Annotated in this window: 53 protein-coding genes; 8 read left to right on the forward strand and 45 right to left on the reverse strand. The window is 44.7% G+C overall.

Annotated elements, in window-relative coordinates; genetic code table 11:
• Positions 1-248: 248 nt before the first annotated feature.
• The 6 genes from BM613_RS10145 to BM613_RS10170 all read right to left on the reverse strand — a co-directional run bounded on the left by BM613_RS10145 (position 249) and on the right by BM613_RS10170 (position 8,744).
• Positions 249-2,705 (reverse strand): glycoside hydrolase family 31 protein, encoded by a 2,457-nt coding sequence (locus BM613_RS10145; protein WP_109431113.1) that lies wholly within the window; start codon positions 2,703-2,705, stop codon positions 249-251.
• 29 nt (positions 2,706-2,734) lie between these two features.
• On the reverse strand, positions 2,735-4,438 hold the full coding sequence (locus tag BM613_RS10150) for a glycoside hydrolase family 13 protein (RefSeq protein WP_181363052.1): 1,704 nt from the start codon (positions 4,436-4,438) through the stop codon (positions 2,735-2,737).
• A 42-nt stretch (positions 4,439-4,480) separates the two neighbouring features.
• Positions 4,481-5,512 carry a LacI family DNA-binding transcriptional regulator gene (locus tag BM613_RS10155; protein WP_109431072.1) on the reverse strand — a complete coding sequence of 344 codons (1,032 nt, stop codon included), beginning with the start codon at positions 5,510-5,512 and terminating at the stop codon, positions 4,481-4,483.
• A 48-nt stretch (positions 5,513-5,560) separates the two neighbouring features.
• A complete protein-coding gene (locus BM613_RS10160) occupies positions 5,561-6,445 on the reverse strand; it encodes a sugar ABC transporter permease (protein WP_245926349.1) in 885 nt (294 codons plus the stop codon).
• 2 nt (positions 6,446-6,447) lie between these two features.
• Positions 6,448-7,416: a carbohydrate ABC transporter permease gene (locus tag BM613_RS10165; protein WP_245926350.1), complete on the reverse strand. Its 969-nt coding sequence runs from the start codon at positions 7,414-7,416 to the stop codon at positions 6,448-6,450.
• A gap of 71 nt (positions 7,417-7,487) precedes the next feature.
• On the reverse strand, positions 7,488-8,744 hold the full coding sequence (locus BM613_RS10170; RefSeq protein ID WP_109431073.1) for a sugar ABC transporter substrate-binding protein: 1,257 nt from the start codon (positions 8,742-8,744) through the stop codon (positions 7,488-7,490).
• 452 nt (positions 8,745-9,196) lie between these two features.
• Here BM613_RS10170 and BM613_RS10175 point away from each other — a divergent pair, with 452 nt between their 5' ends.
• The 3 genes from BM613_RS10175 to BM613_RS10185 all read left to right on the forward strand — a co-directional run bounded on the left by BM613_RS10175 (position 9,197) and on the right by BM613_RS10185 (position 13,011).
• Complete coding sequence (locus BM613_RS10175; protein ID WP_109431074.1) at positions 9,197-10,729, forward strand: APC family permease; 1,533 nt, start codon at positions 9,197-9,199, stop codon at positions 10,727-10,729.
• A 15-nt stretch (positions 10,730-10,744) separates the two neighbouring features.
• Entirely contained in the window at positions 10,745-11,902 is a 1,158-nt protein-coding gene (locus BM613_RS10180; protein ID WP_109431075.1) for a pyridoxal phosphate-dependent aminotransferase, read from the forward strand.
• A gap of 77 nt (positions 11,903-11,979) precedes the next feature.
• Complete coding sequence (locus BM613_RS10185) at positions 11,980-13,011, forward strand: 2-hydroxyacid dehydrogenase (protein WP_181363053.1); 1,032 nt, start codon at positions 11,980-11,982, stop codon at positions 13,009-13,011.
• A 188-nt stretch (positions 13,012-13,199) separates the two neighbouring features.
• Here BM613_RS10185 and BM613_RS10190 read toward each other — a convergent pair whose 3' ends face one another.
• Both BM613_RS10190 and BM613_RS15085 read right to left on the reverse strand, forming a co-directional pair.
• Positions 13,200-14,024 carry an EAL domain-containing protein gene (locus BM613_RS10190; protein WP_181363054.1) on the reverse strand — a complete coding sequence of 275 codons (825 nt, stop codon included), beginning with the start codon at positions 14,022-14,024 and terminating at the stop codon, positions 13,200-13,202.
• Positions 14,025-14,211: 187 nt separating this feature from the next.
• Positions 14,212-14,367 (reverse strand): hypothetical protein, encoded by a 156-nt coding sequence (locus BM613_RS15085; protein WP_181363055.1) that lies wholly within the window; start codon positions 14,365-14,367, stop codon positions 14,212-14,214.
• A gap of 113 nt (positions 14,368-14,480) precedes the next feature.
• Here BM613_RS15085 and BM613_RS10195 point away from each other — a divergent pair, with 113 nt between their 5' ends.
• Positions 14,481-15,668, forward strand: coding sequence for a helix-turn-helix domain-containing protein (locus BM613_RS10195; protein WP_109431078.1), 1,188 nt, complete (start codon positions 14,481-14,483; stop codon positions 15,666-15,668).
• Between the two features lie 34 nt (positions 15,669-15,702).
• Here BM613_RS10195 and BM613_RS10200 read toward each other — a convergent pair whose 3' ends face one another.
• The 3 genes from BM613_RS10200 to BM613_RS10210 form a co-directional block, all read right to left on the reverse strand.
• Positions 15,703-16,386 (reverse strand): Crp/Fnr family transcriptional regulator, encoded by a 684-nt coding sequence (locus BM613_RS10200; RefSeq protein ID WP_109431079.1) that lies wholly within the window; start codon positions 16,384-16,386, stop codon positions 15,703-15,705.
• 142 nt (positions 16,387-16,528) lie between these two features.
• Positions 16,529-18,058 (reverse strand): monocarboxylate uptake permease MctP, encoded by a 1,530-nt coding sequence (gene mctP, locus BM613_RS10205; RefSeq protein ID WP_109431080.1) that lies wholly within the window; start codon positions 18,056-18,058, stop codon positions 16,529-16,531.
• A gap of 61 nt (positions 18,059-18,119) precedes the next feature.
• On the reverse strand, positions 18,120-18,320 hold the full coding sequence (locus BM613_RS10210) for a DUF3311 domain-containing protein (protein WP_109431081.1): 201 nt from the start codon (positions 18,318-18,320) through the stop codon (positions 18,120-18,122).
• Between the two features lie 168 nt (positions 18,321-18,488).
• On the opposite strand from BM613_RS10210, the gene BM613_RS10215 reads away from it, so the two are divergent.
• A complete protein-coding gene (locus tag BM613_RS10215; RefSeq protein ID WP_109431082.1) occupies positions 18,489-19,004 on the forward strand; it encodes a DUF1572 family protein in 516 nt (171 codons plus the stop codon).
• Between the two features lie 123 nt (positions 19,005-19,127).
• Here BM613_RS10215 and ppk2 read toward each other — a convergent pair whose 3' ends face one another.
• The 15 genes from ppk2 to BM613_RS10290 all read right to left on the reverse strand — a co-directional run bounded on the left by ppk2 (position 19,128) and on the right by BM613_RS10290 (position 32,805).
• On the reverse strand, positions 19,128-19,988 hold the full coding sequence (gene ppk2, locus BM613_RS10220) for a polyphosphate kinase 2 (RefSeq protein ID WP_219930673.1): 861 nt from the start codon (positions 19,986-19,988) through the stop codon (positions 19,128-19,130).
• A gap of 124 nt (positions 19,989-20,112) precedes the next feature.
• Complete coding sequence (locus BM613_RS10225) at positions 20,113-20,910, reverse strand: hypothetical protein (protein WP_109431083.1); 798 nt, start codon at positions 20,908-20,910, stop codon at positions 20,113-20,115.
• Positions 20,911-21,044: 134 nt separating this feature from the next.
• A complete protein-coding gene (locus tag BM613_RS10230) occupies positions 21,045-21,578 on the reverse strand; it encodes a chromate transporter (protein WP_109431084.1) in 534 nt (177 codons plus the stop codon).
• Positions 21,579-21,715: 137 nt separating this feature from the next.
• On the reverse strand, positions 21,716-22,699 hold the full coding sequence (locus tag BM613_RS10235; RefSeq protein ID WP_109431085.1) for a DMT family transporter: 984 nt from the start codon (positions 22,697-22,699) through the stop codon (positions 21,716-21,718).
• Position 22,700: 1 nt separating this feature from the next.
• A complete protein-coding gene (locus BM613_RS10240) occupies positions 22,701-23,498 on the reverse strand; it encodes an enoyl-CoA hydratase-related protein (protein ID WP_109431086.1) in 798 nt (265 codons plus the stop codon).
• A gap of 95 nt (positions 23,499-23,593) precedes the next feature.
• Positions 23,594-25,075, reverse strand: a complete 1,482-nt coding sequence (locus BM613_RS10245) for an aldehyde dehydrogenase family protein (protein ID WP_109431087.1) — start codon at positions 25,073-25,075, stop codon at positions 23,594-23,596.
• Between the two features lie 71 nt (positions 25,076-25,146).
• On the reverse strand, positions 25,147-26,349 hold the full coding sequence (locus BM613_RS10250; RefSeq protein WP_109431088.1) for a thiolase family protein: 1,203 nt from the start codon (positions 26,347-26,349) through the stop codon (positions 25,147-25,149).
• The gene (locus BM613_RS10255; protein WP_181363056.1) at positions 26,346-27,107 is read right to left on the reverse strand and encodes a 3-hydroxyacyl-CoA dehydrogenase family protein; all 762 of its coding nucleotides are present in this window, start codon (positions 27,105-27,107) and stop codon (positions 26,346-26,348) included. The genes BM613_RS10250 and BM613_RS10255 overlap by 4 nt, the downstream gene beginning before the upstream one ends.
• Positions 27,097-27,948: a 3-hydroxyacyl-CoA dehydrogenase NAD-binding domain-containing protein gene (locus tag BM613_RS10260; RefSeq protein WP_245926351.1), complete on the reverse strand. Its 852-nt coding sequence runs from the start codon at positions 27,946-27,948 to the stop codon at positions 27,097-27,099. The genes BM613_RS10255 and BM613_RS10260 overlap by 11 nt, the downstream gene beginning before the upstream one ends.
• A 48-nt stretch (positions 27,949-27,996) precedes the next feature.
• Positions 27,997-29,325, reverse strand: coding sequence for a phenylacetate--CoA ligase family protein (locus tag BM613_RS10265; RefSeq protein WP_109431090.1), 1,329 nt, complete (start codon positions 29,323-29,325; stop codon positions 27,997-27,999).
• A 53-nt stretch (positions 29,326-29,378) separates the two neighbouring features.
• Positions 29,379-29,900 (reverse strand): 1,2-phenylacetyl-CoA epoxidase subunit PaaD, encoded by a 522-nt coding sequence (paaD, locus tag BM613_RS10270; protein ID WP_245926352.1) that lies wholly within the window; start codon positions 29,898-29,900, stop codon positions 29,379-29,381.
• A gap of 12 nt (positions 29,901-29,912) precedes the next feature.
• Positions 29,913-30,698, reverse strand: coding sequence for a 1,2-phenylacetyl-CoA epoxidase subunit PaaC (paaC, locus tag BM613_RS10275; RefSeq protein WP_109431091.1), 786 nt, complete (start codon positions 30,696-30,698; stop codon positions 29,913-29,915).
• Positions 30,699-30,731: 33 nt separating this feature from the next.
• A complete protein-coding gene (locus BM613_RS10280) occupies positions 30,732-31,085 on the reverse strand; it encodes a phenylacetic acid degradation protein (protein ID WP_181363057.1) in 354 nt (117 codons plus the stop codon).
• 40 nt (positions 31,086-31,125) lie between these two features.
• A complete protein-coding gene (paaA, locus tag BM613_RS10285) occupies positions 31,126-32,067 on the reverse strand; it encodes a 1,2-phenylacetyl-CoA epoxidase subunit PaaA (RefSeq protein WP_109431093.1) in 942 nt (313 codons plus the stop codon).
• A 159-nt stretch (positions 32,068-32,226) separates the two neighbouring features.
• Positions 32,227-32,805: a TetR/AcrR family transcriptional regulator gene (locus BM613_RS10290; protein WP_109431094.1), complete on the reverse strand. Its 579-nt coding sequence runs from the start codon at positions 32,803-32,805 to the stop codon at positions 32,227-32,229.
• A 276-nt stretch (positions 32,806-33,081) separates the two neighbouring features.
• Between BM613_RS10290 and BM613_RS10295 the strand changes: the two genes are divergently transcribed.
• Positions 33,082-33,474, forward strand: coding sequence for a thioesterase family protein (locus BM613_RS10295; protein WP_109431095.1), 393 nt, complete (start codon positions 33,082-33,084; stop codon positions 33,472-33,474).
• 97 nt (positions 33,475-33,571) lie between these two features.
• Here BM613_RS10295 and BM613_RS10300 read toward each other — a convergent pair whose 3' ends face one another.
• The 15 genes from BM613_RS10300 to BM613_RS10370 all read right to left on the reverse strand — a co-directional run bounded on the left by BM613_RS10300 (position 33,572) and on the right by BM613_RS10370 (position 48,016).
• A complete protein-coding gene (locus tag BM613_RS10300) occupies positions 33,572-35,008 on the reverse strand; it encodes an MFS transporter (protein WP_109431096.1) in 1,437 nt (478 codons plus the stop codon).
• Between the two features lie 214 nt (positions 35,009-35,222).
• Positions 35,223-35,471 (reverse strand): hypothetical protein, encoded by a 249-nt coding sequence (locus tag BM613_RS10305; RefSeq protein WP_109431097.1) that lies wholly within the window; start codon positions 35,469-35,471, stop codon positions 35,223-35,225.
• 39 nt (positions 35,472-35,510) lie between these two features.
• Positions 35,511-36,743 (reverse strand): FAD-dependent monooxygenase, encoded by a 1,233-nt coding sequence (locus BM613_RS10310; RefSeq protein WP_281267851.1) that lies wholly within the window; start codon positions 36,741-36,743, stop codon positions 35,511-35,513.
• Positions 36,744-36,799: 56 nt separating this feature from the next.
• Positions 36,800-37,279 (reverse strand): DinB family protein, encoded by a 480-nt coding sequence (locus BM613_RS10315; RefSeq protein WP_109431098.1) that lies wholly within the window; start codon positions 37,277-37,279, stop codon positions 36,800-36,802.
• Positions 37,280-37,318: 39 nt separating this feature from the next.
• Positions 37,319-38,260, reverse strand: a complete 942-nt coding sequence (locus tag BM613_RS10320; RefSeq protein WP_109431099.1) for a fumarylacetoacetate hydrolase family protein — start codon at positions 38,258-38,260, stop codon at positions 37,319-37,321.
• Entirely contained in the window at positions 38,257-39,375 is a 1,119-nt protein-coding gene (locus tag BM613_RS10325; protein ID WP_245926353.1) for a cupin domain-containing protein, read from the reverse strand. Before BM613_RS10325 ends, BM613_RS10320 begins: the two co-directional genes overlap by 4 nt.
• Positions 39,376-39,396: 21 nt before the next feature.
• Positions 39,397-40,695 (reverse strand): phenylacetate--CoA ligase family protein, encoded by a 1,299-nt coding sequence (locus tag BM613_RS10330; RefSeq protein ID WP_109431100.1) that lies wholly within the window; start codon positions 40,693-40,695, stop codon positions 39,397-39,399.
• A gap of 109 nt (positions 40,696-40,804) precedes the next feature.
• Positions 40,805-41,593 carry an IclR family transcriptional regulator gene (locus tag BM613_RS10335; RefSeq protein WP_146192793.1) on the reverse strand — a complete coding sequence of 263 codons (789 nt, stop codon included), beginning with the start codon at positions 41,591-41,593 and terminating at the stop codon, positions 40,805-40,807.
• Positions 41,594-41,666: 73 nt separating this feature from the next.
• The gene (locus tag BM613_RS10340; protein ID WP_109431102.1) at positions 41,667-42,419 is read right to left on the reverse strand and encodes an IclR family transcriptional regulator; all 753 of its coding nucleotides are present in this window, start codon (positions 42,417-42,419) and stop codon (positions 41,667-41,669) included.
• Positions 42,420-42,570: 151 nt separating this feature from the next.
• Positions 42,571-43,491 carry a ribokinase gene (gene rbsK, locus BM613_RS10345; protein WP_109431103.1) on the reverse strand — a complete coding sequence of 307 codons (921 nt, stop codon included), beginning with the start codon at positions 43,489-43,491 and terminating at the stop codon, positions 42,571-42,573.
• Positions 43,491-44,507 carry an ABC transporter permease gene (locus BM613_RS10350; RefSeq protein WP_219930674.1) on the reverse strand — a complete coding sequence of 339 codons (1,017 nt, stop codon included), beginning with the start codon at positions 44,505-44,507 and terminating at the stop codon, positions 43,491-43,493. Before BM613_RS10350 ends, rbsK begins: the two co-directional genes overlap by 1 nt.
• A complete protein-coding gene (locus BM613_RS10355; protein WP_109431104.1) occupies positions 44,507-45,283 on the reverse strand; it encodes an ATP-binding cassette domain-containing protein in 777 nt (258 codons plus the stop codon). The genes BM613_RS10350 and BM613_RS10355 overlap by 1 nt, the downstream gene beginning before the upstream one ends.
• Positions 45,284-45,385: 102 nt before the next feature.
• Positions 45,386-46,468 carry a sugar ABC transporter substrate-binding protein gene (locus BM613_RS10360; protein WP_109431105.1) on the reverse strand — a complete coding sequence of 361 codons (1,083 nt, stop codon included), beginning with the start codon at positions 46,466-46,468 and terminating at the stop codon, positions 45,386-45,388.
• Between the two features lie 108 nt (positions 46,469-46,576).
• Positions 46,577-46,969, reverse strand: a complete 393-nt coding sequence (gene rbsD, locus BM613_RS10365) for a D-ribose pyranase (RefSeq protein ID WP_109431106.1) — start codon at positions 46,967-46,969, stop codon at positions 46,577-46,579.
• A gap of 75 nt (positions 46,970-47,044) precedes the next feature.
• Positions 47,045-48,016 (reverse strand): LacI family DNA-binding transcriptional regulator, encoded by a 972-nt coding sequence (locus tag BM613_RS10370; protein WP_109431107.1) that lies wholly within the window; start codon positions 48,014-48,016, stop codon positions 47,045-47,047.
• 219 nt (positions 48,017-48,235) lie between these two features.
• On the opposite strand from BM613_RS10370, the gene BM613_RS10375 reads away from it, so the two are divergent.
• Both BM613_RS10375 and BM613_RS10380 read left to right on the forward strand, forming a co-directional pair.
• Positions 48,236-49,090 carry a DMT family transporter gene (locus BM613_RS10375; RefSeq protein ID WP_109431108.1) on the forward strand — a complete coding sequence of 285 codons (855 nt, stop codon included), beginning with the start codon at positions 48,236-48,238 and terminating at the stop codon, positions 49,088-49,090.
• A 102-nt stretch (positions 49,091-49,192) separates the two neighbouring features.
• A complete protein-coding gene (locus tag BM613_RS10380) occupies positions 49,193-49,807 on the forward strand; it encodes a YitT family protein (protein WP_109431109.1) in 615 nt (204 codons plus the stop codon).
• A gap of 35 nt (positions 49,808-49,842) precedes the next feature.
• On the opposite strand, the gene BM613_RS10385 is transcribed toward BM613_RS10380, so the two are convergent.
• From BM613_RS10385 to BM613_RS10400, 4 genes are all read right to left on the reverse strand, one after another.
• Positions 49,843-51,627 (reverse strand): methyl-accepting chemotaxis protein, encoded by a 1,785-nt coding sequence (locus tag BM613_RS10385; RefSeq protein ID WP_109431110.1) that lies wholly within the window; start codon positions 51,625-51,627, stop codon positions 49,843-49,845.
• Between the two features lie 29 nt (positions 51,628-51,656).
• On the reverse strand, positions 51,657-52,565 hold the full coding sequence (locus BM613_RS10390; RefSeq protein ID WP_109431111.1) for a hypothetical protein: 909 nt from the start codon (positions 52,563-52,565) through the stop codon (positions 51,657-51,659).
• Between the two features lie 82 nt (positions 52,566-52,647).
• Positions 52,648-55,557, reverse strand: a complete 2,910-nt coding sequence (locus tag BM613_RS10395) for a carbohydrate-binding protein (protein ID WP_109431112.1) — start codon at positions 55,555-55,557, stop codon at positions 52,648-52,650.
• Between the two features lie 450 nt (positions 55,558-56,007).
• Entirely contained in the window at positions 56,008-56,400 is a 393-nt protein-coding gene (locus BM613_RS10400) for a (2Fe-2S) ferredoxin domain-containing protein (RefSeq protein WP_245926354.1), read from the reverse strand.
• Positions 56,401-56,548: the final 148 nt, after the last annotated feature.

The following is a 56,548-nucleotide window of genomic DNA, read 5'->3' on the forward strand; positions in this document are numbered from 1 at the left end:
TTTAGTTTTCAAGGATCAACTCGCTACCTTCTTGCGCCGCCGCTCGCGGCGACATCGAGTAATATAGCATATGCCCCTTTTACGAGTCAACTAGTTTTAGCGAGAAAACAAGAAAAATGTCGAGGTAATTTATCCCATGCACCATCACGTGTTAAATGCGGTATCGGGGTAGCACAGTGACCTAAATTGCCACCCCCGCTTACTTCATTCAAGCAAACGATCTAATGTTCACCTTTACTTAAAAAATCTTACCCTTCTCCCCACTCTAATTCCAAAACTGCTGCAGAGAGGTCTGCAGAAAGTTTTACCCAAACTTCATTTTTAGACGAATTCAATGCATATCCCTGTTCACTATGAGCAAGCTCTGCAAACTCTACACGCTTCATCCCTCGCACAACAAATCGTTCAGGCGTTTTTAGTGTCTTAAATTTAAAAACACGAGATGAATAGGAAACCTGATAGCCATATTGTAAATATCGATATGACAATCGCGCCTGATTCACACTCACTGGTTCCAGGCTGACCTCAAATAAATTTGACCCACCCTGTAGATGGTTATAGGAAACGCCATCATCTTCGTACAAAGTATAGCGGTAGGGTTGATCGAGAGGAACTCCATAAATCGCAAAAGATAGTGTCTCTACATTCTGAAATGAAACGGATTGAGCAACCGGATGCTCTGGCAAAATCGCCCCCTTGCGAATGAAAATTGGCATGATCTCCAACGGGGCGTCAACCACCCGGTAAGCTTCCCCCTCACATTCTTCCATCGACCAATAATTCACCCACCGCCCTTTTGGCAAGTAGACTAATCGTTTGTACATGCTCGGTCGAAAAATAGGTGCAACTAGAATATCCTTGCCCAATAAAAACTGATCGGACAAATTAGTCACATTCGGATCTTCTGGATATTCGAGAACGAGTGGACGAATGATCGGAATTCCTGTTTGTGAGGCTTCAAAAAATAATGTATATAGATAGGGGAGCCATTGATAACGTAATTGAATGGCGCTTTTACACAGGCTCTCAACTTTGTCGCCGAATTGCCATGGTTCTTGTCGAGCGGTGTCCAGTGCGCTATGGTTGCGAAAGAAGGGGAGTAAGGCTCCCAATTGCGTCCAACGCACTAATAATTCAGCCGTTACATCATGGGCAAATCCGCCAACATCGGCACCTGCGAAAGCCAGCCCTGACATACCCATATTTAACAACATAGGGACTGACATCTCCATGTGTTCCCAAAAACTGCGATTGTCTCCCGTCCAAACCGCTGCATATCTTTGTACGCCCGCATACCCCGCACGCGTTAGGATAAAAGGTCGCTGATCTTTTAGGAGGGTTTTCATCCCCTCGTAGGTTGCCCTTGTCATGAGCATGCCATACAGATTATGCATTTCAAAGTGTGTCTTTGGTTGCCCTTGGTTACGATGAATCACTTCTAAATCCATTGTTTTTGTGGTATTAAATACTGCTGGCTCATTCATATCATTCCATATCCCTTGGATCCCAATATCCGTATAAAACTTATGTTTTTCACCCCACCACGCGCTTGTCAAATCATCTGAAAAATCAGGAAAGGCACTTTCTCCAGGCCATACGTGACCATAAAAAATATTCCCCTCGATATATTTGCAGAAATGATCTTCAGCTATCCCCTCACGATATATTTCGTAACGCGGATCCCGTTTCACTCCAGGGTCCACAATAGGTACAATATGAAAACCTTGTTCCCCTAACGTCCTCACCATTCCTTGAGGATTTGGAAATCGCCCGTTATCAAACGTAAACACGCGATATTCATTCATGTAGTGAATATCGAGATGGATCGCATCACAAGGAATCCCTTTTTCGCGAAACGTCTTCGCAAGATCGACTACCTCTTCCTGGTTCATATAACTGTACCGCGATTGATGGTATCCCAGTGACCATGCGGGAGGTAAAGGAATCTTGCCGGTCAGTACAGTATAATTTGAAATCACATCTTTCATCGTCTTTCCTGTAATGCAATACGCATCAAAATCTCCTACTGCCGTTTGAATTTGATACGTATCAGAACTGGATTGCAGATCAAATACACTCTCACTCGGATTATCTATAAATAACGCATACACCCCATTCTGATGTGTGTGTAATACATAAGGAATGGATACATAAAGAGCTTTAATCTCTGGAACATGCGGTGCATAAACATCCGAATTCCACATATTATATTTTTCGCCGTTTTTATCTAAAAATCCTGTTTTTTCTCCCAGTCCATAAAAATGCTCCAATGAAAACTTGCTAACTTGCGCAATCGTTTGCCCGTTTGCAAAACTCACAATCGATTCCAACGAATAAATTAACTTTCCTTCGACATCATATACTTCAAGCTTAAAACGTTCCTTATAGATTTTGACGAGCAAAAAATCTGTAGCCCATTGAAGATAGCCCTCATCCTCAAAAAGAGTTGCCTCGACTGGCACGACAGATGTCAGAGCAACAGCCGCTGTAGACGATGTATTAGCGACAACAAGACTCCCTGTGACGCGCATGCGCAAAATCTGTGGATGTACAAATTGAAGTACGATAGCAACACCATCACACAGTAATTCCAAGTATCCGCTCCGTTGCAAAACTTGCCGCACAGTTCCTACTTGTCGGCCATGCTGTGTCTTAGATCCTTTCTCTGTATTTTTATCTGGATGTATGCTTTCACTTGTCTGCACTCTACTCACTCCACTTTCTTTTTCTTCTCTCAAGTTGCATCTTTCCAAATGACTACCCCATGTGGCAAGAGGTCGTTGGCTTTAACGCATCCTTTAGGATAAGCAAGAAGGATTTGTGCCCCATGCGGCAGTGCTTGTCTCCGCTCTGTAAAGTTAAACTTCACATAAACCGAAGAAAGACCGTCTTTTGAAATCCGCTTATATTCAAACTGTCCTCTTTTATCTTCTGAAAAGATCATCCTTGTGCCTTGGAGCGCAGTTTCCGAATGACGCAAATACGCAAGCCTCTTCACAAGTAATTTTAATTCGCGCTTTTGCAAATGATCTTCCCAAACCATCCCACCTCGACATTCTGGATCTCCCGCCCCTTCCATTCCCACTTCATCTCCATAATAAATCATTGGGATACCCGGAAAACTGAACTGAAAAATGAGCACACGCGCGATTACATCGATATTTCCCTTTGCTAAAGTTAAAATACGTTCTGTATCATGACTCCCCATAAGGTTAAACATACTGCGAATCGCCGGCTCAGGATATTTATGCAACAACCGAATCATCTCACGAATAAATGTGCGGGCATTATCTTGATGAGTCACAAAAAACCGAACGACTTTTTCCCGAAAGATGTAATTCATCACTCCATCGAATTGATCTCCGCGTAGCCAAGGTAAACTATCGTGCCAAACTTCCCCGATAATAAGCGCATCCGATTTTATCGATTTTACAGTATGACGGAACTTGCGCCAAAAGACATGATCGATTTCATTTGCAACATCAAGACGCCAGCCATCTATATCGAATTCACTAATCCAATAGCGCGCAACCGAGAGCAAATACTCTTCTACCTCAGGATTGGCTACGTGTAACTTTGGCATCGTAGCCACACCATTGGCAAACGTCTCATAATTCACTTTCTCCATATCAACTGAATCCTCATGCACAAAAAACCACGACCAAAACCTAGAAGCCAATCCCTTTTCCCGAACATCTTGAAATGCATAAAAATCGCTTCCACAATGATTAAAGACCGCATCTAATACAATGCGAATTCCTAATGCATGCGCCTTATTGACAAGACGCCTAAAATCTTCCTTTGTCCCAAATTGGGGATCAATCTCAAAATAATCAGTCGTATCGTATTTGTGATTTGAATTTGCTTTAAATATGGGTGTAAGATAAAGTAGATCGATGCCTAGATCTGATATATATTGTAATTTATCCTCAATCCCTAACAAATCACCCCCATAGACACTGTCCGATGTCGGCCTGCTTGACCAGGGTACAAAGGAATTTCTATGTGATCGCATCCCTCCCTTTGCAAAACGGTCTGGAAATATTTCATAAGCTACTGATTGATCTACCCACTTAGGAATTCCAAAAATATCCCTTGTACACAAATAGGGAATTTGAAAAACCCCTGCCTCCTTCAATTCATCACTAACCGCTGATTCTCCATACCACATAACGACATCTTTCAGTCGAATTTGAAAAGTATATTTTAACCGTCGCTTTTCACAAATGACCTCTGTAAGATAATAATCCCATTGACCATCTGATCCATCAAACTCCATATCAACCTGATGGTTCAGATCTTGTTCATAACGATCTCCGTATCGCACAGCAACACTCTTCGCCTTACCAGGGGCGACACAGAGAATGATGCGCACCTTCGTTTCCGTTAGTGCATAAGCATACGGCTCATAAGGAACATGGTAGATCCACGACTTCAAAGTAGTCACTCCCGCTTTACATGCAGTTTACCGACGTTGCAGTTAACGCGAAGACGTCTGATGATTGCGATGGAATCCACACGACTCACGAATAACCAACTCAAAATCTACAATCTTAGAGCGCTTGAGCATCTTTGATGCACGAATTTGTTCAACTAACAATCGCGTCGCACCTACCCCTAATTCGTGCATATGCACACGAACACTCGTAAGCGGGGGATTCGCAAGTTCCGCAAGACGGATATCGTTAAACCCGACAATCGCCAGATCATCTGGCAAGTGATAACCCAACTCCCCAGCAGCACGCATTGCGCCAAAAGCAAGTACATCGTCAGATGCCAGTACAGCAGTTGGCCGAGTGGGCAAAGCTAGGAGGTGCATCATTCCCTGATATCCGCCTTGTTCAAGAAAATAGGTTGAGATCTCCATGCGTGTATTAGGTTCAATTCCCACCTCTAGCAATGCATGGCGATAACCTTCCAGGCGATCTCTTGTGACTACCAAATCAAAGGATCCGCCTAGAAATCCGATTTTCTCATGTCCCAAGTCAAGCAAATGTTTCGTAGCTTCATATGCCGCTTGTACATTATCATTATTAACATAAGAAATAGGAATATCTTCCGCTGGTCTCCCCAGCAAAACTGAGGGAAACTGGTGTTGTGCAACCTTGGGTAAAACTGCATCCCTGATACGACTTCCCAACAATATCAGTCCATCCACTCTTCGCCCGCGAATCATTCGATCTACAGCATCTTCTTCATCAACCGCAGAAGTTGAAAGAACTGTGTCAAAACCTTCCGAACGCGCCACTTCACTGACTCCGCTCATCATTTCTGCAAAAAACGGATTCGCAAAAAACTCGGTCATCTGCGGAGGAATCAGAATACCAATGGAACTTGCCGTATTGGTTACGAGCCCTCGCGCAAATACATTCGGTTGATAATCTAACTGTTCCAAAGCCTGACGGACGCGTTGCTTTGTTTCATCGGAGATACGCGGTGAATTAGCCAACACCCGTGAAACTGTTGAAGGAGAAACTTTTGCCAGAGCTGCCACATCTTTAATCGTCGACATTGTCACTATCCACCATCACGTTTTCCTCTCTTACAACACGATTTCACCTTATCCCTTAACAGCACCCGCCACTAAACCAGAAGCAATAAAACGTTGACCCAGGCCAAAAATCAAAGCCAGTGGAATTGCAGACATTAATGCTTCAGCAGAAAACATGCCCCAGTTTTGCCCGAATTGGCCACTTATTAATCCGTACATCCCAACGGCTAAAGTGTATTGAGAAGGCGTTTCAAAAACCATACCCGCCATAATATAGTCGCTAAAAATGCCCACTAAAGTAAATAGAAAAATAACGATCAGCATAGGCGTCGCCAGCGGCAACAAAATTCTCGTAAACCGATACCAACTGTTAGCCCCATCAATAATAGCCGCTTCTTCAAGTTCTTTCGGCACAGCATCAAAATAGTTTTTAAGCAGCCAGATATTAAATGCACTACCACCAATCATAACCAAAATATATCCACCCATGGTGTCAATCAGATTAAATTTAGCCAATGCACTATAGTAGGCAGCGATCGCGAGGAAGTTTGGAAACATTTGAAGGATAATCAGTGTCATGAGTCCATATTTCCTTCCCCAAAACCGCATTTTCGAAAATGCGAACGCAGACAGAGCAGTTATGAAGACTTGAAGAATGCCAATACTCACCGCTAAAATCACGGTGTTTTTAACCCAAAGCAACCATTGCCCTTGCTGAAAGACTTGAATATAATTCACCAACGAGGCATGCGCCGGCCACAGCGAAAACGAAACGTATGAATTTAACGGATTGACCGATGCTTCAAACACGAACCACAAAGGGATCAGGACAACAAACACGAAAACAATCAACACAAATCGCGCAGTCCAAAGTGCAATACGTTCGCCCGCGCTAAACCCACTAGATTTTGCAGAAAAACCTTTCGCTCGCTTTTGCAACATTCCCTTCGCCACAGTCACTCAACCTCCTTAAAAGCACCTGTATAACGCATGTTTAGCCAACTGATCACTCCGACAATGACAAACAAGATGATCGATATTGCCGATGCAAGATCATACCGATTAAAATCAAGCGTCATTTTATATGCCGCTGAAGCTAATATATCGGTCTGCCCTACAAATGGATTATCAGAACGTGCTGGTCCACCCCCTGTAAGCAGATAAACTCCGCCAAAATTATTAAAATTAAAGGCAAATGACGGAATGACAAGAGGCAAAGTAATTGACCAAATTTCCCGAATCGTAATCCATCTGAATTTTTGCCACCAATTCGCCCCATCGATTGCCGCCGCTTCATAGATCTCACTTGGGATCGCTTGCAATGCACCCAAGCAAACTGTCATCATATAAGGAAAACCCGCCCAGACATTCACCATAATCACTGAAAAGCGCGCCCAAAACGGACTCGATTGCCAGGGAATTTTGGGAATCCCTACTGTGTGTAAAAGCGCATTAATCTGTCCATAGGAATCATTCAACAGCCCTTGCCACACCAACATGGTGATCATCCCAGGAACCGCCCAAGGAATAATTAGAATTGTACGATAAATAATACCCTCACGTAAATGCGGATTATTTAAAAGCACCGCAAGAAAGAGTCCAATGAAATACGCAAATCCTGTCGTTAAAAGTGCATAGACCAACGTCCAGACAAATGTCGGGATAAATACCGCAGACAAAGGATTATTGGGATTCAATAGAGATATAAAATTTTTCAACCCAACAAAATGATAATTCAAAAAATGCATCTGATTATAATCTGTAAATGCAATAAAAATCGTATAGAGAATAGGTGCTATTCCCAGCACAGCAATGGTAATTAAAGCTGGGCTCATATAGAGATAGGCAATCTTCTGCGTCTTTGAGCCTTTCTTTACGGATTTATTATTCGCTATCCGATTGAGATTTGCCATATTCGCACTCATTGCATTCACCCCCATTGATAGAACGGGGAATTTGCATGAATACCACCTGCAAACCCCCCTATGCATTTTCCTTAACCAGCAATCAGAATTCCCTTTTTTATATTCGCAACAAAATCTTGCGCACCTTGTTCCGGAGAAACCTTTCCGTCAATAATATTTGACAGAACACTCATCGCCGTCCAAACAGCCTGCATCTGTGGAATATTTGGCATTGGGACAGCATTTTTCACTTGATCCGCAAAAGCCTTAAAATAAGGGTTATCTTGTACCGCAGCAGACTGCTGCACACTCGTCAACGCGGGGATCTGTTGTGCATTTTGGAAATACATCTGCTGTGCATTTGCGTTTGTAATTGCTTTTACCAAGCTCCAATCAGCTGATTGTGTATGGCTACTCGCCGACACGAAAGTTGTAATAACACCCAAAAACGGCGTCGCAGGGTGACCGTTAGGGAGTGTCGGCCAAGGGGCAATGCCATACTTCACACCCGATTGATTCATGTTAGGAATTTCCCAAGGACCACTAATAAACATGCCAATGCTCTTATTCTGAAATTTCGTTTGTGCAATATTTCCGTTTTCACTTGGGGTCATCCAATGGTATTTATGATCCATGTCATACATCAATGTATACGCCTGAACAGCTCCCGCATTGGCTAGACCTATATCATTTGGATCTAGCGTTCCGTTGTTATCTTTAAATACATACCCACCCATTCCACCTACTAGAGCAAAATTAAAATACAAGTTATGTTGAGCATATCCGAACCCGTATTTATTTGCATCATTTTCAAATTGACTCCAAGTAGTAGGTGCCACAGGAATCTCATCTTTATTATAGAAAAGCGCCGTGGTTTGAACGGATACCGGAACCGAATACTCCACCCCATTAATCGTAACTGCATCAATCACTGAATTTGCATAGTCACTGTTGTTCAAAAACCCATTAGGAACTTTAGAAAGGAGTCCTTCTTGAGCGAATGCTCCATTGTTATCATGCGGCATCCCAAAGACGATATCAGGTCCCTTACCTGTACGAGCTGCGGTTGCGTAGAACTGAAAGCCATTCGCATTATGACTTTGATCCACAACCTTTACTGTATCTCCATGTTTTTTCGCCCAAGCATCAGCAATTTTCTCCATGTCTTGTAATTGCGGTCCTGTCGCCCACGACCACACGGTAATGGTTTGCCCGCTTGGAATCCCCGGCGACGCCGGGTTCGGCGCACTCGAAGCACTATTGGTAGCCGCCCCACAGCCAGACAATAGCCCGCTTATCATCGTTAAAGCGGTTACATTATAAGCGACAATCTTCAATTTCTTATTCATTCAACTTCTCCCCCAATCGTTTCTTTTTTTCTATAACAAAGAAAATGCAGTTTGTGCAAACGTTTGAATTGAGTTTAATTCGTTTTTTATTCCAAGTCAACTAAGCAAGCAAAAAAATATCAAGTTTGCGGTCAATGTATTACTTTTATTTACTATATAACAAGAAAATATGAGATGTACGTTCAGTAGATTACTGAATAAACAGAATGTAATCGCTACCAAAATAGTTAAACAGGAGGTCTGTACGAAAAAACCACGAATACAAACGTTTGCGCTACTCGCACCAACAACACACCCCAAGAAGACGACTGTAAATACAAAATATTTTGTCTTTATTATTGTCGCTTTTGATTTAATGTGATAGCATTCGTATCATAGAATGAAAGATTATATAACGTAATCTCGCGAATTTTTACTTATCATCTACGAGGACATTAAAAAGGGGGATTAATATGTCAAGTAATCTAACAGCAGCCGTTGGTGTTGATTCTGCAAATCCTTCCTCACAAGTTCTTGCAAAGAAATTAACCTGGTTAATGGTGCTTGCTTTTGGATTAGCTGGTGAAGTCGGGGCAGGAATATTTGCCGTTTCGGCACAGGTACAGGGAATCGTTCCTGGGGTTGGATCCCAAGTGCCACTCGCAATTTTTGTTGATGGATTCATCGCCCTAACACTCGCCTTTACCTATTGGTTTTTCTCCGGATCTATGGCAGGCGCCGGCGGTGAATATTTGTTTATCAGTCGTACACTAGGAGCCCGATTCGGTTTCATTGTGCATGTCATTTCATGGTTTGGGAGCACAGCGAGTATCGGATTTTTAGCTTATACAGCACCTACATTTTTAGCTTCCGCCTTAAACAGCATCACTAAGGGGTTAGGTTCACCACTTCTATCTACAGATGGTGAAATCATCGCTGGTTTGGCGATGATTTGGATCGCTTGGGCACTACACGTAAGAGGCATTCGTTTGGTAGGAATCATTTTGCAAATCGCCATGGGTGTAATCCTGTTTGCAGGTCTACTTGTGATGATTGTTGGATTTAGTCATTCGCCAGCAAATCTTCTAGAAATCCTTGCGGCTAAGACTCATTTATCCCCGGCCATTTTAATGAATGGAGCACCACGCCAAACGAGTTTCGCTTTTTTCATGGTTCTTCCCGTTTTGTACTATGCGTACTCAGGATTACGCGGAGCAACTTACACTGGAGGTGAAACTCCTAACGCAAAACGCGTTTTAGGAAAAAGTATTTTGCTGCTGGTTTTACTTGTCACCGCATTTTACACTCTATTTGCTGCGGCCCTCTACCATCTGGTCCCCTGGCAATTATTAAGCGGTCTACTGCATTTTCATCATAAATCCCTCGCAAGTGCATCCGCTCTCGTCGGTTTGTTTTTGCCTGCGTGGCTGTCTGTGCTGCTCAATTTTGCGGTCGCCCTGATCGTCTTTAAAACAATACTACCTGGCATGATGGGACAGTCTCGGATGATGTTGGCCTTTTCAGCAGACGGAATTTTACCAGATTACTTTAAGCGTCTATCTATCTTTCAAACTCCTATGCGCACCTTAACTACAGGAGCCATAATGTCAAGTCTTATCTTAATTCAAACTGCCTTTACAGGGACTGCATTCGGGCTAGCCTCGAGTGTTTTAGCGGGAACAATCGTTCATTTCGCTCTTGGTCTTGGTGTTCTCAAACTTCCTAAAGCAGCTCCCATGCTCTATGCCAGTAACAATACATGGTTAAAACAACATCGTAATTTTCAAATTTTACTCGGTTGGATACAAATGATCATTGCAATAAGTCTAGCTTATCTGGTAGTACTCCCATCTCTTGGTTCTGTATGGTATTTTAATCCACTGTTCCAAGTTCTGCTTTTCGCTATGATCGGATTTCTTTTGTACAACCGATACTGGCGAGCAATCATTGCCTCAAATTCAATTGAAGAGCACCGTAACAGATTCGGATCAGAATCAATTCTATGATTGGGGGAAAATCAGATGAAGCAATCATCAACAGAAACAGAGCAAATGTTCACTACAAGTTTTCCCTCTTCATTGAAATGGAGCAATCCGCCACGAATTCCACTTTTGCGACAAGGGCTCGCATCACCCGAAGGTTCAATTCGTCTAAACGCAAATGAATCGCCACTTAGTCCCATTCCAGAGGTAGAAAAGCGAATGGTTGCTGCCTCTATGCGCGTTAACCGTTACCCTGAGGTAACGGCAAGTACCCTACGAAGCGCACTGGGACAACAACTTGGCATCCTCCCTTCACAAATTATGATAGGAAATGGTTCATCTGAGTTGATTCACTTACTCACATCGGCGTTTGGCAGTGAAGGCACTGAAGTGATCGTTCCGACTCCTTCATTCCCTCTATATGCAACAAGTGTGACCTATACAGGAGCGACACTTGTGACTGTACCAATCCATGTTCATGAAGGGACCATGGATCTTGATGCAATGAATGAAGCAATAACAGAGCGTACAAGTTTACTCTTCCTATGTAACCCAAACAATCCGACTGGAGGATACACTCCACTCGAAAAAATAAAATCATTCCTCTACAAAATTCCACCTCACGTTGCAATCGTATTGGACGAAGCCTACTGGGAACTTACTGACTCCTATATACGTGGTGATAAGACGGCAGTAGACTTATGTAAACAATTCCCGAATTTAATTATCCTACGTACCTTTTCAAAATTTTACGGCTTGGCAGGTCTTCGTATAGGATATGCCATTGTACACAATGAGCAGATGGCGCTTCGCCTAGCAGGAACTCGTCCCCTAACCATGCCAAATACGGTCGGACTCGAAGCTGCTCTAGCCTGTTTAGAATTCCATGAGGCATATCAACAGCGGGCTCACGACACCATGAAAGAACGAACTCGCGTCTTACACTCCATTCGTTCACTCGGATACTCCGTATTCCCCTCACAAACAAACTTTTACTGTATTCACTTTCCACTCGGGACAGCACCATTTCAATCACAAGGCATACACATTCGCGACGGTCTGACGATTCAAATGCCTGAATACATCCGCATAACATTAGGAACCTTCGATGAGAATCAGAGAGTACTTGATGTGCTAAGAACATGCACACCTCATGCAATCCAATCTGCTAAAGAGAGAGGCGAACAAATCAAATGACACTCCACTCGTTTCACGTCTTGTCGATGCTATCAAAAAAACATTTCGAAATCGCTAGACCAACACTTCCAAACTGGATGACGTTCGTTCATTGGGATGATTTACATAGCGAAGAGCAGCGACGTCCTTCCGGATTTCAAGCCGTCTTAGGAGGTGGAACGCCAATTCCCCAACCCGTTCTCATTGCTCCCGATCTTGAGATCATTCAATTAGTCAGCGCAGGTTATGATCGTCTAGACATGTCCATACTTAACGAGCGCAATCTTTTAGTTTGCAATAATCCGGGAGCAAACGCACAAGCAGTCGCAGAGCACATTCTCATGAGTCTACTCTACTTTGCGCACCGGGCAGGGGAAGCGCAAGCGATCATCTATGGTGGACAATTTACACTCGCTCGATCATGTCTTATGGGCCCTCTCCTGCGCGATCTAAGCGAAATGACTCTTGGTATCGTAGGATTCGGTGCAATCGGACAACTCTTTGCTCAAATCGCAAAACCATTTGGTGCGAATTTGCTCTATCATTCTCGTTCGCGCAATCAAGTTGCTGAGACACGACTAGATATAACTTATAGTGAATTAGATCCTCTTTTAAAAGAGGCTGACGGAATTGTGGTTACATTGCCACTCACATCACAAACTTATCATCTATTTGACTCTCGACGGTTTGCACAAATGAAAGAAACAGCGATCTTCATAAATGTTGGGCGGGGCGGGGTAGTTGACTCTTACGCTCTAACATCAGCTCTTGCGGAAAAGCGCATCTATGCAGCGAGCATAGATGTCTTTGATCCAGAGCCGCTCCCTCCTGATCACCCACTCTTACACGTTTCCACAGAAGTACGTGAACGCCTTTTATTAACTCCGCATACGGCGGGATTAACACATCACGCGTGGCGGGGGATGGTGCAAAAGGCAATCGATAATCTCATACGTTATGCAATCTCGGGACAACCGCAACACATTGTACCCTCGACAAAACATACTGTTTTTCTGAAAATGCAAAATGAGTCTGCATCGCGACTAGATCATCCATGCGATGCATTGGAGAGGAGAGGAAAATTCAGCGCGAGGTTTAATTTCGAATCGAAGTGGCGTATTTTCCCTTAGATCTTTCATTCGAGGAGGAATCCAGATCATAAAAATGACATTTGACATCCGAAACCCGAAAACGCGGCTTACAACACTTCACATATTCTGCTCTCGGAAGTTGCTATACGCAAAAAACAGCGGATCAAATCCACGTAAAGTGCCAGCTACCCGAGCAGACGACTGCATATCTATTTGAGCAAAGAGAGCTAGAGAATACGAAGCATGGATAATGGCTCGCTCCAGTAATATCCTTGGCTTAGGCGAATACCAAAAGAAATTAATTGATCAACATCCGCCCGCTCCTCTACCCCTTCAGCAATAATTCGATCGTGAAACGGAACCTGTTGCAATAACGCATGTAGTTGGTCTTGTTGTTTAGCCGATCTCGAAATCCCTTGAATGAGAGATCGGTCAATCTTTATATACTCTGGTTCAAGAATGCTCAATTTCCTTAAAAAATCGGCATCGCAACCCTCATAGCGAATATCATCCAACGCAAACCGTATACCAAGTGAACGGAGTTCACGAAGTGACTGCTTTAACTCAAGCGGGTGATATGGAACATATTCGATCAGCTCAATGACAATCCATGCGGGATCAAAAAGTTCCTTACGAAGAGATCGTTCTAAGGATTTGACAAACGTTAAATCCAATAAACTCGTTGGCATCACATTTAAAAATAACTGCTTACTTGTAAGTACATCGCATTGAAATTGGCGCAAAGCAGTCTGCACCGCTAAACGATCGGCATCAATCTGCCGCTTCTGAGCCACAGAAGTCTGAAACCAAGTATCTGGCTGAAGCATTTGGCCATTCCAATGTGGACGGCTTAACGCTTCGTGTGCTTGAACTTTTTGTGCGACATGATCGACGATGGGTTGGTATACGCTATATAAAGAACTCGATTCGAGAACTTCTTGCACGTACATCGCTTCCTCTCGCGGGTAAGCATTCAGATGTATTGGATTCGCTGCGCTCTCTAAGATGGGGTCCATCGCGTGCAATGAACGTTTAAAAACTTCTCGCTCCATCCGATCCCCCTGCTTTTCCCTCAAAGTCATTACCGCTCAACACAACCTCGACCACTTTCCACTCATGAATTACATCCTCATTCGAGACAAGTGGCGTCAGCTCAGACCGTTGACGCCACTTGCCACAAACATTTAGAAATCAGCCTACCATCTGTGTTATATTGTAGTTAAGTAGATTCGATTCGACCTAAAGTACTCCTGGATCAGTAATTGCAAGTGGAGAAGATTGATAAGTGCCACTTGAGGCAGAGAATACACCCACTCCTACACCCGTAGAAGCTAACATAAGAAAAGCCGAGAGAAATATGCTACTGATCACGATCAAGATTTTCATATCTTTCATTCATAATCACTCCCTCTAGGTTATGAATATAGTATACCTCACCGACCGCATTAACATGTGTTACTGTTACTAACACATGTTAATAGAATGATAGCCAAAGGGGCGTAGAACTCATGTCGATCGGCGAACGCGTTAGAATTTTTAGAAAACAACGAGGGATGAGCCAGGCTGACCTCGCTGGCGACTGGTTCAACCGTTCTTATATCAGCCAGATCGAGTCGGGATCCACCATTCCACCTGTCGAGACTTTGCAATTACTTGCAAAAAAATTGCAAGTATCATTAGAAGACCTTCTTGATCAACCAGATGCAGTCAAATCCGAAAAAGAACCTTATCATAAACTACAGCAGGCAAAGCGTTGTAAATCAATAAAAATTGCAATTGAAGCATGGCAAAAAGCAATCGATCATTCCTTAAGCTTAGTTGCAGTAGATGCTGCTTTATTTATTACTCAGCATGAGGGGTACACAGAAAATGTACATATAATTTTGTTCACAACTTACAACTTATTAACGAGATCACCGATTAATGAAAATGCAGCATGGTATGAGTTTATGTTTCAATTAGGTAATTCATATTTTCACCAAAAACAGTTTAATGAGGCAAGACAGATATATGAATCTTTAATTCAGACTAATTCTGCACTTGATATAGAACAAAGAGCAAGAATCAATCTTGCTTCTACATTTTTTCGTTTAACTTGGTATGAATTAGCTATCATGAATTACGAAAGAGCGATAGATCTAATTAAAGATGAATTAGTTAACACAGATGAAATAAAGTTAAAAATCGGCATGTGTCAACATGGACTCGGGAGTTGTCATCATTATCTAGGAAACCTTAGTTTAGCTTTTGAATATACGCAAAAAGCTCAAGAACAGTACAATAAAGTTGACCGAAATCGTTGGCATGATGCCAATCACAATTTAGGTATTATTTTAGTTGCACAAAAGCGTTATAATTACGCGAAACAGAAACTTTTAGTAAGTCTGCAATTTTATGTTGAATCGAAATTATATGCAAAAGCCGCAAATGTATTAGATGACCTCGTAAAAATTGCTATTCTCGAAAACAATCTTAATTTAGCTTTTGATTACAATTCACAAGGAATCTCCTATCTCGAAAAATACGATTATGACCCAGTTTTAATGGTCCGATTGTTACTACAAAAGTGTCAGATTTTAAAATTGCAAAATAATGAGTCTTATCGCGATCTCTATACGGCGGTGAAGGCACTCGCTCGTGCAATTCAATTTGATCTAAAAGACAATGCCTTAGATACCGAACACCTGAGTGAGTAATGATAACTTTTGGTGGTCACTTTTTTGATCATCGTTACTGTGAATGAAGGAGACTTTTATACCATTGCAGATCGAATATCCATTCCTCTTTATGTCCCTTTACGATGCCTTCGCGGCGCAAGTCTTTCCAGATTCGGCTGACAGACTCACGCGAGAGCGCTACCATGTTGGCAATTTCGGCATGAGTGACAGGGAGATGAACATGAACCCCATCCAACTCCACACGACCATGTTCTTCAATAAAATGCAAAATTAAAGTTAACACTCGCTCCCTGGCGCCAAAAACGGCTAATTGTTGTAACTTGGATTGCAACTGAATGATCATATTGCCAAGAACGCGAAGCATCTTTTGCATCATACCTGGATGCTGTAGCAATAATTCTTCGAACATTGCGATCGACATAGCAAAAAGCGTACAATCCACCACTGCTTCTGCAGTACCTGGATATGGACCCGAGTCAAAAAATCCGACGTGAGGAAAAAGACTTTGCACTCCTAATAGATTCACAATATGTTCACGCCCTTCAATGTCTACCCTTGAAATCTTTACAAGTCCTCGTTCCACAAAGTAAATCGCTGTTCGCTTCTGCCCTTCAACAAAGATGCATTCACCACGAGAGACGTGAAGCACGTGCATAATGTCCTGCAAGTGATCAAACTCCGCTTCTGTTAAGTCCCGAAATAAGTCTATCTGACGCAATGAATGCATCACTTCCATATCACACCATCCAATCTTCTGCTCAGCGCAATTTTATGAGATAAAGAAGACTTCCGTCAAACCTTTTCTGTATATAAAAACAGCACCTAGAGCGATCCTTTACAGATCGTCTACTAGGCGCCGCTAAAGAGTATCCGCAATATTATGCGAGAGCAGACTTGACCGACTCTTCCTCGTAATCTTCTGCTTTTGTGATGTCGTTTCCATTGTGTACGTTTAATGCACGAAGAATCAGGGTCGCCACAATCGCAATCACAAGATTGACAATCAACGCCCAAATCGCTGCATATCCTGGAATCACTGTGGTCCCTAAATGAATCGCATACACCGATGACTTAAAGTTTTGCGCGATCGCCATCCACGTTCCGACCGCCATGCCTGCTAGCCAACCAAGTAAGAGACCATAGCGATGGAACCAACGTGTATACAAACTGAAAATCAAAGCCGGGAACGTCTGCAAAATCCAAATGCCGCCCAATAACTGGAAGTTAATAGCAAGTGTTGTCGGAAGTGCAACGATAAACAGCAGTGCCCCGAGTTGCACGATCAACGTAACGACTTTTGCAACCATCGCTTCGCGTTCAGCAGAAGTTTGCGGTGCAATGTATTCCCGAAATATATTACGTGTAAATAGGTTGCCAGCAGCAATTGACATAATCGACGCTGGTACCAAAGCACCGATGGCAATTGCTGCAAATGCAAAACCTGAAAACCACGCGGGGAACTCTTTTAACAGCAGTAGCGGCACAGACATCGTAGGAGACTTTGTATGAATGCCCGCCGCGATTGCCATGATCCCAAGCAGCGCAATAAATCCAAGGATAAAAGAATAGGCAGGCAATAATGCCGCATTGCGCTTAATCACATCGCGTCCCTTCGAACTCAAAATTCCAGTCACTGAGTGTGGGTAGAGAAATAGCGCAAGTGCAGATCCTAATGCGAGCGTAGCATACGCAGAGTACGCCTTAGGCCCAATAATGAGTGAGCCCGGCACAGGCTTACGAGTTGGCAACACTTCATTGGCTACATGAAATATGTGGCCAAATCCTCCAAGCTTAGCTGGAATGATGAAGATCGCCGCAATAATCGTTATATAAATCATAATGTCCTTGACGACAGCGATCATGGCTGGAGCCCGCAGTCCACTGACAAATGAGTAGCCCGCCAGTATCAAAAGGGCTACAATCAACGGCAATTGTCCTTTAATCCCCATCGCCGCAATCACCGCTTGCATCCCTACAAGTTGTAGTGCAATATAAGGCATCGTCGCGAGAATCCCAGTGATCGCAATGGCAAGTGCAAGAGAACTACTCTCAAAGCGTCCCCGTACAAAATCAGACGCAGTGACAAATCCGTGTTTCTTTGACACCGACCACAATCTGGGCATGACTACAAAGACGAACGGATAGATGATGATAGTATAAGGCACCGCGAAGAATCCCGTAGCACCCGCAGTGTACATAAGTGCGGGAACCGCGATGAAGGTGTAAGCAGTATACAAGTCGCCACCTAATAGAAACCACGTAATCAAAGTACCAAATCTTCTACCACCGAGTCCCCATTCATCGATATGGGACAAATTCCCGCGCTTCCACCGTGCAGCAGTAAATCCAATCACAGTAACAAGCACGAAGAAAAGAATAAATACGGATAACGCTGTCCAGTTGACCATGGCACACTCCCCTCAGATCGTTCTTCTCATGGATCTCATTTTCCATTTCCATTAAATTGACCTATTTAGTGACTACATAGACAAACCAAGTCAATAAAGCGCTAAGAATTACCCACAAAAATTGATACCAATAAAAAAACGGGAATCCCCACAATGTGGGTTGATACGTCGAGTAGAATTGCGGAAACAATGTGACAATATACGGTACAAGCAATAACCAAAGCCAGCCACGGTTGCGTTTGCGTTTCGACGATTCGTTCATGGTTTCACCTCCTCCTCGTAAGCGTATTCACAGCACCTTGATTGTAGTAACTTCTCATATTTCTTTCTTTTCGTCAAGGAGTTTTATTAAGAGATGTTGATAGGAGACATTTGCTATGATGTTGTAAGAGAATTCGTTGTACATCCACATGGTCTGGAGGGATAACAGATGGAACAATACGAAGAAAGTGTGGCAACAATGTACCTGGCCGCCATTCGACAGCAGTTTCAGAGCATCAAAGATTTAGGTGATCGAACACTAGAACAACTTGAGGAACAACAACTGCATTTTACACCGAATGAAGAGTCAAACAACATCGCGACCATTATCAAACATCTCCACGGTAACATGAGATCGCGCTGGACAGACTTCTTAACGAGTGACGGTGAAAAACCGGATCGTAAACGAGATGAAGAATTTATCGACCGTCAACAAACAAAAAATGAAATCCTAGAACTCTGGAACATGGGATGGAAAATAACCTTTGCTGCTATCGAGGCACTCACTCCAGCAGATCTAATAAAAACGGTATATATTCGCCAAGAGCCACACACAGTCATTCAAGCCATCGAACGGCAAATCTCACACTATAGCAACCACGTAGGACAAATCATCTACATCGGAAAACTGCTTACAAACACAGCTTGGAAAACACTCACAATCCCACGCAACAGATCTCTGTAGAGGAAACAATGGCTAAAACCTTGATGCAGAGCGCGGCTTTGCTTGCCGCGTTCTGCAAACAAAGCTTCACTAGCGAACCAAAAAAGCCTATTGAATCGATGTTTAATCTACTCGTGACAGAGATTAAGGGGCAATTTTCTTGTCGCGAAGATAGGTCTCGTCATATGGAAACACTACATCTGGATTTGGAAGGGTAATCGCCTCCTCTTTATCCACATATTGAAATTGTGTCAATATGTGTTTTATTACGTTTAATCTCGCTAAGCGTTTATCATCCGCTCGGACAATATACCAAGGAGCTAACGCATGATGTGTGCGAGCGAACATCTCATTACGTGCCACACTATATTCTTCCCAATGTTTAATGCTTTGTTCATCGATCGGACTCAACTTCCATTGCTTGAGTGGATCTGTCTGCCGCGCCTTTAATCGTTTCTTTTGCTCCTTCTTGCTAATATCTAGATAGTATTTTAACAACCGAATCCCTGAACGCACTAACATTTGTTCAAACAGTGGGACAGTTTCCATAAACTCTTGATATTCTGCCTCTGTACAAAAGCCCATCACGCGCTCAACCCCAGCGCGATTGTACCAACTGCGATTGAACAAAACTAATTCATGGGCTGCTGGCAAATGGGCAACATAGCGCTGAAAATACCAACTCGAACGATCGCGGTCTGATGGCTTCCCAAGCGCGACAACGCGCGTCTCACGCGGACTTAAATGCTCCACGATGCGCTTGATCGCTCCATCCTTACCTCCTGCGTCGCGGCCTTCAAAAATGATCAGAATTCGTTCGCCTTTTGCAATCATATCTCGTTGCAACTTGACCAACTCAACTTGCAGGTGATAAAGCATTTGCTGATAATCGCGTTTTTCCGCTTCTTTTGCGGCTTTATCAAGTTGTTTGGCCATTTTCACTTTTTTCGTTGCCTCTGTCTTTTCATCCACCCGCGCGCTGTCGTCAAGCTCTTTTTTCGCCACGCCGATCCCCCCTCTATTTGTTACTTCCGTCCAACCTGCGCGCAAAAATTGACTCGCTATGATTCTTCAATCTAGAAGAGTATCCATGTCTTGTCTAGATCTAAAAGGACGAATTCGCAAAGAACTATTTCCCATCTGTTGCCGTCGGTTCAGGACTCATTTGCTGGATCATCAGCGCCGACAACTCGTTCTCAACGCGGAAGTGATCGAGTAATGTTTGCATCCCATTGTCCGCAAGTGCAACTGGAAGTAGCTCTCGCATCGCATCTAACATCGGTTGGCCAAACATGCCACGTAAACGAACGTAATTGATAATTAACTGTTTAGTAGCAAAAGGGGCATTTAGTGCCTTTAGGACACTTCCCAAAAACTCTGCCGCAGCCGCTTCGCCAGCCGTTTCGTGGGAGGATGCCGTCTCCGCCATTGCAAGCAGCAGTTGTTCGATCCGCTCTTGCTGCATCGCTTCAAGCCTTACCTCGTAATACTCTTGAAATAATGCTCCTGCCAGTAATCGCACATCAGGTGCTGTCCCCTCAGCATGTTGAAAACCTGGAATGCCATGCAGCCAGTTGGCATCGACCGAATAGACATCATCATGAATCGTCTGATTCGCAACAAAGCGTACTGGACGTCCATGAAACTGTGCAATAGAGCGCAAAAATCTCTGCAAATCTTCCGTTAGCTTAGTAGGTCCGCCTTGTAGAATAAACATTCGATCAAACCCCTTTAATTCTGTAATGCGTAAAGTTTTTAGGGGCTCACTGATATCGCTCAGTACCAAATCTGCCTTGCGATTTTCATCATCCCAAGGTAAAATCTCAACACTCATCGGAAAATCTTTTTGCATTTGCGTGGCCAATGCTTCGAGAATCGGTGTTACATCCATGGTCCTGCGAAAGCTCCCTAATCCAAATACCACCATCAAAATCCGCTCCTCTATGCCTGTAGGATCGCAGATCCTGGATACTTTTCATCACTCAATGACACATTACAATCTAAATTTCAGAACTGTACTGCGTTTAACTATAAAGTAACATCCTGCAATCTATTAGTCCATCACTTAGTCGGAACAAGGAAAAATGCGCCAACCATCATTGCAGCTAAAATAACGAGAGGAGCTGATACGCGAAATACAAACAAAGCCATTGCAGCTAAGATCGCAATTCCAAACATCCGCCAGTCCGGAAATGATCCTTTAGATGACATCCATGCAGTCTGCAATAACAAGACGACGACAACAGGCCGCACACCTGCAATTAATCCCGCTAAATGTGGATTGCCCTTTAGTGCTGATAGTGCGTTGACTAGCAGCACAATCCCGATCGCAGTAGGTCCAACCATCCCAATAAGCGCTGCGAGTCCGCCAAAAATTCCAGCCGTTTGATAGCCAATGAAGGTTGCGAGTTTCGTCGCAATAGGTCCTGGAAGCGTATTTGCTAACGCCAAGGCATCAGTAAACTGCTGCTGTGTCATAAAATGATACTCATTGACTACCTGCGATTGAATGATCGGAATAGAAGCAGGACCTCCCCCATACCCCAATAGTCCTGACTTCAACATCGCGAAAAACAAATTCCAAATGGTATTCATGTTCCCCCCGAGCCCCCTTCAACCGCCGCGCTGTCTACTGACATTTTACATGAATCACACAATTCAAAGATACTCAATGATAACGAGTCGTTTCACTGCGGCGTTATGGAGAATGAGGCGAACTGCATACTAGGAATCTACTCATGATCACTCGGCTTTTGAAAATGCACGATTGGCTGTGGACGAGCTAAGAGAAAGACTGTTGCGACAATGCACACACCCCCAAGCAATGCGTCAAATCCCATGTGTACATGTAAAAACAAAACCGCTACGAGTGTTGCCGAAAGCGGTTCAGCACTAGACAACAAACTCGTTTCTGTCGCAGAAATATACTTTAGACTGGATAGGTATAAATAAAACGCAAGCAATGTTCCAAATATTACTACAAAACTGATGAGTCCACATGAACCTATCGTCAATATACCACTCACTTGCCATGGAGGATTGGCCAAACCTACAAAAAAACTGCCAATTAGCATTGCCCAACCCGTAATCAGTGCTGAGCCGTATTTCTGCAACAGTGGTTTCGGGTATAAAGTGTAAAAAGCAAGAGCAATCGCTGAAACCACTCCCCAAACAACGGCTGAAGCAGAAATAGCTATATCCCCCCACTTTCCATCTGTCACCAAGAAAAACGTCCCACACAAAGCTAACAATACAGCAGTCCATTCACTGCGACTCGGCTGTTTGCGATGCCGCCAAGCAAGATACAGTGTAATCAACACTGGTCCTAGATACTGCAAGAGTGTCGCCGTGGCAGCATTGCCATATTGGATTGAACGAAAATAAGAATACTGGACACCAAGTAACCCAAATACACCAAATACAAGTACTCGCAAAGCATCCGAACGACTATTCCAAATTGCAAAGACATTTCTCCATCCAGTGATCCAACTCATAGACAGCAGAAGAATGACCCCGGAAATCCCCATGCGCACTGTCACTAACCAACCCGGGTGATATCCGTCACGTTGGAATAAGACCTGGGCCGCCGTTCCAGATATCCCCCACAGTGCCGCTCCAAGTAATACCATCGAGATCCCCTTAAAGCGGCGGAAGTGAGTATTTACCAGCGTTGTTTCAAAATCTAAGTTTGCACTTTGCAAATGGCTCTGATCCATCTCACACCTCCTCAGCCCCCGCATAACCCCGAAATTGCGGCGCGCGCTTCTCCCAAAAAGCTCGCATTCCTTCTTGATGATCCACTGATTTTCCAGCAAGACTCTGTAGCTTTGCTTCATACGCCAAGGACTCTTCTAACGTAAAATGCTGTCCGCGATAAAAGGCAAGCTTCATGTAACCAAGCGCTTCGGTAGGAAGATTTGCTAACTGCTCTGCTGCTGCTATACTTTGCTCCTCTAACTGCTCAGGTTCTACAACGCGATTGATAAATCCGAGTTGAACAGCCTCCTGAGCCGATACCGCACCTCCAAACATCGCCAATTCCAGTGCGCGAGTGAGTCCAATTGCCCGCGGCAAGAGCCAAGACATGCCCGAATCCGGAACAAGTCCAATATTTACGAATGACTGGATAAAGCGTGCTTTTTGAGAAGCGATTTTAAAATCACAAGCCAATGCCAAACTGACACCTGCTCCTGCAGCAACACCATTCACTGCACAGAGGATCGGTTTATTCAGATTCATCATCTGCTGAATAAGAGGATTATAACTCGTGGACAGCAATTCACCATAGTCAATTTCTCCATGTGCGCGAATTTCCTCCAAATCCTGTCCTACGCAAAATGCTTTCCCGGCACCTGTTAAAAGAACTGCGCGCACCTCGCGATTCTTCGCAATTTCATCCATTACTTGCTGCAATTCTGTGCGCATACAAAGTGAGAGCGCATTTAATTTCTCTGGACGCTGCAATGTAATTTTCGCCACTTTAGATTGGTAGGTAACCGATAGGGTCTCGTACATTGATCCTCGCTCCTAAATGACAGTACCGCCAGCAACTTGGCGGCACTGTCGTTTTTCTCATTTTACTTATGCAAAAAATCAAGAAGGAAATCTGTTTATTTCAATCCAAATGGATTGATCGGTTTTTCACCGATATAGGCTAAGACGCTTTTTGTCTCGGTATACAAATCGAGGGATTCCATTGCAAGTTCACGCCCAAACCCAGACTGCTTGTACCCCCCAAACGGAAGGCCTGGAAATGCCGAGAACGGGTTATTGATCATTACAATTCCAGCCTTAAGTTGTCCCGCTACACGATGCGCTCGCCCAAAATCCTTGGTCCAAATTGAGGCGGCCAATCCATAGATCGTATCATTCGCCAATTGCACGGCTTCTTTTTCGTCTTTAAACTTCACAATCACAATCACTGGGCCAAAAATTTCTTCCTGAGCCACTTTCATGTGATTTTCAACGTCGACGATCACTGTCGGCATATACCAGTGTCCTTTCGCAAATTGAGGACCTTCCGGACGTTTTCCGCCATAGACCACACGAGCTCCATCTTCGATCGCCGACTGCACATAAGAATCAATCACTTCTACTTGTTGTTCAGAGATAATCGCTCCAATGTGTGTTTTCTTATCTAGCGGATCGCCCATCACTAATTGCTTAGCCTTCTCAACAAATGCCTCAACAAATTGATCATAAATACTCTCTTGTACAAAGAGGCGTGATCTCGCTTCACAAGACTGACCTGTATTGTAGTAAATCCCAAATAATGCACCGTCAATCGCCGCATCAAAGTCTGCATCTTCAAATACCAGATTCGGTGATTTACCACCCAACTCCAGAGTTACACGCTTTAATGTTTTTGACGCGCGTGCCATAATGTCTTTCCCAGTGGTCGTTTCCCCTGTAAATGCCACTTTATCCACGCCTGGATGTTCCACCAAATATGCACCCACATCGGCCCCGCTGCCAGTAATCACGTTTAACACGCCCTCTGGAAGCCCCGCTTCATGGCAAATATCAGCCAGCACGATAGCAGTAATCGGCGTTAAACTCGCCGGTTTCAGAATCACCGTACACCCCGCCGCAAGAGCTGGAGCGATTTTCCACGCAGCCATCATAAAAGGATAGTTCCAAGGTACAATTTGTGCACAAACACCAGACGGTTCTTTAACCGTATAGTTAAAAAAGCCATTTGGAACAGGTTTTGTGCGACCTTCATGAGCCAGTGCAGCTGCTGCATAAAGCTCAAAATCTTCAATTGCTTGCATCACCTGTCCTTGAGCATTCGACAAGGATTTTCCGCTATTTAGGATTTCTAGTTCGCATAGTTCATCAAAACGACTGCGCATGATCCCTGCAATTTTATTGAGTAATTGCGATCGACGAGCAGCTGAAAAGCGGCCCCATTTGCCCTCAAGCGCCTTTCGCGCTGCTGCCACAGCCTTATCCACATCTTCACGTGTCGCTTTCGCGACTTTTGCAATCACTTCACCTGTTGCTGGATTATACGTATCAAACCAAGCTCCATTCGAGCTTTCGACGTGTTCGCCGTTGATCAAAAGGGTGTACTTTTCTTGCAATTGCATGTCTCATTTCTCCTTTATCTGAAGAGTATAAAATGGCTAAATCCTTGGTATGACTGCAAAATCCATTCTTTTTACAAACGTTCAATCAAGGTTGCAATCCCTTGACCTACTCCAATACACATCGTAGCGAGTCCAAAACGCCCTTCACGACGTTCAAGTTCATACAGCAATTCCCCTAAAATGCGCGCGCCACTTGCACCAAGTGGATGACCCAGTGCGATAGCGCCACCATTTACATTGACTTTTTCACGATCTAGTGCGAGTTCCCGAATACAGGCTAGAGACTGTGCCGCAAACGCCTCATTTAACTCGACAAGATCGAGATCTTCCACAGATAGCCCAGTTCGTTTTAGCAACTTGCGAGTGGCATAAATAGGACCCAATCCCATATAACTCGGATCGACACCAGCGACTGCATAGGAAACAATGCGAGCACGTGGTTTTAGCCCAAGCGACTCTGCGTAGGATTTTTCCATAACCAATACGGCAGCCGCCCCATCGTTAATCCCTGACGAATTGCCAGCAGTGACCGTTCCTCCTGCGCGAAAAGCCGCTGGTAACTTTGCCAACATCTCTCGCGTAGTTTGCGGACGCATATGTTCATCCTTACTAAATAACTCCGTTTTCCCGCGCCCTATAGGAATTTCTACTGGAATAACATGATCTTGAAAGCGCCCTTGCTCCCATGCGGCATGAGCCCGCTTTTGACTTTCTAAAGCAAATTCATCCTGATCTTCACGGCTGATATGATACAGTTCAGCGACATTTTCTGCCGTTTCACCCATACTATATGGCGGATACATTGCCGCCAAACGCGGATTTACAAATCGCCAGCCAAGCGTTGTATCTGCCAGTTCGCGATTTCCTCTGGGCAATTCTTCTTCCGGTTTCAACATGACAAGTGGTGCGCGCGACATATTCTCCACACCACCCGCAATAAACACATCTCCTGCGCCCGATACAATGTGCGCGGCAGCTTCATTGACAGCTTCCAAACTCGAGCCACAAAGGCGATTGACCGTCACTCCAGCTACAGAAACAGGCAACTCCGCTAATAATCCAGCCATCCGAGCAACATTGCGATTATCTTCACCTGCTTGATTGGCACAACCAAGAATCACATCTTCAATTGCATCACGTGCAACACCTGGATTCCGTTCGAGTAAAGAGCGAATCACCTGTGCCGCCATATCGTCTGGCCGCACTGACTTGAGCGATCCCCGATAGCGGCCAAAAGGCGTGCGCACAGCATCGATAATAACGGCTTGTCTCATTGTTGACCTCCACCTATATCCTGTTTAGATCCCTCCAAATAGGAGTAGAACCCTCTTCCACTACTTTCTCCCAACCATTTTGCATATACGAGTTTTTGCAAAAGCGGAGCCGGGCGGTATATGTCTTCTCCTAGATATCGATGCATTCCTTGCAGCACAGAAAGAATTTCATCAAGCCCGATTTGATCTGCCCACTCGAAAGGACCCAGCGGATAATTTGTCCCAAATTTCATTGCGATGTCAATATCACTCGCACTTGCGACAGCTTCCCCTAAAGCAAAAGCTGCCTCGTTGACGATCATCGCAAGAATGCGCGGAAACACCATCCCCGGATAATCCGCAATGCTCTCGATCTGCTTGCCCCGCTCTTGCCAAAATGACTGCGCCCGCTTCCACAGCTCGTCCTGCTCCATCTGCAGAGGCCGAACGAGTTCTAACACATCCATTGAAGCGATCAACCAAGGCTGAAAACCACATACACGCTGTGGATGCTTAAACCAAGAAGCGACTTCTGTCACATATGCATTTAACCCCGATACATACACGAGCGCGTGTTCTGGAATTACTGCCTCTACGCGCTCCAAACTCGATTTACGTAACGCTGCATCGGCAATGCATTCGATGACGACAGAGACAGTCGAGTAGTCTTCTAATGCATCTGTAAAACGCATTACGTCGTCTCCCTTGGCACTCAACCAGTGTATGATTTCCTCACAAACCGGACGATCTCCAAGCAAAAGAACCCGACTAGCGGTCATAGGTGTAATATCCACCTCCTGTCTTTTTCCCCAATTTTTTAGATTGCACCATAGAACGTTGCAAACCATGAGGACGAAACCTAGGTTCTTGGAAATAAGATTCATACACCGAAACAGTCACCGCATAATTCACATCAATGCCAATAAGATCTTGGAGTTCAAAGGGCCCCATCTTGAATCCTGCTGCTTTAATAATATGGTCGATCGCCTGTACCGAAGCCACCTGCGCTCCCGCGATGCGCAATGCCTCAAGATAAAAAGGACGCGCAACCCGGTTGACGACAAACCCAGGCGTATCTGTGACACGTATCGGCAACTTGCCAACTGCAGTCGCAATCTGAACGATCTTTTCGACGACAGCCGAATCTGTAAATCGTCCGGACACCACCTCTACTAGTCGCATCACAGGCGCCGGATTAAAAAAGTGCATCCCCACGACACGCTCCGGATGTTGTACAACCGAAGCAATTTCAGTAATCGATAACGATGATGTGTTCGTCGCTAAAATTGCCGTGGGCGAGCAAATCCGATCTAGTTTACTAAATATATCCTGCTTTACATCAATTCGTTCGACGACCGCTTCAATCACTAGCTCTGCTGAACTCAACTCGTCTAAGGTGTTGACCGTACGGACTCTCTGCATAATATCCGATACAGACTCTACCAACTTGCCGCGGATCCTTTTACGCTGCAAGCGATCAGCTAGATCGTCAAGCGCCTTTTCCCGAAGTTCTGGAGATACATCATATAGGTAGACAAGGTGACCAGCGGTCGCAAATACTTCCGCAATGCCATTTCCCATGATGCCCCCGCCTACAACTGCAATGATCGTTTTTTCCATAGTACCTCCCTGCATCTCACGATGTAAAAAAGGTCCGACATGATCCAACTAACTGTGTTGATATAGATTGCGTCGATCAATCACGCGATTTGCTTTTCCTTCGCTGCGTGGCAATGCACCTGGCGGATGAAGTGAGACTTGTGTTGAGATCAAAAGCGCATTGCGAAGTTCGTGCATGATTTCCTGCCGAATCCGTTTATATGGCTCTGCACTTGGATCAAACTCACCCACAGCAAGTACAAACGCTTCCTCTACCTCTACGAAAACCGCAATTTCATCCAGTGTACCTTTGCGATCAATTTGAATCTGGAAATGAGGCGCCAAATTCGGATGGCTCAGAACCACAGATTCAATTTCTGAAGGAAACACATTTACCCCACGAATAATGACCATATCATCAATCCGACCTTTAATTCGCGACATGCGCAAATGTGTTCGACCGCACTTACACGGTTCTGGGTATAAAAAACCAATATCCCCGGTCCGATAACGAATGATTGGAAATGCTTCTTTCGTGAGCGAGGTAAAGACAAACTCCCCAGTTTCGCCGTAAGGTAAGGGTTCGAGCGTATTTGGATCAATGACTTCGATGAAGAAGTGGTCCTCTGCGACATGCAACCCTTCTTGTTGTTCATAACATTCGATTGCAACACCGGGCCCCATCACTTCAGACAGACCATAGATATCAATCGCCTTTAATCCAAGCTTCTCTTCTAGTGTGTGGCGCATCTCTTCAGACCACGGTTCTGCCCCAAAAATCCCATATTCTAAACTTGTCGCACGCGGATCTTTTCCCATGGCTTCCATCGCTTCAGCAATATTTAATACGTAGGAGGGTGTTCCAGCAATTCCGCGCGGGTTGAAGTCTTCTAAGATCGTAATTTGCCGCGGCGTATTCCCTCCAGACACCGGAATCACAGTTACACCAAGGCGCTCAGCGCCATAATGAAGTCCTAGGCCACCTGTAAACAAACCATATCCATAAGTGTTTTGAAACAAATCCCCAGGGCGCCCCCCTGCCGTTACAATCGCTCGCGCCACAATTTCAGCCCAGTTTGCAAGATCGCGTTCTGTATATCCGACAATCGTCGGTTTGCCCTTCGTTCCAGACGAACCATGAATGCGTATAACTTCTTTTTGACTCACTGCAAATAATCCGAAAGGATAATTCTCGCGTAAATCAGACTTCTTTGTGAAAGGTAGCCTGCGCACATCATCTAGTGTCTTGATCTGATCGGGTGTAATGCCCTTTGTCGCAAAAGCATTGCGATAGAAAGGAACGTTCGCGTATACCCGTTCGACCGTTTCCTTGAGACGGTGTAACTGTAACTCTTGTAGTGAATCCCGATCCATCATTTCAATTTTAGGCCGATACATTGAACTCCCTCCCCATCCCATTGCACCTCAACTGCACTTTAGCCAGCTCACATTCAGACAAACTTCATTCCCTCAAAAGGTTGATTGCACGTTTTACAATAATAGATCGCTCGACATGCTGAAGGCCCAAACATACTCACAACTTCTGTGTTTGTAGAGCCACAGTAACTGCACGATGGCGCCTTATGCGGCGCAAATTCAGCAGAAGGAGGGGCAATACCAAATTCCAGAATCTTCTTTCTGCCTTCTTCTGTAATGCGATCCGTCGTCCATGATTCATCCATCACAAATTGCACGTCCACGCTTGCCACTCCCTCAATCCCCACAAGCCTACTCTCGACTTGGGTACGCATGAGTTGAAGCGCTGGACACCCGACAAAAGTTGGCAGCAATTTGACTGTGACATGGCCCTGCTGATGATCTACGTCATAAATCATCCCAAGCTCAGCCAAGCTCACCATCGGCATTTCTGGATCTTTTACCTCTGCAAGTGCTGAGATAACACGTTGCAAAAAGACATCCGATCCATCAGACGCTTCTTTTGAACTTGAAGCAAACGTGAAATTGCGCGACACGACTATCCCTCCTTACCAAGTCGCTGTTAGATCCGAGCGATATACCTCAGTCATTACATTTAAAAGATCCTGCAGATCGGAACTATGCACACCAAGACGCCCATTCTCTAACGTCTCATTTTGTTTCGCTGGCCATGTCAGCCCACTGTGATCAAACAACGCCTTTACTTGCTGTGCCCATTTGTCATACAAAGTGCTTTCAGAAATCGGGAAAATCCCCTCTTCACGCAAAATCTCGCCAGACTGTCCAAGCGAAAAGAGATCAGGCAAATCTGTCCAAATTGCTGTGATCGCCTTTTCTAAGCGCTCTTTCGCTTCCCCCTGCGCTTTTGCAAGACGTTCAAACCAAGTCTCCATATGCAACAAGTGATATCGTTCTTCACGCAATATTTTCTGTACGCCTTTTTGCAGGGGAATATAATTGCTTTGCAACAACTCCTGTAACCTGAGATGGTCGAACACATCATAGAAATAACCTCTCGCAATCGTGTATGCCCAGTCATGGTTGGGGCGTTCGAGCAAACGAGCATTTTTCCGTTGATTCGCTGTTCGCGCAAATGCCAATTGATCCGGATCGCCTTCTCCTAATTCACTCAACAGTTCAAAATAAAATGTCGCATGCCCTACTTCGTCTTGTGAAATCGAACTAAAAGCGATATCTTCCTCAAGGTCAGGCGCCACCCCTAACCACTCGGAACCACGATGACCAATTGTCAACTCATCATCCGCCATCTGATACAGAAAATCGATCAATGCTTCGTGATAACGGTTATTGCGTTGTTGTTCTGCCTGTTGCATCTCACTTCACCTCTCGTTCGCAATCTCAATCGTTCAATGTTCCTTGATGTCATTTACTAGATCATCCACCGTAATCGCCACTTGTTTAAACGCTTTCCATTTTCTCGCATTTTCTGCATAACCCGACACTTCGCGATAACTCTTGCTAAGCACTTGATTTGCAAAGAAATCCTGATCTTCATATGACGTTGCGTGAACATTCTCTTGTTTGACCACCCAAATATTCACTGCTTTCTCCCGCCGCAAAAAATTTTCACGCGCAACCTGCAAAGCAAGTTCTGCAGAAGGAGCTACCACACTTCCAACATGCACATGATGACTTAGAGCATCTCTTTGCACAAAAACCTCATACACCTCATAATGTTGGTTCTGTATCTGACGCTCCACTACCCTCACTCCTCCGATCTTTTGACGTTTCTATTGATTCTTATGCGCTCGCTTCAACTGTTTGACGCGCGCGCAACATCGCATCGCGAACCCATTGTTGCCCTTCGTGCGCAGTGCGACGTAACTCAATACGCGCTTGTGACTTCGGTCCGGCGTTGTGTTGGACCATGTAAGAAAACCATTCCCAATCCGGCTCTGTATACGTCCACAACTTTGTCTCGGCGTTATAAGCAAGTTTGTCATCGGGCACAGTCAAGCCAAGTGCCAATATGCGCGGGACATAACGATTGATAAACTTCTGCCGCAGTTCTTCATTCGTCCTCGTCCTAATTTTGTAATCCATCATCCGTTGTGCTCCACTCGACATTTGCGTTGGACCAAAGAAAAACATCATCGAAGGCCACCAACGATTCACGGCCGCTTGCAGCATCTCACGTTGCTCCGCCGTCCCCTCTGCCAGCGCCAGTACCACAGATTCACCATGTTGCATATGAAAACTTTCTTCTGCACAAATCCGCTGCAAGACGCGCGCATAGGGCCCATAGGAACTTTCCAATAAAGAGGCCTGCGTAATGATTGCACCGCCATCTACAAGAAACCCAATAATCCCTGCGTCTGCCCATGTTGGCGCTTCCATATGAAATACATTGTGAAATTTCACCTTATTTACAAACAAATCCGTAATCATGTCATCACGCACTTTACCAAGCGGCTTTGCAGCGTCTTCTGCGACGCGCAGTAACAGTTGCCCATGCCCAATCTCGTCTTGCACTTTTGCGATAAGAGCGAGCTTGCGACGCAAATTAGGGGCCTTTGGAACCCATTCCTTTTCTGGATAAGCACCCATCACCTCGCTAATTCCATGCATATGAATTTGCTTAATCACTAACTTGCGATAGTCATCCGGCATCCAGTCTGTTGATTCAATCTTTTCGCCTCGCTCAATGCGATCCATAAAATGTTGCAATTCCAGATCACTCATTCTCGCTCCCACCTTTACTCGTTTGTGCACAACAAAAACAATCGCTTGCTTGTTTTACTCGAAAAAGAAAGTTGTTTAAGTACCCCGTAGAATCACTCCATTCTGTAGGGTGTATATATTCAGAAAATTGAGCGCGAGCACACTGCGCGGTGTACTTTTCTACCGTTTTTTCAAAGCCCCATGCAAAATAATCGAAGAAAAACGCTTTGCAATCTCTTCAGGAGACAAATCCCCATTTTCGTTGTACCACTCATAAACCCAATTCCCAGCAGAAAGAATCAATAACCGCAAGTACTTTAAATCGTCTGCAGAAAAAACACCCTCGCTCGCGCCATCTTCCAGCACACGAATCCAAAGCTGTTCATACGCGTCACGCTTTTTCTGAATGAGCGCGCGCCGCTCATCGCCAAGCGCTGTCCATTCCTGCAAAAACACCTTGGCCGCATCTTTTTGCTTCGTTACCACGCGAATGTGTTCTGCCAATCCGCGCTCTAACTTCTCAACGGCAGTGCCCTCGCCGAGAACAACAGGTGTAAGCGCTTGTAAAAAAGCATCTGCCCCCTCATCGACAATATAAAAGAGTAGATCTTCTTTCGATGAGATATGTGCGTATAAACTACCAGACAAAATACCTCTTGCTTCCGCAATGTCGCGAATCGTCGTGCCGTGATATCCTTTATGGCTAAACAACTTTCTAGCTGCTAAGAAAATTTCCTGTTTGGGATTGGATTTACTCACTGCGTCTCCTTTCCGACTTAACCAAGCGCTTGCTTTGTTGTGTATACAAAACTTTGAACAATTTGTTGATATATCGAATTATAGCGCGTTAAAATGAATTTTCAATGGATATAAATGGTCTGCATATGTCGATTTGATGAATGATGTTCCAAATTAAAACATTGAAAAACACAGTAAATTTGTTTATTCTCAAACAAGCAAGCGCTTACTTATAATCTGAGGTCGCCGGTATTTCACCCATCGACCCTACTTCACATGAAGGATAGGAGGGGAATGATGAAAACTGGATTACAACCTGGTCACCGCGAATCGATTACGATTTACGTAGCGGAAGACATGTGTCCTTCCTTTGGTGGAGACGTGGTACATCCTGTACTCTCCACTGTAACGATGGTTTACTACATGGAATGGGTCAGCAGACTCATTATCCTGCCCTTTTTGGAACCTGAGGAAGAAGGAATCGGCACCTCCATTTGCATTACCCATATGGCACCAGCACCAATAGGGAAAGAAGTTACCTTTTTTGCAGAAGCATCTGAAGTCCATGATCGCAAAGTAGTTTGCAAGGTATGGGCAGAACACGATAAAGCGCAAATTGGTGAAGGCGTATTTACTCAAATCGTCAAACGAAAAAGCGATATTTTGCAGCGCATTGAAGCCATGAGGTAAACAGCGAAACATGCGCTCATCGCACCGCAAACGAGGCGCTGCTCCTAAGGGCAACGCCTGTTCGTGTGAGCAAAATAAATACCAACTTCGACAGCCTTTAGGGGGATATTTCCTCCAAACGTTTTCCTCGCGTCCGGATCCCAAAAAGCGCTAGGACCGCTCCTGCGACAAGCCCCCCATTAATAATAAGAAACGATGGCATAACTCCTAAAGAAGGAATGAGCGGGGCGATGACGAGGATGCCGATTCCCCCTCCAAGATGCCCAATCCCATCAACAAGTGCAAACCCTGTCGTACGTGCGCGCGTAGGATAATGTTCTGTAGACCATGCATAGGCGATGGGAATCCACAAATTGAAGCCAAAGAACGTAACCATCGAGCCAATCATCGCAAGTGCGAGATTCGCCCCCGAAGATGCGACTAAAAAACCTCCGATCAGTGTTAAAAGCGCAGAAATTGGCATCCATAATTTTCGTTCCAAGTGCTCACCAAATATGGCTGCAACGATTGCACAGAGAACAAACCCGACGGTTCCCACAGATGCGATTAATCCAGCTTCCGGCGGAGGGTACTTCAACGAGGACAAAAGCGTAGTAAACCCTGAAGCATAAGCGTACACAGTTACGTAACTAAAGGTCCACATCAACATGAGTAGGATCGTGCGTCTTACATACAAACTATTTTTAAAAATCTCAGAGTAAGGCATTGCACTCTGCGACTCCTCAGCCAAACCAAGGTCATGTACAGGAGCTAATGGGCCGTGTTTTGCCGCAATCATTTCCATATTTGCAACAACCAAATTCGCCTCTTCCAGTCTGCCCTGTGACACAAGCCAACGCGGGGATTCTGGTAACTGCACACGCAAGAGCACTCCAACAAGCGCAAGCAATCCCCCAATGAGATACATGATACGCCAACCATATCCAAATTGCGCACTCGCCAATGCAAATGGTAATCCTAACGGGAACGGAGTTTTCGGCGTAGTCAGTAAGAGTCCCAACCAAATCCCGAGGAAGGCTCCAACAGCAGACATGACAAAGATTAAAGACGTATAACGCGCACGCTGTTGACGTGGTGCCACTTCATTTATATAAGCATTCACAATCGCCAAGTCGGCGCCAATTCCCGTCCCCGTAACACCGCGCGCAAGTACAAACCATCCATATTGATTGACTACTGCAGTCAAAAGCGAACCTAATCCTGAAAGTAGCATCGTAATCATCAACATATGTTTACGTCCGATTCGATCGGAAATTGGACTGAGAATCAGCGTGCCTACCACATACCCTGCAAGGTTAATCACAACAGGGAGCCCTAAGTAGTTGTTCGCATCCATCGGACTACAACCAGGCACAATATTACTGCAAGTCTGAATAAATGAGACATTAATATCGAATATATCGAAAAATGTAAATAAAAAACCGACACCGATCACTCCGATGAAGAGTGCAGGTAAACTCCATACAGTCAATCGGTCGAGTCTCGCAAAAATGAAGGAGGCGCTTACATCCCTCCTTGAAGACAGTTCTTGCATCCCACTTACCTCCCCATAGTTGAGTTGAATGAGGGCGCCGACAGATTCCGTCAAGCCCAAGATTATCGATTCACCGCTGGCCATGCGGCGGCCTGAGCAGAATCCACCTGCGCCCGTCAGTTTCTGCAGCATCAATCGCTACAACGTCTACAAGCGCTTTCACATCTAAAATCATATATGATATTAGATGTGAAATCAACGGTAGATTCTGAATTTATTTTTGTTCAACTTGCCATTCGTGATAGGAATGCAAGAGATGTATCGTCATTACCGCAGACAAGTCAAAGATAATGGTCGGCAACTGAGAAGTTAGCTCGAAAAGGATCTGATCCAAAGACAAACTTCCTGTTTGCACTTGATCCATCAAGTGGTCAAGCGTCTCACTCTTTACATTTTCATAGATCGTCTGTAAATGTTGCGCGCTCAATTCAGAGAAAAATTCACCAAATGATCCTTGTCCCATCTCTTTTATTCCCCTTCACTTCTCATTTGTACGTATTTTTTAATATTTTGTCGCAAGCTGGGGAGGTCCTGATTTCGGTCCATAAGGTCCCTCATCAAGCCATCTGCCTAAAGATGGCCAAATCCCTGCTAAAGAAACTGCGATATGACGCTTCACACTTATTCCTAAGCTACGCCCCTGCAGATGGACAAGTGCAACCCCAGCAGCAGCACGATTATACTGCGCCGCAATTTGACGTTCTTGTGCAAACACTTGGATCGCTGCCCAGGCCTTTGTCTTATCTTCTGTATGCAGTGCAACAGCAATCGCGCGTGCAGCCGCAACAGCATCGGGGACACCCGAATTTAATCCGCGCGCACCAAATGGAGCAAAAAGGTGTGCCGCCTCCCCCACGAAGAGCAACCGATGCTGCTCATCCGTTAATTCACGGGCTACTACTTGAAGAAACTGATACGTAGACACCCAGGTCACACGATCGGCATATTTTGGATCAATCACTTTGGGCAACCAGTTTTGAACTCCTGCAATACCGCTGTATTTTACTGGATCGTCCTCGTCAAATAACTGGAGATCCACTCGCCAACCACCTGCAAATGGAACATACAGTACATTGCGCCCCCCGATCGCGGGATGTTGATAGTGAAAAATGCGTTCGATGGGCAAGGGATTTTTGGGGTCTTCTTGTACATCTACAACAACAAATGTGTTTGTCGAGCGTGTACCTTCCATCTTTATCCCTGCTTGATGGCGAATCACAGAGCTTGCTCCATCTGCCCCAATCACATACTGAGTGCGCCATACCCTGCCATTTGCTGCAACCATTGTGACACCATGTTGATCAACCCTCACTTCTTCTACCGGCATCTCCCAAACAAATTCCACTCCAGAATCCAGACACGCCTGATATAAAAAGCGTTCCGCCTCTACCTGTGGCAAACTTGTAAAAGGAGGCAAAGCGTCTGGCGCATACGCGGCATATCTCTTCACATATACATCCTGTCCTCGCCACATCGTTCGCTTGACGGGCCATACCAGACCACCGGCAGCAAGTGTAAAACCAAGTCCAACATACAGATCGTCTAACATTTGCAAAGTCGCTTTATGCAGATAAATCGCGCGGCTCCCTGGACGAATGCGCTCTCTAGGTTCCGCTTCTAAGATCGTCGCTGAAATGCCGTATCGGCGCAAAGCGAGTGCCGCTGTCATCCCGACAGGTCCCGCCCCGACGATCACTACAGGACGTTCTGATGAAAATTGCTCTTGCTGCACCACTCTATTCCCTCCCGCACACGTTTTCAACCGAGGATTCGCTATATCTATCCCTGAATTTATTGATGATAAGCAGCCTGCGTACGCTGAATTTGCTCGATGTGTTTCTCCAAATGTTCAGTAATAAAGTGCTGAATTTGCCATTCAATCGTTTGATACCTAAACTTCGCGTGAAATCCCTCTATCTGTAAATCTGAATCAGACAAGGAGTGAAGTGAATGCAAAACTTCTTCCCGCCCCCGTCGGGTCGCCTGCATCAGTTGTTCCCGCGCTTCTTGCCCCGTCAACTGTACAGCTTTGATACGATCCTCGTGCTCTACCGTTCTCCCGAATTTTTCAAGCGGATGATGCGCTACCTGTAGAATATCTTGACTGAAGAAGTGTTCAAACTCCGCGATATGCGCGAGAATTTGTGCAATCGACCATGCATTTTCATTGGGTTTCCAGTGCAACATTTGATCGTCTAGCCGTCTTATCACTTGCTCTAAACGATTGTGCAACTGTTCCACAGTGGCAATGAATTCTCCTCGCTTTACCAACTAAATCGCTCCTTCCAACCAATATGACTGCTCGCGAACTTAGGGAGCTACAATGTGATTTTCTAAAACGCCTATTTTCTCAATCTCGATACGAACTACATCGCCGATCTTCATAAATCCCTGGGGTTGCATTGCCACCCCCACACCTCCTGGAGTTCCTGTAGCGATCACATCACCTGGTTCCAAGGTCATCACTTGCGAAATAAAAGATACAAGAGCCGGAATATCAAAGATCAAATGGCGCGTATTGTCACTTTGTCGCAATTCTCCATTGAGCCATAATTGGATGTCTAATTGGTGGGGATCTAAAATCTCATCCGCAGTAATGAGAACTGGTCCCATGGGTCCCGAATTGTCAAATGACTTGCCTTGTAGCCATTGCGGCGTGCGATGTTGCCAATCCCTTACTGTAATATCGTTCATTGCAGTGTAGCCAGCAACATAAGACATGGCTTCGTCAACTGCAATATACCTCCCTTTTTTACCAATCACGACAGCTAATTCGGCTTCATAATCAAACTGATCCGACACGCGTGGAAACGGGATGTCTGCTTGATGGCCGCATACTGTGTTGCCAAGCTTTGCAAAAAGAACTGGAATCGTCGGTACATCTCGCTTCATCTCCGCCACATGATCATGATAATTGCGGCCAACACACACGATTTTCTGAGGATTTGGGATTGGCGCTAAACGCTTGATTGCCGACGCCTGAAATACATAGTCAGGTAACACTTCATTCACCTGCACTTGCCCCTGCACAAATTCTAAAACCTTGTGCGCCTGACCCAGGCTTTTTGTTCCCCCTTGTAAAAAAGCTAGCGCATGTGAAGGCAAAAGAGCATCTGCGAGTCGCTGTGCAAAAGGCTCACCCTGTTGCTCAAGAAACGCCAGACAAGCGCGGTTCGCATCAAAAACGAGATCGTTGTCAAGCTCTATGCCAAGTCGCCCTTGCCCACAGTTTAAAAAGGAAAGTAGTCTCATGTCCTGCCCCCATTCCCCAAGTGATCGCCCACAACCGTCTGATACTTCTCTGGATAAAGTTCGCTTCGTTCTAACTTCAACCGCTCCATAATCGGCAAGTCATTTGCAGAGAATAGATAGGCATCTGTATTGCCGTCATTTACGTGTTCATGCCACACCCAATTAGGAACGACAAATGTATCACCTGACTGCCAGAAAAAGCGAACTCCATTCATCACGGTGTATCCTTGACCACGAAACACATGGTAAACTGCACTATGCACATGCCGATGTGCCTGTGTCCGATCACCCCGTGCCAACTTTTGCATCATGGCCCCAATTGTATGCCCTGCCGCTTCTCCCGTAGCTGGATTCACATATTCCACAGCAAATCCATCACATGGATCAGGATCAAGTTTGGACAATTGATCCAGGGCTTGCTTTGTCTTTTCCCACTTATAGATTGCCTGTGGCGCATAACGATTGTCTCGGTCCGTAAGCGGCAACAATCCAGGGGCTGTAAAACGCTGAGTAGAGTAATTTTCAGGCTGCGAAATTGGCTGATGAAACTCAGGATAATTTTCAAAAAAAGTAACCCCTAATTGATACACGAATGGAATGTCCAAACAATCAAACCAAAGCATCGGCGTATCGCCTTCATGAACATGATCGTGCCATAATCCTGAGGGCGTAATCAGAAAATCGCCTTCTTCCATCTTCACACGTTCACCTTCTACAAGGGTATAAGCACCAGAACCTTGCAACACAAACCGAATCGCATTTTGATTATGCCGATGCGACGGCGCTCTTTCACCAGGCAGCAAAAGTTGCACCCCTGCATATAACGTATGAGTAAGTGCACCCCATCCCCAGGGTTGCAAATCTTCTAATCCAGGATTCCGAAAAAACACAACACGCCGTTCTCCACCACGATCAGGAGTAACAAGTTCACCCGATTCCATCACTAACCGATATACGTCATCCCACTTCCATAGATAAGGTAGCGCACGCGGGCGCGGCTCTTTACTCATAATCGTTTGGATTGAACTCCACAAGGGTCCAAGATGGAGAGTTTGTAACCGCCCATAATATTCATTTAAGCGGTCGTCCTCTAATTCTTTCTCTTCTCTTGCCACGTGTTCACTTCGCCCCTTTCGTCATACGCCAAACGCTTTTTGCCCATTTCGCAAATCTAATACACGTCGCGCCTTCATCTCAAAACGCGGCAATACACCTGGCGCAACTGTCTCTACTTCAATGCGCAATCCTAAGCGCTCACGCAATTTGACTTGAAGACGTGAAGCCACTTCACTTGTCGCTTCAAGTTGCACTTTTACTTGCAAGAGTTCTTGATGGGAATAGTACACAATACGAAATTCCGCCACCTCTTTAAACTCCCGGATAATCGCCTCCAGTGACTGAGGAAAGATGTTCACTCCACGGACGACGACCATATCGTCGGAGCGTCCTACAAGGCCGCCTGGAAAAAATCGAAATCGATTTCCACAACGACAGGGCTCACTTGCATTGACCACCATATCCCCTGTACGATAACGGATTAGCGGATAGCCATAACGCCCAAAATTTGTGAGAACAAGTTCTCCCATCTGTCCTAGCGGTACAGGTTGATGTGTTTGCGGATGGATCACTTCCGCGAGAAATTGTCTTTCATTCACATGCAACCCACCTTGTTCAACACATGAAAATGCATACGCTCCCATCTCCGTCATTCCCGCATGGTCATAACACTTAGCTCCCCACGCAGACTCAATCGCCTCGCGCACCGCAGGAATTGACGCACCTGGTTCCCCTGCATGAATCAAACAGCGAATCTGTGAATTTTTGATATCCAATCCTTCTTTCGCGGCCACTTCCGCTAAATGCAACGCATAGCTTGGTGTACACAGCAGTACCGTCGCCTGATTGGAAAGGATACTTGTTAAGCGTTCTAGAGAATTTTGTCCACCTCCAGGAATCACTAAAGCACCCAGCTTCTTTGCTCCTTCATAAGCCGCCCAAAAACCGATGAAGGGACCAAAAGAAAATGCAAGGAAAACTCGATCTTCTTTCGTCACTAAAGCGGAGCGCAAAACTTCTACCCAACAATCTGTCCACCACTCCCAACTCTCTTTGGTATCAAGGATTCTCAAAGGACGGCCAGTGGTTCCAGAAGTTTGATGATATCTGACATAACTTGCTTGCGGATAGGAATGATTCGCACCATAAGGCGGACGATTTTGTTGATCTTGAACCAGTTCACTCTTGTGTGTGAAAGGAATTTGGCGAAATTCTGCCATGGTACGAATAGGTAGATGCGTATCTTTTAACTTGACTTTATAAAAGTCATTAAACTGTGCAGCAAACAGCAAAAGTTCATTCGCCTTGCGCAGTTGATACGCTTCCAAACTGGTTTCATAATCATTGGTGGAGTACACATACAATTCTGCTTGTGACATCGCTTTCACCTCGCTCCTGAGATCCTTTATAACAGCACTCAGACTGTGATGATCACGATATCGCGATTTGCCATGTGACAATAGAGTGTGTTCCTTTATAGGAAACGCATCATTCGATCGGGGGGAATGATCGCAAAAGAGGATATAAACTGTGAGAAATATGACGAGCTGCCTTTGCCACGGAGGCCAACAATTCTTCAACTTGCGACAGCTTAACGCGCTGTATTCCGCCAGACACCGCAATAGATGCAAGAACCTTTCCTGTTGGGTCAAAGATTGGACAAGCAACACTGCGAATTTCCTGACATAACGGTTCTTCTCCGTAGGCGTATCCGCTTACTTCTATTTCTTTTAAATATCGCACATCTCGCAGTAGAGCCATTTCAGAGGTACAACCGAAGTGGGATTGCATCACTTGCTGTGCTTGCATGGGTTCTAAAAAAGCGAGCATAGTGAGCCCGCCGATCGTGTTTGGCAATGCTGTCCTTGAACCCATGCAAAACAATCTCCATGCACTATTCGGTTGCTTATATAAGAGCAGGAAGAGGCTCTCATTTTGATCCAGTAATAAGAGATAGCTATCCAGTCCCGTCTGCTGATGCAATTTTTCAACCACTTGCTGTGAAGCACGGAACACTGGATTGCACTCTGCTGCGATGAGACCAAGTTCTAACAAAGCAGTTCCAAGTCGGTATTTACCTGTTAGCTCATCCCTTTCAAGCACTCCTTCTGCGACAAAAGTTTGTATAATCCGCGAGACAATACTCTTTGCAAGCCCTAAACGTCTGCTTATTTCCGTTACGCCTAACAAAGGAGTTCGATCTGAAAATAACGTTAGAATTTTCAATGAATTTGAGGCGGTCACAAGAAGCAAATTTTTGTCATCCTCATTTTTCACCAAATCATCCTCCCATCTTTCCAACGAACATCTTATGGTTGACTCCCCTTATGCAGTCTTTACTGCTGCGCTCTCAGTTCGAACGACAACCTATACGTTCAGAAATAGCGAGTGCTGTATGTTTTGTTAGGCGTCCATACTGTTTAATCATCTCAGTTGTAAACAGATTGACATGTCCAGCCAAACTAACACTTGCAATCGGTCGCATCCGTTCATTAAAAATGGGGGCTCCAATTGAACAAACTCCAAGATCCACCTCTTCCTCCTGAAATGAGTATCCATTCTTGCGCACAAAGTCCAATTCGCGTAAAAGAACGTTGGGATCCATATTTGACTTTACAGTCAACCTCCGCCAACCACTTTCAAACGTCGGTAGCCACTCCTGCACTTCAAGAAATGCGAGCACTGCTTTTCCTGAAGCAGCGATGCTCGCTGGCGCACGCCTGCCAACACGCGAATACAAGTGATCATTGTGTGCATGCGTTATTTTTACAAGCCAAGTCACTTCTCCTTTGTCATAACAAGTAAGATGTGCCACTTGGCCAGATTGCTTCGCTAAATGACGAATAAAGGGAGCCGCTTCTTGGACAAGAGCGAGGTGATTTAAGATAAAATGACTCATTTCAAACATCTGCAAACTAGGTCGATAGTGTGCGCGTTCAGCTACTTTCTCCAAAAAACCCATATTCACAAGCGTCTGCAACAATTTATTAGTCGTAGATTTCGGTAACCCCGTATAGCGTGACACTTGGGCCAAAGACATCTCAGGTCGATCCAAACGAAATAATCGCAAAATGGAAATGATATGTTGAACTGAACTGAGCATATCCTCCCCCCCTTTTCGCGCACTATAATCTTAATATATCGTGACTTCTAAATAAACAAAATATATTTCCGGTAAGATGAACAATGATGACTAGAAGCATTGAGAGTCCCCCCAAAATGCTTCTAGTCATCATTTTCAATCATTTGTATTTTTACTCATTCCTGAGGACAGAGAGTACTTCGGAGCGATGGGGCATAGAGGATTGTGCCCCTGCGGAGGTAACAGAGAGTGCTGAGGCAGTCACTGCGAACCGCAACGACTTTTCAAGTGACAGTTGCTCTGTCACAGCGGCAGCAAACGCCCCCATAAAAGTATCGCCAGCCCCAGTTGTATCCACAACCTGCACTTTCATCGCAGGTACAACAAAACTTTCAGATTGTGCAGTCATACAGAGCGCTCCATGTTCCCCTCGTGTAATCACAACCGCTTTTACATTCCCTTGTAAAAGGAGTTTTGCTGCACAAAATCCCGACTCATCATCTTCAACCGTTTGACCCGTTAATAACGTAGCCTCATATTCATTGACGACAATGTAATCACTCTTCGCGCAAAATTCTATTGCATACTCTTCAATTGGCGATGGGTTATAAAAAATTGGGATCCCTAACTCAAGTGCCCTTGTGAAAACAGCAGCGTTCGTCGATGCAGGGATCTCATTTTGTAAGATGACTCCATCTATAGATTGGAACTTTTCACCTTTCACACGAACGTCATCTGCAGTTAGGACAAAGTTTGCCCCCGGGTTTACAACAATAGAATTCTCGCCTGCTGCGTTGAGCGTAATGAGCGCAATGCCAGTTGGCATGCCCTCTTTCACCACAACTCCCGCTACATCAATACCAAGTGCAGCATATTTATTGCGCAACTCAGATCCAAAAACATCGTCTCCAACAGCCCCAATCATAGCCACGCTCGCCCCCAATCGCGCAGCTGACACAGCTTGATTGGCTCCTTTCCCACCGCTTGCAAAGTTAGAATGTATAGCTCGTACCGTCTCCCCGATCTGCGGGTGCCGTTTTACGCGCAAATAGATATCCATATTCATACTGCCTACAACCAATAAATTCGCCATTACTTTACAAACCCTTTCCCGCGTGCTTGCAAACCCGCTACAACGAGAATGACCGCAACAAAAATATACTCATAGAGTGCAGGGAGTCCTAATAAGACAATCATATCGTCAATGAGACCGATAATCAGTGCTCCTAGCGCTGCTCCCACTACTGAACCACGACCTCCAGTAAAGGGGATTCCACCAAGGATGACTCCTGCAATTGCTTGCAAAGAATATCCCTCACCAGTAACTGGATAAATGGAGGCCTGCCAAGCTGTCATCATCACACCTGCTAATACAGCGAGTACACTTGAAATGATAAAAGCGATGATTTTGATTTTGTCCGTATTAAGACCTACCGTCCGCGCAGACGCTTCATTTGAACCAATACTCTTAAGCCAAGTTCCAAAAGGTGTATAGGAAATCGTGATTTGTCCAGCAATAATGAGGAATAGAGCAATAAAGATCAGATTCGACACACCCAATGTATGCCCCGCGAGTCCCATAAATCCAAAAGGACGATTCGGCGTCACTGAATACGGACTAATATAATTCCCACCATTAAATAAAAGGGCAACTCCCCGCAATCCCCAATACGTTCCTAGTGTTACAATGAACGAGGGGATCCGCCCTTTCGTTACCAACAACCCAACAATAAGCCCCACTATTGCTCCAAAAATAAGTCCGATTGGCACCGCGATGTACGCTGGTTGATCACCAAACACAGAAAGATAAGCGACCAGCATCCCCCCGCTTGCAAATACGCTTTGCACACCTAGATCAATCATGCCTGTAATGACAACAATCGCCTCACCTACTGCGATGATCATTAAAAAACTAGAACTGACTAATAACGCCTCAATGTTTCTTGCCGTTAAAAAAGAGGGGGCAATCATACTCGAAATAAAGAGAGCTAAAATGACAAAAAGAATTGGCCTGCGAACACTGCCATTTTGTCCAAACAATGCTGATAAGAACGATCGCATTCTTGGGATCGAAACTTCGGACGAAGCTGATGCTGCAGATCGATTCACTAGGATTCCCCCTTTTTGACACTGCGGTCTTGGAACATCACACGAACCAAATCTTCAATCGATAAGTTCTGGTTCACTAAGATATCTCGGATTTTGCCGTGCGCAAACACGACAATTCGATCTGCTACTGTTAAGATATCCTCCAACCGATGGCTTACTAAAATAATCGATTTACCATCTGCCTTTAGATCCTTGATCAATTTTAAAACGTCTGCAATTTTCGATACAGAAATGGCCGCTGTAGGTTCATCCATGATAATGAGATCACGAGAAAACAAAAGCGCCCGCGAGATTGCGACAAGTTGTTGCTCTCCTCCAGAGAGCGCCCCTACTTGATCCGTCGGCCTTACTTTTGAATTGAGGGTTTTTAAAACGCGCGCCGTCTTCTCAATCATCTTTGGAGCATTCAAGAACACACCAAAGCGCCGCACCTCTTCACCTAAAAAAGCATTCTGCCAAACTGCCAAATCAGGTGCTAACGACAGATTTTGATAAACCATCTCAATTTTCAAGTTTCTACGCGAAGTCCGCGGAGAAGAAAAAGATACTTTTTCCCCTTTATAATAAAAATCGCCGCGATCTTTTTTGTTATATCCCGATAACAAGCTGAGAAACGTCGATTTCCCCGCACCATTATCTCCAATTAAACCCACGACTTCGCCTGGAAATACATCAAGACTGACATTGTCCACAGCCTTAATCTGACCAAAACTTTTTGTTAATCCACGAATTGAAAGGAGTGGAGTTTTCTCGTGTTTTGCTACATCATTACTCATGTCTAACAATCACCTCCGACACAAAATACGTCAAAAAACTGGGGGGTGCTGTCTTTTTTTTGCGCAGACAAACAGCAACTTTCCCCGATATAAGGTTCATCTTTAAGGTTGAACCTTATATGCCGATGACTTCCCATAAGGCAGTGGCGGCACAACCGCAGGAGTCCCCCATCCCGCAATCGTCGATACATTACTCTTTGTCACAAGCTGCATAGGAATGACGAGATTACCATTTGGAAATTGCGATTGTGGCGGCTTCACTTTACTAGCAAGCAGATTTTGCATCGCCTCGACTGCCCAGAATGCTTCCACATAAGGAGAGTGTGTCACTGTGTCTAATTGAGTGCCGTTTTGTATATCTGTAAGACTTTGTGGTTGTGCGTCTGCACCTACGACAAATACATCTTTCCCTGGATGCAACCCGGCATTTTGCAATGCAGTAATCGCACCAATTGCCATCGCGTCATTCGAAGCAATAACTAATTGGATATTTGGTGTTTTAGCTAGAAATTCGGACATCATCTGCTGTGCGTTACTTGTTGAAAAGTCTGCAGATTGGTTAAAAACAATTTTCGCTTGTCCTTTTTGGATATATGGATTTAAGACGTCCATTGCCCCATTTAAACGGTCAATTGCCGTACTTGATCCAAGCGTCCCTTGTAAGATCGCCACGTTCCAAGGCGTCGGGATGTGGTGTTGTTGCAAATACTGCAGTGCATATTGCGTCTGCAATTGTCCTAGTTTCACATCGCGATCGCCAATAAAGGCGACACGCGCAGAAGGAGTTGATACATCGCGGTCAATTGTAATTACAGGTACGCCACTTGACATCGCTTGTTGTGCAGCGGCTGTCACAGCACCATTGACGGGATTTAAAATAATCCCTTGCACATTGTTCGCAATTGCTTCTTTGATATCAGCGATTTCATCAGACGATGAATTATGTGCGCTAATCACCTGAATGCTCATAGTAGGATATAGCTTCGCGGCCTGTTCCACAGCTTGTGCCATAGGTGCAAAATAAGGAATTGAATATCCAGTAAAAATAAAGTCAATTTTTGTTTTAGATGTTGCAGAACTAGCCCCAGAATTCCCGGTATTCGTTGTCGCAGTGGTCCCGCAGCCCGTCACCACACCTGCGATCAGTGTTGTTCCTGCAATGAAGGCAAGCACTTTTCTCTTCACAACTTTTCCCCCTTATATCTCTTATGTGTTGTCTTTGACATGAAAATGAACAAGCAGCCTGTCCTTTCTTGTATTTTGCCAATCACCCCCTAAAAAAGTCCTCTTCACTTAAAACAACACGCCAGAACGCAAGAGCACATTCGCATAAGATGTCCATTCCCCTGTACGCACCACAGTGTGAGTAAAAGGCAATAAATTTTTGAATTCCTCATGAGTGACAAAAGTCACTGGAGCTGCAATACGCTCACACAATCTAGCACAAAGCTGTGGATGCAATTCTTGAAGTGGTGCTGCCAAAACTGCTGATTCGACATACATCTCCTCTAAAATTGTCTCCAAAACATCGAAGACTGTGGGCATTCCCACTTTAAGTGCAAGGTCAATCACTCGCACTTCGCGCGGAACGGGAAGTCCATAATCCGCTAAAACAATACTTTGTCCATGTCCCAACTCAGCAATTACTTTTGATAATTCACCATGAAGGATCCCGGATTTTTTCATTTATACCTCCATTTTATTGTGGTAACGTTTTCACCTTGGGTAAAAGTGATTTACACTGCGCAAATTCTCGTCTATCTAGGTCGAATTGCGCACCACGAGTTCTAGTTGATACTCCCGAGATTGTGGATTTCCTTGACCATATATGATCTGTTGATGCAACAATTCCACTCCCGCTGTCCCCATAAGATATCCAGGTTGCCGAATCGTCGTCAAAGTCGGAGATATATAAGAAGAAAACGAGATATCATCAAATCCAATCAAGAGAAAATCCTGTGGGATTTTTAGGCCCATCGTCTGCGCTGCTTGAATAATTCCAAGTGCCATCATATCGTTCCCAGCAAAAATCCCATCTGGCAACCCGTCATCCAAGATCTGCTCCAAACATCGATAGCCACTTTCAAAGCGAAAATTTCCTTGAATTATTTTCCCCGTTGCGCCGAATTCTTGAATCGCTCGCAAAAATCCTTGATGTCGCAAAGTAGCTGAGGGAGAATTGATAGGACCACGAACATGGATTAACCGCTTACATCCACGTTCAATCAAATGTTTTGTCGCAATATACCCGCCCTTTTCATTGTCAATCCAAACGCAATTCACTTGCTGAGACGTTTTTTGATCAACTAGTACAAAAGGCAGGTCTGATAAAACAGATTGTAATCTTTGCTCTGGACTTCGTGCGCCGACAACGACGATGCCCTCTACCCACTTCCCTTTCAAAATGTCGATATAGGATTGCTCTCGTTCAATCTTCCAGTCTGAATTACAAAGAATCACGGATAAACCAAGTGCGCTTGCTGCATCTTCTATGCCACGAGCCACATCAGAAAAAAAGGGGTTGGATACATCAGGTATCAATAATCCAATGGATGAGGTCTTTCGACTAACCAATCCTCGCGCCACATTATTCGGTGTAAAATGCAACTCTTCCATCACTTTTAAGACACGCTGTCTCGAATCTGCACTCACATAGCCAGTTTCATTGAGAACCCTAGACACCGTGCTCACAGATACCCCAGCTAATCTTGCTACATCTTTAATTGTTGGCATCGCTTTCACCTATATAAAACTTCGACTATCGGTCTGATCTTTTCTTATCCCGATGTGGTAACGTTTCCACCACTATAATGCGAAAACTACGGTTTGTCAATCATTGAGCCATCCCAGTTTGATCAATGGTTTTACATGATCTCTCGTTTAGCATACCATCATGTTATCACTTTACATTTTATTCAGATCATCGATTGATCTGAGATATGGAGGGTTCATGTGAATCGACTTTTCTATACTGTTTTAGTCATCGCAACTACTGCCTTGATGGGATCATCATTTGCAGTCGGTAAAATTGATATGGAATATATCTCTCCTCTTCTCTTGGTTGGAATTCGCTTTACTCTAGCAGGTCTCGTAATGGCGTTCCTTGTTCTTCGCCGACAACTCCCGCATACGCTCGGCGACTGGGTCCACATTTTCATGATTGGATTATTCCAAACCACCGGCGTGATGGCGAGTATCTTTATCAGCATGCGCACGATTTCAGCAGGTGAGTCCGCAATTCTGACTTTTTCTAACCCTCTGTTTGTCATTCTTTTTGGTACCCTATTCCTTAGAATACACTATCGATTGATCCAATGGACCGGTGTTTTAGCAGGATTTATCGGCGTATTTATCACACTTGGCATGCAACTTCATGTCCATTCTGGAACTTGGATTGGACTTGCCGGAGCTATCTCTTGGGCCATTGCAACTTTACTTATAAAAAGATGGAACGCTCGATTTGATCTATGGGTTCTCACCGCTTACCAGATGTTATTTGGAGGAATTGTTTTGCTCATTTTCTCGCTAACTCTTGAGCACACTCACCTCGTTTTGAATTTCGTTTCTGTCTCTGCGTTACTTTGGTTAGCAATCATGGGCTCCATCGTACAATTTGCGATTTGGTTTTATTTGCTACAGAAAAATGATCCAGCCAAAACAAGTGCCTTTTTATTTTTAGCTCCTTTTTTTGGGATATTATCAGGGTGGCTTCTCCTTGCAGAGCCAATTTCATGGTTTGTCGCATTGGGCAGTTTACTTATCTTCATTGGAATTTTCCTCGTCAATTGGCCCCAAGCAAGCGATTAAAGATCCAGCTGATTGCCTAAACTAAATACAACCCTGTCGTTTACAGTTCCCTTCACCTTTACCACAATCTATACAGGGGAATCCTTGCATGGGAGAGCCGTAATGAATTCTTTGCCACCTGTTCGCTATTTTGTCGGTTGTCTTTTGATTGCCGCGTTTACTGTTTTTATTGAACGAAACGCACACATCTCCGCTGGAGGAGTCAGCGGTCTAAGTATCGGAATCGCAGATCTTTTGCACACGAGTGTCGGAGTCGCGAATTTTTTTATCAAAAGCATGATTTTTGGATTTGTACTTGCTTATGGCGGGAAAGCTACCGCATTCTGGACGTTGCTAGGAGCTGTAATGACCAGTCTCGCGATGTGGTTATTTGAAATGATTCCCGTGGATGTGGATTGGTCAAAATGGAGCGCCTTTTTGCTCATCTTACTATTTTCCAAATTCCCAATTGGTTTGCTCATATCAAAAGGATATTCCACGGGCGGATATACGGCAATTGCACAAGTCATGCATCAAAGGCATCGCATCCCACTTTGGATCACTTTGCTTTCGCTTAACTCACTGTCGATACTTGCCATGTATATTGCGCAAGGTCCTACTGCAGGTATTCTCACAACGATTCTTGCACTCTCTGCCGGAATGTCTACGCAACTTTGGTCGACGATTACAAGCAAACTATTAGATAGACAGAATTGGGAAACCTCACAAGCATCTTGAAAACACCTCTTCGTGTATAATTAGCTAGAAATTCATCAGATTTCAAATCGTCCAACGCGTTCCCTGAGCCCTTCAGATAAAGCGGTTAAGTCGTGGACTGACGCGGAGATTTCCTGCACAGTCGCCAAACATTCTGCCGTGCTTTGCACATTTTGCTGAGATCCCAGTGCAACCATTTGCAAATTCTCGGTCAGTCCCGAAATGCGCTCTACCGAATCTTCAATTGCGGTACCTGCCGTTCGCACAGAGTCCATAATTTCATTCGCGATGGGCACCACCGCTTGTACAGACTCAAGAATATTCGAAAAAGACGCGCGTGCATCCTGTGCGACATCCTGGCTTTGTGTTACAAATCCCATAGATTCCTTCATGCTATTCATGAGTTCTACTACCAGTTGCTGATTGTGTTGAATGATTTGTTCAATTTCACTCGCAGCAGATCGACTACGTTCTGCCAGTGAACGCACCTCACTTGCGACCACTGCGAATCCGCGCCCATGTTCCCCTGCCCGCGCAGCTTCAATCGCAGCGTTAAAAGCGAGTAAATGGGTTTGCTCTGTAATCCCTTTAATCGTATTGACGATCGAACCTATCGCTCGTGAAGTTTGTCCCAAATCCGATGCGTGATGATAGGTTGTTTCTGTGATTATCTGTATATTTTTCATGCTTTCTGTCACATTTTCAATCAGTTGATTCCCTAAATCTGTATTCCCTTTTGCTCTCTCAACAGCTCCTCGAACCAGTTCGACCTTTTTTATAATTTCCTCACTTTGTTGACGAATAGAGACCATCCGTTGCTTCATCACGCTCAAGGAGTCAATTGCTTTCTCACTCACATTGGAAAACTCACTCGCAGTGACAGCAATATGATTCACAGCTCCCCCCATTTCATCCATCGCTACACCTAACTCGCCAGTGCTCTCTGCTACTGCATGTGCATCCTTCATGATTTGTTTTACAAGTATTGCAATTGAGGCCAATAAGTCATTCGTCACATTAGCCAAATCTTGAATTTCGTCTCTGCTGTGAACATCTTCAATCCGTTTGCGCAAATCACCATTTGCCAAAGCAATACTCTCTAAGATGGCAATCACCCGTTTGAGATGCTTTGGTGTCTGAAATGTGGCTGGAACTCCAACCCCAATCGAGATCGCAATCGCCAATAACAATAAACCAAGGATCAATAGAACCGTTTGCTTAACCTGAGACGATAAATTTTCTGCATCTTGGTTAACTTGAATTTCTTCATAATGAATAAATCGACCGATCTCATCGATCGCCGCTGTTCGAAATGTGTCACCTGCACCAGAAGTGTCCTGCTGAATGGCAATGATCACATCCCCACGATTCCGCATTTGAATTAATTGCCCTGCATAACTCACATAATCTTTAACCGATGTATTTGCAGATTCCAGTGCTTGTAACGATGGATCACTCGTTGCAAGCAATCCCTTCAATACATCGTAAACATTCTCATATTGCCGTATGGCAGGATAATAACTAGATTGCAAGATGAATGGATTTCCCGTGACAAGATAAGTTTGCATTCCTAAATCCAGTGCCAATAAATCTTCCTTAAGTACGTTCCCGTATTTAATAATTTTCAAATCTTGCATAGCCACTGTATTTACTTCTGCTTGTAGAGCAAATAACCTCGTCATTAATAAAATCCCTAATAACACAATAATTGATAGGATAGACAAAAAGGCCCCGCCTACCTTTACTTTAATCGAAACGTGACGCTCTCTTAATTGCCAAAAGGAATCGTGGAACCTCCGTTTCACTCCCTCAGTAACGCTTTCCCATAATCTTTTTTTCATGGCTTTCCTCCACTGATTATCCTATACATCTAAGGCAAAGCACCTACGATGCGAATTTTTGCAGTTCGCTCGACAGCCGCAATCTTTTGTTCCCACATTTGCATCTGACGTTGCCGAATGAAGGATTGAATAATTTGCGATTTCACTTGTGCATAAGGGAGCATGTGACGTTGCAATACGTCGAAGATCACATAATTTGCACCAATGTGTATTGCTGAACTGGGTTTGCCAATCGGTGCTGCCATGAGCGTTTGTTGAACCGCCAGAGGAAGTGAAACGAGCGGTTTATTTGTCCACTCAAAGATCGCTGAAGATGACCCTCGACTAAGTTCTGGTACCATTTGTTCGACTTGTTGTACACTATCACCTACTACTTGTTTAACAGTTACGTTTGTAAAATACGCAGGGTGAGAATGATAAAATTTTTCTAATTCTGTGTTTGATGGAGCTGCCACTGTGAGATGTTTTTGATATGCCTCAATTGCCAAGCTAGCGCGCGCCCAATTTGCTAGATCCATTTCGCTAATGTGAAAATGGTCTAGACTCTGGTTAAATGCTTGCTCACTTCCATGATAGCTATACAGCGTAATTTCACGTTTGAACTGCTGAACTAACGATACAATTTGCACGTTCGAAACCGCAGGTTGGGATTTCATAATTTGTGGCAATAAGACCTTGTATACGGAAATGTAGACTTTTAGAAACTGACTCTTCATTGCCCCCGTGAGAATCGCATGAGGTTGCATCAATCGAACTTGCATATCTAGCGCTTGAATGAATTCCGAACGTGAAATCACTCCCCCTTGATAAACGGCGATCGTCGAAGTCCTCGGTAATAAATGTAAACTTTCATTAGTCTGTGCTGAACATCCCACCAGCAATCCACTGAATCCCCATAGACTCATGTAGAAAAGTAGTTTTTGAAGACGGTTCTTCATTCATCTCTCTCCCCATGTTCACGCGACGCGCTTCGTACGATGTAGGGTGCGATCTTAATAAGATCACACCCTACAACTTGGATTAAGGCTGAGAAATCCACGGATTGTAGTTATTCCCGTTGTTGTTATCCCATGTTCCCGCTTGGTTGTAGAATGCTGCATTTAACTGACTTCCTGACGGAACAATGATGTTTGCCGCCCAGTACCCGTTTCCTAGGTTCGTCATCGGTGTATTTGTGACCCCGTTCCAATTGTTATACCCCCAGTGTAAGGTGATAGAGGTCGTCGCAGAGGAGGTACTTAAAGAACCATCGTAATAAATCGTGGCAGGTTGTCCCCCAACCAAGGGATTCGGCCAGGTATCTATCGGTGACGCAACAGGAGTATGGCTACCTGAGTTAATCGTGTAATTCCAATTCCCCCCGCCATTGTTATCCCATGTTGTCTCACCTGAATTTGTAAAGGCAAAATTTAGTGATGTAGCGGTCGTTGGAACACTGATTGTCGTCTCCCAGAAGCCATCCGGTCGCTGAATCATCTGCTGATTCATCGGATTCACCCAATTGTTATAGCCCCAATGTAAGTAGATGGGGTTGGAACCTTGCAGTGGACTTCCATCGTTTGCAGGATTGTAGAAGATGGTCAATGCGTCACCCTGAACGAGTTGATTTGAATTTAAATCGACTGTATATCCTGAATGCGGCTGATATGCGTTCGCCACAAAGTGGTCATACACCGTCATCGGCATGCCCGGCAATTGACTATTTCCAGCATTAAAATTGGCTTGAGCCGCCACAAGTGAAATATATTGTGCCATTGACCAATCGAGCGGGTTCATCGAATTGGCTGGCGTCCCCGCAGTGTACCCAGACGGTGGATTGTTCTGCCAAACTTGTTCAGGAATCATGTAACTGCCATTTGCAAAACTTTGCATATCGGTGATGTAAGAGCTCACAGAGTGGCCCAATAAAAATTGATCTTGCGCGTATTCAGCAGTTAAAATCGGCCATAATCCACCAATCCCACCTGTGCCATCAAAATTAGCACCTGTCGACGTAGAACCATATCCGTCATGGTTATAACGGAAAAACGAGATGCTTCCGTTGGGGAAAGTCTCCTCTAACGAGCCAGCAGATTCACCAGCATTCGGGTTAGCAGTGACAGCAAGAGAACTCGTAATGTAGGGACTTTGTGCTGATTTGATACCCAAAATCGCCAATTGTAAGTAGCCGTTATCGACGATTGCATTTTCGTTATAAGTTCCTCCGCCATTGGCAATGGTGACACTAGCACCATTGTTTGGGTTAGCACCAGGAGCAATGCGAATAAAATACTGTCCATTGCCAAATGGTCCATTTGTCGTATAAGTCCAATCTGGAATCAACGCAGCCCAGTAGTCTGCAGTATGTTGGAAGAGTGCCGCATTTGTTGTATCGCCGTTCAATGCGGCAATTTTAGAAGCTAAATACAGACCCGCCACTTCAGCTGCCATCGTGGAAGGGGAGTATCCCGCATTTTCTTCCCAGCGTTCGAGGGGAGTATAAGGCCCATTTGCCACAAGATATTTAGCAGCTGGAAGAATGTGATCCGCATAGGTTGTTGCGTTTACGGTACTGGGATCATAATTGCGCAGTTTCCATGCAAGAATAATCGGATAAGCGGTCTGATCCATCTCTACGCCTGTCCAAAAAGGAATCCCATTGACAAAAGAATTTTGTGGAAAATGTCCATCACTTTCTTGCTGATCGTTAAACAAAAACCATAGCGCGGCATCAGCATCTGCTAAATCTCCATCTAAAATCATTGCGCTCGCACTATTGTATAAATCACGTGCCCACGCCAGGTGATATCCCTCGTCTCCAGGTCCATTCGTATTGCCCCATGGTGTCCCGATCCCAGCCACAATAGCCCCTGTACTCGGATCCTGAGCAGCTTTCAACACCATCGTTGCCATATTGTATTGCTCTCCGCCAATGCCTCCATATTGATTGAGGCTGCTCTCATAGTTGTTCCATTGGCTGATGTATGAATTTTCCGTGGCACCTGGATTGCTGGCGAGATTCGTTAGCTCATTGGCCGCATTACTTTCTGCAGCAGCTGCAGTCGCTCCAAAGCCAACTACGACATCAAACGTGACACTGGTCTGATTGGCAACCGGATTTAAATTAAACTCCCCCATATTTGCCACATTTCCATTTTGAGCTAAATCATAGGCATCCGTCATCGTATAACTTGGTGTACTGCCCCCGAGCAAATTGGTCAATCCATCATTGACTCCAACAAAACCATTTGAAAGCATCAATGTGTTATTCTGTGTTAGCCACCCTAGTCCATTCCCTACTGCCAATGCAGATGCATTGCTCGCGTTACCGCCAGTATCTTCCCCGGTAGTGACCAACATGTCTTGGCCATTATAATCGACTGTCTGTCCTGTATCGTTGTTTCCGTTCCCATATTGAGCTGGGTTTGCGTACACATACAGTAAATAATCTCCCAAAGTTCCCTTCAATGCAGTAAATGTCACTTGCTGAATAACCACTGGACTGTTCGGATCTGTATAGATTGTCTTTTTGATCTGCCAATCACCATTGGTTCCAGTATTGGTAACATTCCATGCTAAAGCGTTATTGTTTACTAAGGTCACCGAATGCGTAGAGTTGGAACGTTCTGTTTGATCCCACGTATTCCCTGCATCCCCGACGATAAATTGCAAATCTTTATAATCTGGCGTGTCTACCCATGGATAAAACATTTCCGTAATCACGCCATTTGCTCCCGTGAACCATACATCGTCCGCTGTGCTTGCAGGATTCTCCGCTCGCCCTAAAAACGTCTTGTTTGACGGAGCCCAAGTTGCCCCATTCCCAGGCCCGTCCGGTGCCGTCCCCGTATTAATTGTTGCCGCAGAAACTCCCGGTAAGATCGATGTGGATAATGCAAACAGAATTCCGAATGTCAAAAAAAACCGTCTGCCCCATCGTGTTTCCAACATCAGTTATGCTCCCTCCCTTTCATTCCTGTAATTTCTTTTGTGTTGTACTGAACTGTGCATAATTTATTCCTTTTTGCTCCCCCTTTACTTAATGGCTGGGGATTGTTCACCACCTCCTATGATTGCGCTTTCAACGAACATTTGACCTCATAAAATACAAAATTATTAGATAACAATAGTCATCTGCCCGCTTACTCTATGAGAATGATCCATGCTATCTACGATAACATTACAGAGTTCAGATAATACAGTAGGTTTGTTTTTACATTAAACTATTCCAATAGAGAAATCAACAATTCACAGAACTTTTTTCACGCATTTTTAGCTCCCTCCGCGAATTATCGACATGAAAATCTCCCCTCGTTGGTGAAAAAACTCACCAAGTGGGGAGATACCTGCGAATTTTATAAGAAGCACTCCTACTCGCTTGTTTAACAACTAAAATACAGTTTACTCGCTTTCGCTAAAGCGAGTAAACTGATAAGGAAGAAGTGACTTTGGAACGTGAGCAAGAGTTCCTAACTCTCTCGTCGCTTCCGCCCAAGCAAGCAACTCGTGATAGGGCTCTTCCGTAGAAAATCCACCAAACCATAGTTGAACATCTTTACTAAGAATGCTGACCACATTCGCAATGTCGCAAGGTCCCAGACAGCCACTAATCGTCAATTGCACTGTTTTCAACAACTTTCTTTCCTTCCAAGTCTTTTTCAACCACTCTAATGGAATGGCTGGCCTGCCCTTATCTGTTCTCCCACAACAACAACCGGAGCAAACGACAACTTGTGCTAGTACCTTCCGTTTTGTTGCTATGTACCCTTGAACTTCTATTTCTTCTGTCTCCACTCTGGCAACCTCCTTGTCTGTGAACACATGGATCTTCATACTAACATGTTTTCGAGCCTCTCACTCAATACCGACTAATCGAGTAGGAGGGGGCGGCTAGCCCCCGACCTCTCACACCACCGTACATGCGGGTCCGCATACGGCGGTT

Source organism: Sulfoacidibacillus thermotolerans (genome assembly GCF_003144315.1).
Classification (GTDB): Bacteria; Bacillota; Bacilli; order Alicyclobacillales; family SLC66; genus Sulfoacidibacillus; species Sulfoacidibacillus thermotolerans.

Bases quoted from the DNA above. Each gene is read 5' to 3' on its own strand.
- BM613_RS10155 (WP_109431072.1), bottom strand. From the start codon at position 5,512: ATGTCGACGATTAAAGATGTGGCAGCTCTGGCAAAAGTTTCTCCTTCA.
- BM613_RS10165 (WP_245926350.1), bottom strand. From the start codon at position 7,416: ATGAGTGCGAATATGGCAAATCTCAATCGGATAGCGAATAATAAATCC.
- BM613_RS10170 (WP_109431073.1), bottom strand. From the start codon at position 8,744: ATGAATAAGAAATTGAAGATTGTCGCTTATAATGTAACCGCTTTAACG.
- BM613_RS10175 (WP_109431074.1), top strand. From the start codon at position 9,197: ATGTCAAGTAATCTAACAGCAGCCGTTGGTGTTGATTCTGCAAATCCT.
- BM613_RS10180 (WP_109431075.1), top strand. From the start codon at position 10,745: ATGAAGCAATCATCAACAGAAACAGAGCAAATGTTCACTACAAGTTTT.
- BM613_RS10185 (WP_181363053.1), top strand. From the start codon at position 11,980: ATGACGTTCGTTCATTGGGATGATTTACATAGCGAAGAGCAGCGACGT.
- BM613_RS10190 (WP_181363054.1), bottom strand. From the start codon at position 14,024: ATGGAGCGAGAAGTTTTTAAACGTTCATTGCACGCGATGGACCCCATC.
- BM613_RS15085 (WP_181363055.1), bottom strand. From the start codon at position 14,367: ATGAAAGATATGAAAATCTTGATCGTGATCAGTAGCATATTTCTCTCG.
- BM613_RS10195 (WP_109431078.1), top strand. From the start codon at position 14,481: ATGTCGATCGGCGAACGCGTTAGAATTTTTAGAAAACAACGAGGGATG.
- BM613_RS10200 (WP_109431079.1), bottom strand. From the start codon at position 16,386: ATGGAAGTGATGCATTCATTGCGTCAGATAGACTTATTTCGGGACTTA.
- mctP (WP_109431080.1), bottom strand. From the start codon at position 18,058: ATGGTCAACTGGACAGCGTTATCCGTATTTATTCTTTTCTTCGTGCTT.
- BM613_RS10210 (WP_109431081.1), bottom strand. From the start codon at position 18,320: ATGAACGAATCGTCGAAACGCAAACGCAACCGTGGCTGGCTTTGGTTA.
- BM613_RS10215 (WP_109431082.1), top strand. From the start codon at position 18,489: ATGGAACAATACGAAGAAAGTGTGGCAACAATGTACCTGGCCGCCATT.
- BM613_RS10225 (WP_109431083.1), bottom strand. From the start codon at position 20,910: ATGGTGGTATTTGGATTAGGGAGCTTTCGCAGGACCATGGATGTAACA.
- BM613_RS10230 (WP_109431084.1), bottom strand. From the start codon at position 21,578: ATGAATACCATTTGGAATTTGTTTTTCGCGATGTTGAAGTCAGGACTA.
- BM613_RS10235 (WP_109431085.1), bottom strand. From the start codon at position 22,699: ATGGATCAGAGCCATTTGCAAAGTGCAAACTTAGATTTTGAAACAACG.
- BM613_RS10240 (WP_109431086.1), bottom strand. From the start codon at position 23,498: ATGTACGAGACCCTATCGGTTACCTACCAATCTAAAGTGGCGAAAATT.
- BM613_RS10245 (WP_109431087.1), bottom strand. From the start codon at position 25,075: ATGCAATTGCAAGAAAAGTACACCCTTTTGATCAACGGCGAACACGTC.
- BM613_RS10250 (WP_109431088.1), bottom strand. From the start codon at position 26,349: ATGAGACAAGCCGTTATTATCGATGCTGTGCGCACGCCTTTTGGCCGC.
- BM613_RS10255 (WP_181363056.1), bottom strand. From the start codon at position 27,107: ATGACCGCTAGTCGGGTTCTTTTGCTTGGAGATCGTCCGGTTTGTGAG.
- BM613_RS10260 (WP_245926351.1), bottom strand. From the start codon at position 27,948: ATGGAAAAAACGATCATTGCAGTTGTAGGCGGGGGCATCATGGGAAAT.
- BM613_RS10265 (WP_109431090.1), bottom strand. From the start codon at position 29,325: ATGTATCGGCCTAAAATTGAAATGATGGATCGGGATTCACTACAAGAG.
- paaC (WP_109431091.1), bottom strand. From the start codon at position 30,698: ATGCAACAGGCAGAACAACAACGCAATAACCGTTATCACGAAGCATTG.
- paaA (WP_109431093.1), bottom strand. From the start codon at position 32,067: ATGAGTGATCTGGAATTGCAACATTTTATGGATCGCATTGAGCGAGGC.
- BM613_RS10295 (WP_109431095.1), top strand. From the start codon at position 33,082: ATGAAAACTGGATTACAACCTGGTCACCGCGAATCGATTACGATTTAC.
- BM613_RS10300 (WP_109431096.1), bottom strand. From the start codon at position 35,008: ATGCAAGAACTGTCTTCAAGGAGGGATGTAAGCGCCTCCTTCATTTTT.
- BM613_RS10305 (WP_109431097.1), bottom strand. From the start codon at position 35,471: ATGGGACAAGGATCATTTGGTGAATTTTTCTCTGAATTGAGCGCGCAA.
- BM613_RS10320 (WP_109431099.1), bottom strand. From the start codon at position 38,260: ATGAGACTACTTTCCTTTTTAAACTGTGGGCAAGGGCGACTTGGCATA.
- BM613_RS10330 (WP_109431100.1), bottom strand. From the start codon at position 40,695: ATGTCACAAGCAGAATTGTATGTGTACTCCACCAATGATTATGAAACC.
- BM613_RS10340 (WP_109431102.1), bottom strand. From the start codon at position 42,419: ATGCTCAGTTCAGTTCAACATATCATTTCCATTTTGCGATTATTTCGT.
- rbsK (WP_109431103.1), bottom strand. From the start codon at position 43,491: ATGGCGAATTTATTGGTTGTAGGCAGTATGAATATGGATATCTATTTG.
- BM613_RS10355 (WP_109431104.1), bottom strand. From the start codon at position 45,283: ATGAGTAATGATGTAGCAAAACACGAGAAAACTCCACTCCTTTCAATT.
- rbsD (WP_109431106.1), bottom strand. From the start codon at position 46,969: ATGAAAAAATCCGGGATCCTTCATGGTGAATTATCAAAAGTAATTGCT.
- BM613_RS10370 (WP_109431107.1), bottom strand. From the start codon at position 48,016: ATGCCAACAATTAAAGATGTAGCAAGATTAGCTGGGGTATCTGTGAGC.
- BM613_RS10380 (WP_109431109.1), top strand. From the start codon at position 49,193: ATGAATTCTTTGCCACCTGTTCGCTATTTTGTCGGTTGTCTTTTGATT.
- BM613_RS10385 (WP_109431110.1), bottom strand. From the start codon at position 51,627: ATGAAAAAAAGATTATGGGAAAGCGTTACTGAGGGAGTGAAACGGAGG.
- BM613_RS10390 (WP_109431111.1), bottom strand. From the start codon at position 52,565: ATGAAGAACCGTCTTCAAAAACTACTTTTCTACATGAGTCTATGGGGA.
- BM613_RS10395 (WP_109431112.1), bottom strand. From the start codon at position 55,557: ATGTTGGAAACACGATGGGGCAGACGGTTTTTTTTGACATTCGGAATT.